The sequence below is a fragment of the Enemella evansiae genome, assembly GCF_004362375.1.
In the GTDB taxonomy this organism is placed as follows: domain Bacteria; phylum Actinomycetota; class Actinomycetes; order Propionibacteriales; family Propionibacteriaceae; genus Enemella; species Enemella evansiae.
In genome coordinates, this window is the sequence record NZ_SNXA01000008.1 from 1 (window position 1) to 57,671 (window position 57,671).

Annotated in this window: 52 protein-coding genes and 1 pseudogene (1 of these 53 running past the window's edge); 32 read left to right on the forward strand and 21 right to left on the reverse strand. The window is 68.9% G+C overall.

The features are described 5' to 3' along the window. Positions 1-276: 276 nt before the first annotated feature. Both C8D81_RS00615 and C8D81_RS00620 read right to left on the reverse strand, forming a co-directional pair. Positions 277-1,809, reverse strand: a complete 1,533-nt coding sequence (locus C8D81_RS00615) for an MFS transporter (protein WP_133625356.1) — start codon at positions 1,807-1,809, stop codon at positions 277-279. 15 nt (positions 1,810-1,824) lie between these two features. Continuing rightward, positions 1,825-2,376, reverse strand: coding sequence for an NADPH-dependent FMN reductase (locus C8D81_RS00620; protein ID WP_208109052.1), 552 nt, complete (start codon positions 2,374-2,376; stop codon positions 1,825-1,827). Between the two features lie 126 nt (positions 2,377-2,502). On the opposite strand from C8D81_RS00620, the gene C8D81_RS00625 reads away from it, so the two are divergent. Next, positions 2,503-2,925, forward strand: coding sequence for a MerR family transcriptional regulator (locus C8D81_RS00625; RefSeq protein WP_133625358.1), 423 nt, complete (start codon positions 2,503-2,505; stop codon positions 2,923-2,925). Positions 2,926-3,015: 90 nt separating this feature from the next. Here the strand turns inward: C8D81_RS00625 and C8D81_RS00630 are convergent, their stop codons facing one another. From C8D81_RS00630 to C8D81_RS21415, 3 genes and pseudogenes are all read right to left on the reverse strand, one after another. Further along, positions 3,016-4,392 (reverse strand): FAD-binding oxidoreductase, encoded by a 1,377-nt coding sequence (locus tag C8D81_RS00630; protein ID WP_133625824.1) that lies wholly within the window; start codon positions 4,390-4,392, stop codon positions 3,016-3,018. A gap of 336 nt (positions 4,393-4,728) precedes the next feature. Continuing rightward, entirely contained in the window at positions 4,729-5,232 is a 504-nt protein-coding gene (locus C8D81_RS21410; protein ID WP_229237943.1) for a hypothetical protein, read from the reverse strand. 79 nt (positions 5,233-5,311) lie between these two features. Then, a pseudogene (locus C8D81_RS21415) lies at positions 5,312-5,608 on the reverse strand (DNA cytosine methyltransferase); the annotation flags it as partial. On the opposite strand from C8D81_RS21415, the gene C8D81_RS21420 reads away from it, so the two are divergent. The 8 genes from C8D81_RS21420 to C8D81_RS00670 all read left to right on the forward strand — a co-directional run bounded on the left by C8D81_RS21420 (position 5,501) and on the right by C8D81_RS00670 (position 15,368). Next, on the forward strand, positions 5,501-5,722 hold the full coding sequence (locus C8D81_RS21420; protein ID WP_229237944.1) for a hypothetical protein: 222 nt from the start codon (positions 5,501-5,503) through the stop codon (positions 5,720-5,722). The pseudogene C8D81_RS21415 and the gene C8D81_RS21420 sit on opposite strands and share 108 nt — an antisense overlap. Positions 5,723-5,943: 221 nt before the next feature. Beyond that, on the forward strand, positions 5,944-9,501 hold the full coding sequence (gene mobF, locus C8D81_RS00640; protein WP_229237894.1) for a MobF family relaxase: 3,558 nt from the start codon (positions 5,944-5,946) through the stop codon (positions 9,499-9,501). Between the two features lie 124 nt (positions 9,502-9,625). Further along, complete coding sequence (locus C8D81_RS00645; protein WP_133625360.1) at positions 9,626-11,497, forward strand: KAP family P-loop NTPase fold protein; 1,872 nt, start codon at positions 9,626-9,628, stop codon at positions 11,495-11,497. Continuing rightward, positions 11,478-12,287, forward strand: a complete 810-nt coding sequence (gene qatB / locus C8D81_RS00650; protein ID WP_166646621.1) for a Qat anti-phage system associated protein QatB — start codon at positions 11,478-11,480, stop codon at positions 12,285-12,287. Before C8D81_RS00645 ends, qatB begins: the two co-directional genes overlap by 20 nt. Next, positions 12,284-13,561, forward strand: a complete 1,278-nt coding sequence (gene qatC / locus C8D81_RS00655) for a Qat anti-phage system QueC-like protein QatC (protein ID WP_133625362.1) — start codon at positions 12,284-12,286, stop codon at positions 13,559-13,561. The genes qatB and qatC overlap by 4 nt, the downstream gene beginning before the upstream one ends. Next, complete coding sequence (qatD, locus tag C8D81_RS00660; RefSeq protein WP_133625363.1) at positions 13,558-14,289, forward strand: Qat anti-phage system TatD family nuclease QatD; 732 nt, start codon at positions 13,558-13,560, stop codon at positions 14,287-14,289. The genes qatC and qatD overlap by 4 nt, the downstream gene beginning before the upstream one ends. Before the next feature lie 314 nt (positions 14,290-14,603). Continuing rightward, complete coding sequence (locus tag C8D81_RS00665; protein WP_133625364.1) at positions 14,604-14,987, forward strand: sulfate permease; 384 nt, start codon at positions 14,604-14,606, stop codon at positions 14,985-14,987. An 18-nt stretch (positions 14,988-15,005) separates the two neighbouring features. After that, positions 15,006-15,368 (forward strand): recombinase family protein, encoded by a 363-nt coding sequence (locus tag C8D81_RS00670; RefSeq protein WP_133625365.1) that lies wholly within the window; start codon positions 15,006-15,008, stop codon positions 15,366-15,368. Here the strand turns inward: C8D81_RS00670 and C8D81_RS00675 are convergent. The 6 genes from C8D81_RS00675 to C8D81_RS00695 all read right to left on the reverse strand — a co-directional run bounded on the left by C8D81_RS00675 (position 15,358) and on the right by C8D81_RS00695 (position 21,152). Next, on the reverse strand, positions 15,358-15,654 hold the full coding sequence (locus C8D81_RS00675) for a hypothetical protein (protein WP_229237895.1): 297 nt from the start codon (positions 15,652-15,654) through the stop codon (positions 15,358-15,360). The two genes, C8D81_RS00670 and C8D81_RS00675, sit on opposite strands and share 11 nt — an antisense overlap. A 240-nt stretch (positions 15,655-15,894) precedes the next feature. Beyond that, positions 15,895-16,713 (reverse strand): hypothetical protein, encoded by an 819-nt coding sequence (locus tag C8D81_RS00680; protein WP_133625367.1) that lies wholly within the window; start codon positions 16,711-16,713, stop codon positions 15,895-15,897. Beyond that, positions 16,710-18,395, reverse strand: a complete 1,686-nt coding sequence (locus tag C8D81_RS00685) for a M15 family metallopeptidase (protein ID WP_133625368.1) — start codon at positions 18,393-18,395, stop codon at positions 16,710-16,712. The genes C8D81_RS00680 and C8D81_RS00685 overlap by 4 nt, the downstream gene beginning before the upstream one ends. A gap of 157 nt (positions 18,396-18,552) precedes the next feature. Next, positions 18,553-19,023 (reverse strand): FAD-linked oxidase C-terminal domain-containing protein, encoded by a 471-nt coding sequence (locus tag C8D81_RS21140; protein WP_208109053.1) that lies wholly within the window; start codon positions 19,021-19,023, stop codon positions 18,553-18,555. A 167-nt stretch (positions 19,024-19,190) separates the two neighbouring features. Then, entirely contained in the window at positions 19,191-20,066 is an 876-nt protein-coding gene (locus tag C8D81_RS21145; protein ID WP_208109054.1) for an FAD-binding oxidoreductase, read from the reverse strand. Between the two features lie 141 nt (positions 20,067-20,207). Further along, positions 20,208-21,152, reverse strand: a complete 945-nt coding sequence (locus tag C8D81_RS00695; protein WP_094360225.1) for a LysR family transcriptional regulator — start codon at positions 21,150-21,152, stop codon at positions 20,208-20,210. Between the two features lie 120 nt (positions 21,153-21,272). Here C8D81_RS00695 and C8D81_RS00700 point away from each other — a divergent pair, with 120 nt between their 5' ends. Both C8D81_RS00700 and C8D81_RS00705 read left to right on the forward strand, forming a co-directional pair. Beyond that, positions 21,273-22,283, forward strand: a complete 1,011-nt coding sequence (locus tag C8D81_RS00700) for an MBL fold metallo-hydrolase (protein WP_133625369.1) — start codon at positions 21,273-21,275, stop codon at positions 22,281-22,283. Between the two features lie 77 nt (positions 22,284-22,360). Beyond that, entirely contained in the window at positions 22,361-23,683 is a 1,323-nt protein-coding gene (locus tag C8D81_RS00705; RefSeq protein WP_208109055.1) for an MFS transporter, read from the forward strand. Positions 23,684-23,882: 199 nt separating this feature from the next. Here the strand turns inward: C8D81_RS00705 and C8D81_RS00710 are convergent, their stop codons facing one another. The 4 genes from C8D81_RS00710 to C8D81_RS00725 all read right to left on the reverse strand — a co-directional run bounded on the left by C8D81_RS00710 (position 23,883) and on the right by C8D81_RS00725 (position 28,554). After that, positions 23,883-25,319 carry an aminomethyltransferase family protein gene (locus tag C8D81_RS00710; RefSeq protein WP_208109056.1) on the reverse strand — a complete coding sequence of 479 codons (1,437 nt, stop codon included), beginning with the start codon at positions 25,317-25,319 and terminating at the stop codon, positions 23,883-23,885. Positions 25,320-25,419: 100 nt separating this feature from the next. After that, entirely contained in the window at positions 25,420-26,316 is an 897-nt protein-coding gene (purU, locus tag C8D81_RS00715) for a formyltetrahydrofolate deformylase (RefSeq protein ID WP_208109057.1), read from the reverse strand. Continuing rightward, positions 26,316-27,224: a methylenetetrahydrofolate reductase gene (locus tag C8D81_RS00720; RefSeq protein ID WP_208109058.1), complete on the reverse strand. Its 909-nt coding sequence runs from the start codon at positions 27,222-27,224 to the stop codon at positions 26,316-26,318. Before C8D81_RS00720 ends, purU begins: the two co-directional genes overlap by 1 nt. Further along, positions 27,211-28,554: an MFS transporter gene (locus tag C8D81_RS00725; protein ID WP_133625370.1), complete on the reverse strand. Its 1,344-nt coding sequence runs from the start codon at positions 28,552-28,554 to the stop codon at positions 27,211-27,213. Before C8D81_RS00725 ends, C8D81_RS00720 begins: the two co-directional genes overlap by 14 nt. A gap of 176 nt (positions 28,555-28,730) precedes the next feature. Between C8D81_RS00725 and C8D81_RS00730 the strand changes: the two genes are divergently transcribed. The 6 genes from C8D81_RS00730 to C8D81_RS00755 all read left to right on the forward strand — a co-directional run bounded on the left by C8D81_RS00730 (position 28,731) and on the right by C8D81_RS00755 (position 34,973). Further along, complete coding sequence (locus tag C8D81_RS00730) at positions 28,731-29,513, forward strand: IclR family transcriptional regulator (RefSeq protein WP_133625371.1); 783 nt, start codon at positions 28,731-28,733, stop codon at positions 29,511-29,513. Between the two features lie 125 nt (positions 29,514-29,638). Continuing rightward, a complete protein-coding gene (locus tag C8D81_RS00735) occupies positions 29,639-30,139 on the forward strand; it encodes a MarR family winged helix-turn-helix transcriptional regulator (RefSeq protein WP_094360235.1) in 501 nt (166 codons plus the stop codon). Positions 30,140-30,398: 259 nt separating this feature from the next. Further along, positions 30,399-30,974: a hypothetical protein gene (locus tag C8D81_RS00740; protein WP_094432011.1), complete on the forward strand. Its 576-nt coding sequence runs from the start codon at positions 30,399-30,401 to the stop codon at positions 30,972-30,974. Then, on the forward strand, positions 30,971-32,287 hold the full coding sequence (locus tag C8D81_RS21745) for a LamG-like jellyroll fold domain-containing protein (RefSeq protein WP_094432009.1): 1,317 nt from the start codon (positions 30,971-30,973) through the stop codon (positions 32,285-32,287). The genes C8D81_RS00740 and C8D81_RS21745 overlap by 4 nt, the downstream gene beginning before the upstream one ends. Positions 32,288-32,394: 107 nt before the next feature. Continuing rightward, positions 32,395-33,237, forward strand: a complete 843-nt coding sequence (locus tag C8D81_RS00750; protein ID WP_133625372.1) for an alpha/beta fold hydrolase — start codon at positions 32,395-32,397, stop codon at positions 33,235-33,237. 92 nt (positions 33,238-33,329) lie between these two features. After that, entirely contained in the window at positions 33,330-34,973 is a 1,644-nt protein-coding gene (locus C8D81_RS00755) for a polysaccharide deacetylase family protein (protein WP_133625373.1), read from the forward strand. On the opposite strand, the gene C8D81_RS00760 is transcribed toward C8D81_RS00755, so the two are convergent. After that, complete coding sequence (locus C8D81_RS00760; protein ID WP_208109059.1) at positions 34,955-35,476, reverse strand: DUF1707 SHOCT-like domain-containing protein; 522 nt, start codon at positions 35,474-35,476, stop codon at positions 34,955-34,957. The genes C8D81_RS00755 and C8D81_RS00760 overlap by 19 nt on opposite strands. Positions 35,477-35,636: 160 nt before the next feature. Here C8D81_RS00760 and C8D81_RS00765 point away from each other — a divergent pair, with 160 nt between their 5' ends. The 6 genes from C8D81_RS00765 to C8D81_RS00790 all read left to right on the forward strand — a co-directional run bounded on the left by C8D81_RS00765 (position 35,637) and on the right by C8D81_RS00790 (position 42,158). Then, positions 35,637-36,629 carry a neutral zinc metallopeptidase gene (locus C8D81_RS00765; protein WP_133625374.1) on the forward strand — a complete coding sequence of 331 codons (993 nt, stop codon included), beginning with the start codon at positions 35,637-35,639 and terminating at the stop codon, positions 36,627-36,629. A gap of 130 nt (positions 36,630-36,759) precedes the next feature. After that, positions 36,760-37,758, forward strand: a complete 999-nt coding sequence (locus C8D81_RS00770) for a L,D-transpeptidase family protein (RefSeq protein WP_133625375.1) — start codon at positions 36,760-36,762, stop codon at positions 37,756-37,758. Between the two features lie 204 nt (positions 37,759-37,962). Continuing rightward, positions 37,963-38,943, forward strand: coding sequence for a DMT family protein (locus C8D81_RS00775; RefSeq protein WP_094360251.1), 981 nt, complete (start codon positions 37,963-37,965; stop codon positions 38,941-38,943). Next, positions 38,940-40,115 (forward strand): glycosyltransferase, encoded by a 1,176-nt coding sequence (locus tag C8D81_RS00780; protein WP_094424608.1) that lies wholly within the window; start codon positions 38,940-38,942, stop codon positions 40,113-40,115. The genes C8D81_RS00775 and C8D81_RS00780 overlap by 4 nt, the downstream gene beginning before the upstream one ends. Positions 40,116-40,250: 135 nt before the next feature. After that, the gene (locus tag C8D81_RS00785) at positions 40,251-41,192 is read left to right on the forward strand and encodes a DUF4192 domain-containing protein (RefSeq protein ID WP_166646622.1); all 942 of its coding nucleotides are present in this window, start codon (positions 40,251-40,253) and stop codon (positions 41,190-41,192) included. Positions 41,193-41,303: 111 nt separating this feature from the next. After that, the gene (locus C8D81_RS00790; protein WP_208109060.1) at positions 41,304-42,158 is read left to right on the forward strand and encodes an aldo/keto reductase; all 855 of its coding nucleotides are present in this window, start codon (positions 41,304-41,306) and stop codon (positions 42,156-42,158) included. 115 nt (positions 42,159-42,273) lie between these two features. Here C8D81_RS00790 and C8D81_RS00795 read toward each other — a convergent pair whose 3' ends face one another. After that, positions 42,274-43,011, reverse strand: coding sequence for a VIT1/CCC1 transporter family protein (locus C8D81_RS00795; protein ID WP_094401930.1), 738 nt, complete (start codon positions 43,009-43,011; stop codon positions 42,274-42,276). Between the two features lie 146 nt (positions 43,012-43,157). Between C8D81_RS00795 and leuS the strand changes: the two genes are divergently transcribed. The 8 genes from leuS to C8D81_RS00835 all read left to right on the forward strand — a co-directional run bounded on the left by leuS (position 43,158) and on the right by C8D81_RS00835 (position 54,024). After that, positions 43,158-45,638: a leucine--tRNA ligase gene (gene leuS / locus C8D81_RS00800; RefSeq protein ID WP_133625376.1), complete on the forward strand. Its 2,481-nt coding sequence runs from the start codon at positions 43,158-43,160 to the stop codon at positions 45,636-45,638. Positions 45,639-45,740: 102 nt separating this feature from the next. After that, positions 45,741-46,634 (forward strand): ComEA family DNA-binding protein, encoded by an 894-nt coding sequence (locus tag C8D81_RS00805; protein ID WP_208109061.1) that lies wholly within the window; start codon positions 45,741-45,743, stop codon positions 46,632-46,634. A 1-nt stretch (position 46,635) separates the two neighbouring features. After that, complete coding sequence (locus C8D81_RS00810; RefSeq protein ID WP_133625377.1) at positions 46,636-48,969, forward strand: ComEC/Rec2 family competence protein; 2,334 nt, start codon at positions 46,636-46,638, stop codon at positions 48,967-48,969. After that, entirely contained in the window at positions 48,966-50,471 is a 1,506-nt protein-coding gene (locus C8D81_RS21150; RefSeq protein ID WP_208109188.1) for a hypothetical protein, read from the forward strand. Before C8D81_RS00810 ends, C8D81_RS21150 begins: the two co-directional genes overlap by 4 nt. Further along, entirely contained in the window at positions 50,468-51,268 is an 801-nt protein-coding gene (locus C8D81_RS00820) for a class F sortase (protein WP_133625378.1), read from the forward strand. Before C8D81_RS21150 ends, C8D81_RS00820 begins: the two co-directional genes overlap by 4 nt. A gap of 83 nt (positions 51,269-51,351) precedes the next feature. Then, entirely contained in the window at positions 51,352-52,248 is an 897-nt protein-coding gene (locus C8D81_RS00825) for a LysR family transcriptional regulator (RefSeq protein ID WP_094407337.1), read from the forward strand. Positions 52,249-52,327: 79 nt separating this feature from the next. Continuing rightward, positions 52,328-53,386: an LLM class flavin-dependent oxidoreductase gene (locus tag C8D81_RS00830; RefSeq protein ID WP_208109062.1), complete on the forward strand. Its 1,059-nt coding sequence runs from the start codon at positions 52,328-52,330 to the stop codon at positions 53,384-53,386. Beyond that, positions 53,383-54,024 (forward strand): NADPH-dependent F420 reductase, encoded by a 642-nt coding sequence (locus C8D81_RS00835; RefSeq protein ID WP_094430044.1) that lies wholly within the window; start codon positions 53,383-53,385, stop codon positions 54,022-54,024. Before C8D81_RS00830 ends, C8D81_RS00835 begins: the two co-directional genes overlap by 4 nt. 16 nt (positions 54,025-54,040) lie before the next feature. On the opposite strand, the gene C8D81_RS00840 is transcribed toward C8D81_RS00835, so the two are convergent. Continuing rightward, positions 54,041-55,210 (reverse strand): MFS transporter, encoded by a 1,170-nt coding sequence (locus tag C8D81_RS00840; protein WP_208109063.1) that lies wholly within the window; start codon positions 55,208-55,210, stop codon positions 54,041-54,043. 126 nt (positions 55,211-55,336) lie between these two features. Here C8D81_RS00840 and holA point away from each other — a divergent pair, with 126 nt between their 5' ends. Next, positions 55,337-56,305, forward strand: a complete 969-nt coding sequence (gene holA, locus C8D81_RS00845; protein WP_229118940.1) for a DNA polymerase III subunit delta — start codon at positions 55,337-55,339, stop codon at positions 56,303-56,305. Positions 56,306-56,405: 100 nt separating this feature from the next. On the opposite strand, the gene rpsT is transcribed toward holA, so the two are convergent. The 3 genes from rpsT to C8D81_RS00860 all read right to left on the reverse strand — a co-directional run. Next, the gene (rpsT, locus tag C8D81_RS00850; protein ID WP_094360303.1) at positions 56,406-56,666 is read right to left on the reverse strand and encodes a 30S ribosomal protein S20; all 261 of its coding nucleotides are present in this window, start codon (positions 56,664-56,666) and stop codon (positions 56,406-56,408) included. Positions 56,667-56,780: 114 nt separating this feature from the next. Beyond that, positions 56,781-57,389 carry a rhomboid family intramembrane serine protease gene (locus C8D81_RS00855; RefSeq protein WP_094430042.1) on the reverse strand — a complete coding sequence of 203 codons (609 nt, stop codon included), beginning with the start codon at positions 57,387-57,389 and terminating at the stop codon, positions 56,781-56,783. Between the two features lie 97 nt (positions 57,390-57,486). Further along, positions 57,487-57,671, reverse strand: the 3' portion of a protein-coding gene (locus C8D81_RS00860) for a hemerythrin domain-containing protein (RefSeq protein ID WP_094430041.1). It continues 364 nt past the right edge of the window; 185 of the gene's 549 nt are visible here — the last part of the coding sequence; the start codon falls outside the window, past its right edge — the gene reads right to left on this strand; its stop codon occupies positions 57,487-57,489.

Consider the following 57,671-nt stretch of genomic DNA (forward strand, 5'->3'; position numbering starts at 1 on the left):
CTCGGTGGGCTCATGCCCACCAGTGTGTCGGTCATCATGACTCCTCTCGCCCATCCGGGCGGTAGAGCCACTTACACCGTTCCTGCGACAGTCCCGCAGTCGTAGGCGACGGGGCCGATCGGCGAATGGACCGTGCGGGTTCGCGCCAGGATCGGCGCGAAAGCTTTTGTTGCATCGCCCAAGCGGGGCGAGCCTGTCTTAGGGCTCAGTGACGGCCGATTCTCGATGGGCGGTCGGGCTGTCACGGATACGGTCGGCGATCATGTCGGCGTCGTCTCAGTGCTCGTCGCTGGATGGTTTGAGGCCTCGGAGTCCGAGGAGCAGGAGGACGATGATGCCGATGGCGAGGGCTGCGGCAATGACGAGGGCGGACTGCAGGCCCAGGGTCATCGAGTCGCTGATGGAGACGAGGAAATCGGTCCGGGTTGCGGGGTCGGCGATCTGGTTGGCGATGCTGGCGGCGGCGCCAGGGCTCTCGGACGCGGCCATGGCGTCGGCGTTGCTGAGCCCCGACGGTGTGGTGAGGGTGGTGCGGTAGGCGATGGCGCCGAGGGTGCCGAGCAGGGCGATGCCGCTGGCGGCGCCCAGGCCGCTGCCGACGTCTTGGAGGGCGCTCATGCTGCCGGTGCGCTGGACGGGTGCGCTGGTGACGAGGAGTTCGCTGAGCAGGGTGGTGGCGGCCCCGGCGAGTGCGACCAGCGACAGCCCGGCAATCAGGACGACGAGGGTGGTGGTGCTCTGCTCGGCCAGCAAACCCAGGGCGGCCACGACGAACCCGGTGGCGGTCAGGGAGAGTGAGAGCACGGTCCCGCCGCGGACTCCGAGGTGGCGTTTCAGGGGTGGGGCGAGCATGGTGGCCGGGATGGACGCGATGGCGGGGATGAACAGGAGCATCCCGGCCTGTAGGGCGGTGAGTTCGAGGCCGACTTGGAGGAACGGGCCGACGAGGACGTCGGGTCCGACCGACGCGATCATCACGAAGAACAGCGCGATCAGGGTGACGCGCACGTGGGATGCGTTGAAGAGCGTCAAGTCGAGCAGTGGCTGGTCGATGCGGCGCTGGCGGCGGATGAACAGGTAGCCGGCCGCCAGGCCGATGACTGCGATCACGACGTGCTGGGCTTCGGGGCTGCCTTCGGCGGCTTGTTGGATGCCGTAGATGACTCCCATGATCGCGACCACGGACAGCACGATGCTGGGCGGGTCGAGCCGGACGGGCTCATCGTCGCGGAACTCCGGGAGCGCCCAGGGTGCGATGGCCAGGAAGATGATGGCGGCGGGGACGTTGACCAGGAACACCGCGCCCCACCAGAAGTACTCGATCAGCAGTCCGCCCATGGGTGGCCCGAAGGCCACGCCGGCGGAGAAGGCGGCCATGACGATGGCGAAGGCACGGGTGAACTGGCGGGAGTCGGTGAACATCGTGCGCAGCAGCGCCATCGCCGAGGGCGTCACGGCCGCGGTCGCGGCCCCCAATAGTGCTCGGGCGGCGATGAGCGTCTCGGCGGTGGGAGCGAAGGCCGCGAACAGCGAGGCCGCGCCGTAGCCGGCCATCCCGATGATGACCAGGCGCTTGCGTCCCACACGGTCGCCGAGGCGTCCCATGGTGATGACCAGGCCGGCACCCAGGAACGCGCCAACGTGGACGATCCATAGACCCTGAGCGGCGGTGGGACGCAGATCAGCGCCGATGCTGGGCTGGGCCAGGAACAGCATCGTGTTGTCGGTGGAGAGCATGAACAGTGCAAGGGCCATCGCGCCGAGACCGAACCAGTCCCGCCAGGATGCCCGCCGCGGTGAAGCCTTCATCGTTGCTCGACTCCGTCAGTTCGGGAATGGACGGTTGGCGCGAGCGTCGGTCAGGAGCCCAGCCCACCAGTCCAGCTCGGCCAGCGCGCCCCGCAATCCTTGGGTCACGTCCTCGGCGGGCCTGTAGCACTCGGCATCGTCCAGCACCTCCCACGGGGCACTGAGGCCGACAGCGCGCCGGGTGGTGACGATGCTCAGCTCGGCCAGAACCCCGCGCAGATGCTCGATCGCGGCGTACCCGCCGCGCACTCCATAAGCCACGATCATGGCGGGCTTGCGCACCCACTCGTCGTAGTGCCAGTCGATCAGCCGCTTCAACGAGGCCGGGTAGGAGTGGTTGTACTCCGGGGTGACGAACACGAACGCCTCGGCCGCCTCGATCCTGTCGGCGACCTCGGTCTTCGGCCCGCCGCCGGGGTAGAGCAGGCTGTCATCGGGCAGCGTTGTCTCGGCCAGATCGATCAGATCGACCTCGACCCCGTCGACGTCGCTGAGGGTCGCAGTGACCCAGTCGGCGATGGTCGGACACATCCGGTCCGTGCGCACGCTCGAGGAGATCACCGCCACCCGCCTTCGGCTGGGCGCGGTGGTCGGGGAGTGGTCGCTGGGGTGTGGTGTCTGTGTGGCCATGTCCACCACGCTGAGGGTTGAACATATGTTGAAGTCAAGCCGGGACGGGCGTACCGTGTAGATATGACACTGACCACGCCCCAACCCATCAGCTTGCCGTCCGTCAGCGCCGGTGAGGTGTTCACCGTCAGCGACGTTGCCGATGAAAGTGGCGTGGCGCCATCAGCGGTGCGGTTCTATGAGAAGCACGGCGTGATCAACGCGGTACGCACCTCGGGCAACCAGCGCCGCTTCGACGAATCCGCCGCCTGCCGCATCCAGGTCGCCCGACTTGCCCAGCGCGTCGGGCTGACCGTGCGCGAGATCGCCGATCTGTTCAGCGACCTCCCCGTCGACCCGCGTCGCGACGATTGGAGTCGGGTCGCCGACCGACTTGTGGCCGAGGCGGAACAGCGCGTCAGCGACCTCAAGACCCAGCTCGACGTTCTTGGATCAGAAGCCGCGCTCTGCGAGATCGGCTCGAACCTCGATACAACTCACGGTTGAGAGACTGCGACCCGTTGGTCCCCGGAACCTCGGGACTCGCGCGTCGTGGACACTCAAAGAGGAGCGGCCACCGCCAACAGCGACGAGGCTTCACGGCGCCGGAGGCACGTTGTAATTGCGCCGGAAGACATTGTGAGGGTCGTAGACCGCTTTGAGACGCTGGAGCCGAGCGTAGCCATCCGCGCCGTACTTCGCGATCACACGGGGCGGCTCGTGTGAAGAAACATGGTTGGACGCGCTAGGGCTTTCACCGACCAGACCTGAGTCCCTGAATGCGGTCGCGATCTCGCTGATCCGGGCGATTTCCAAGTCATCGTCAGAGGCGTTCTCCCAGATGCTGGCCGCGACGAGCGAAACACCTGGTCTGCGGGGCAGAGCGCTAGCCGGGGCGCTGACAGAGCCGGGCATTGTGCGCCATAGGTCGAAGAAGCCTCCCATTGGGCGAAGGCGCGTTGCCTGTGCGAGCACCATCTCGATCTGGGCCGTGCGATCGACGTCGAAGGGCAGATGGTAGATGTCCCATGAATGCCGTCTGCCGAACTCGCCCGGAATCTGATGTAGCAGTTCGAGGTAGCTCATCGCCGAGACGTCATCATCGAGCGGCGGAGCGCATTGACGGAGCTGAGTGATCTCATCGATCGCTGACTCCTCCGGTCCGAGGAAACCGGGCATCACGCGCACGTGCATCGCTCCACCAGGATCGACTCCGTAGGTGATCTGTGGGAAGAATCGGGGCGATCCGCGCTCCAAGAGGTCCCAGACGCACTCGGTGACTCGCAACGCATCGACTCCGTCAAACGTGAGCCAACCGCCGACGACCACCGGTGGGACCGGGTGGAGGTCAACCTGCATCGCGGTCACGACCCCAAAGTTCGGCCCAGCACCCCTCATCGCCCAGAACAAGTCGGCATGCTCCGTCGCCGACACCCTGAGAAGACTCCCGTTCGCGGTCACCAACTCGAAGGCCCGCACGTTGTCGCTCGCGTACCCATGCTGCGGGGTGAGAAAACCCTCCCCGGCTCCGGTAGCGAGCCCGGCAAGACCGATCAGAGGTGAGACTCCAGTCACCGGCGCCAATCCGTGCGCGAGTGTCTTGGTCACGACATCCAAAGCGCGAACTCCGCCTCCGACCCAAGCCGAGCGCGCATCTGGGTCGACGCGGACCCAGCGCAGCCTGGTCAGATCGACGACGAGACCGTCGTCATTGCTCGCCCACCCGGCCAGGCCATGCCCACCGCTACGGACCGACACCGCCAAGTTCTCGGCCTGGGCGTATCGCAACGCAGCCTGGACGTCCGCGGCCCCAGTGCATTGCGCAATCAGAGCGGGACGACCAACGAGACGCTCGTTGAAGATCTGACGGGCGGTCTCATAGCCGTCAACACTTGGCGTGAGAACTACGCCGCCGAACCCCGGAATTCTCTGACTGTCATAGCTCACAGCGCTGAGCTCCCGACCGGTGCTCATCGATCACTCGAAGGCATCCTCTCCTCGCCGCTCCGCGACGATCACGACTACACCGACGACGCTAGAAGTTGAACCACCGTTGAAGTCAAGCGCCCACCCCCGACCGGACAATCGCCGTGAGATCGGGAACTGCCTTCGACAGAGAGATGACGGGAAGCTAGGAGAGGACGCAAGAACGAAGGGCGGCTGATGCCTGGCCCGGAAGCACCCCGTTGCCCAGGACGGCGATCTGTTGGTTGTCCGTCAGTCCGTGACCATCATCGGTGACCCATCCAGCCGGAAGCCCCATGAGCCACTCCACGAACTCAGGCGCGGGCCTCGGCCCTTTGGCTTCGTTCAGGAGTGCTGGTGCGGGAGCCTCGCGTCCAGTGATGTGCTCCCATCGAGCGATCGCATGGGCGTAGTGTCCCCAGCGGTGAAGATGTCCTCGATCAGGGACCACAGCGTCGCCGAGTCGTCGCTCTGCCTCGGTGAGCCATGTGGTCCATGCAGGGCGAGGTCGATGATCTGATGGCTCAGCGCGATCGTCCCGCGCCGCGCCTTCACCTGTTCCAGGCTCTCCCCGCCGCGGGAGGAGTCCGAGGCGAGTGGGGTTCGGAACAGTGCGGTGGGCGAGGACGAAGATGCGGAAGCGGCGATGTGGAGCGCCAATGAGGGAAGCCGGTAGGCCGATCCATCGTGCAGATAACCCGAGGTCGGCCAAGCCTCCGCAAACGGCGCCCATTGCCCGGAGAGGTCGGGCTGAGTCGTCTCCCAGACGCCACGGGTCGGGTTCCACGCCGCGAAAGGTTGCGGTCGCATCCCCGCCGGGGGTTGCGTGGTCGGGGTTGCATCGGTCATCGAGGGCTCCTTCTGGAAGGTTGCGGACCGCCGGTGCGGAGAGCAGGCCACGCACGTTCTCGATCACGACGAACTCCGGTTGCAGTGCCTCGATCGCGGACGCCATGTGCGACCAGAGTCCCGAGCGGGTGCCAGGTGCGAGGCCGGCCTGCTTGCCCACGGTCGAGACGTCCTGACAAGGAAAGCCTCCGCAGAGGATGTCCACCGGGGGCACGGTGCTCCAGTTGATGGCGGTGATGTCGCCCAGGTTCGGAGCGTCAGGCCAGTGGTGAGCGAAGACACGGGCGACGGGCTCGTTGATCTCAGAGAACCAGATGGTCTCGGCGTCGAAGACGTGCTCGACGGCGAGGTCGAGGCCGCCGTATCCGGAGAACAGCGACCCGACCCGCAGACGACGGCCATGAAACGGGGCGGCGTGGTCGTGCATGAGGGCTCCGGCAGTTCGGTGACCCCGGACCCGAACTCCTCACGGAGTCCTTCGCCGGGCTGATCACCTGCCAGGTGCACGAACTCGCTCAACTGCCGCTGATGCCTCGCTGACGAGACGCCGAAGCGCACACGCTTCCAACCGTCAGGCCAAGGCCGATCTGCCTCGCGGTCCGCCCACCGTCAGTGCTACCACGCGTCTTGCAGATCAAGGCAGTCAACCAAAGTTGACGCTTCCGCTCGGTCGGTGCCCGCTCACCTGACCGTCGAAAGGCGGTGGCGCCGGTGACGGTTTCGATGCGCGTGATGAGCGCGGGTGACGGCTACAAGTACCTACTGCGCACCGTCGCGGCCGCAGACGGTGACCGGACCCTGTCAACGCCGCTGACGAGGTACTACGTGGAGGCGGGAACACCACCGGGCCAATGGCTCGGGTCCGGTGTCGCCGCGCTCGGCAAGGGTCGGCTCGCGGTCGGTGATCGGGTGTCGGAGGCCCAGCTCCAGCTCTTGATGGGCATGGGCCGTGACCCGATCACCGGCGACCCGCTCGGTCGCGCGTTCCCCGCCTACAAGTCGGTGCCGGAGCGGATCGAGGCCCGGATCGCCGACCTCGACCCCGACCTGAGCCCTGGCGCGAAAGGCGACGCGGTCGCGCAGATCGAGGCCGAGGAGACCGAGCGCGGCAGACGGCGGGCGGTGGCGGGGTTCGACTTCACCTTCTCGATCCCGAAGTCGGCCTCAGCGTTGTGGGCGGTCGCCGACGCCGGAACCCAGGCGCTGATCGGTGAAGCGCATCATGCGGCGGTTGCGGAGGTGGTTGCGTTCATGGAGCGGGAGGTTGCAGCCACCCGGTCCGGCGCAACCGCCGGTGACGGCGCGGTTGCGCAGGTCGATGTGACCGGGCTGGTCGCGACGACGTTCGATCACTTCGACTCCCGCGCCGGTGACCCCCACTTGCACACCCACGTCGTCATCTCCAACAAGGTGCAGACCGCCTTCGACGGCAAGTGGCGCAGTCTGGATGGGCGGCCGATGCACGCCGCCGTAGTTGCCCTGTCGGAGCTGCACGAGGCGGTGTTCGCAGACCACATGACCCGCACCTTCGGCGTCGAGTGGGAAGCGCGCGACATGGGCCGGGACCGGAACCCGGCATGGGCGATCAGCAGCGTTCCGGAGGAGCTGGTTCAGGAGTTCTCGACTCGTGCCCGGCATATCGACGCTGAGAAGGACCGGCTGATCGCCGAGTACGTGGCCCGGCACGGCCGCCAGCCCTCAACAGCCACGATCATCAAGCTCCGCGCCCAAGCCACCCTGGCCACGCGCCCGGAGAAGGAGGTCCGGTCGCTGGCCGACCTGACTGCCGAGTGGCGCACCCGCGCGACCGGCGTGCTCGGCCAGGACGCCACCGGCTGGGCACGCGCGGTGACGGACAACGACAAAGCGCTGCTGCTGCGTGCCGACGACGTGCCCTTGGACGCGATCTCGGACCTCGGGCAGACCGTGGTCGGCGTCGTGGGTGAGAAGCGGTCCACGTGGCGGCGGTGGAACCTGATGGCCGAGGCGTCTCGGCAGACGATGGGCTGGCGCTTCGCCACCATGCAAGACCGGGAAGCCGTGGTGAGGATGATCGCCGACGCTGCGGAGTCTGTGTCGCTGCGGTTGACGCCGCCCGACCTCGCCACTTCTCCGGCCCCGTTCCGGCGGGTGGATGGCACGAGCGTGTTCCGCCCGAAGCACTCCACGGTGTACTCCTCCGAAGAACTCTTGGCGGCCGAGGACCGGCTGCTCGACCGCTCCCGCACCCTGACCGCGCCCACCGTCCCGCTCCCCACGGTGGAGAAGATCACCGCCCGTCCTGATGCCGAGGGGCGGTTGCTCGGGGAGGATCAGGCCGACGCGCTGATGAAGATCGCCGTCTCCGGCCGCGTCCTCGATGTCCTGGTCGGCCCGGCCGGCGCCGGGAAGACGACGGCTATGAACGCGTTGCGACGTGCCTGGGAGAAGCAGCACGGCAAAGGCTCGGTGGTCGGGCTTGCGCCGTCCGCGGTGGCCGCGCAGGTTCTCTCCGAGGACTTGGGGATCGCGACGGAGAACACGGCGAAGTGGTGGCAGAACCACCTCGTCCACGGCGAGGACTTCAAGGCGGGCCAGCTCGTCATCATCGACGAAGCCTCCCTCGCCGGCACCCTCTCGTTGGATCGCATCACGCACATGGCCGAACGGGCCGGGGCGAAGGTACTACTGGTGGGCGACTTCGCCCAGCTCCAGTCCGTGGACGCCGGCGGCGCCTTCGGTCTCCTGGTCGGTGATCGCGACGATGCGCCCGAGCTGGCCGACGTGCACCGGTTCACCCACGAGTGGGAGAAGACCGCCTCCCTCGCCCTCCGTCACGGACGCACGCAGGTGATCGACACCTACCTCGACCACGACCGCATCCGCGACGGTGACGCCGAGGCGATGACCGACGCCGCCTACACCGCTTGGCGCGCCGACCGAGAGCACGGGTTGGTGTCGGTGCTGGTCGCCGAGACCCGCGACGACGTGACCACGCTCAACCAGCGCGCCCGTGCCGATCTGATCCTCGACGGCACATTGAAGCCAGGCCGGGAGGTCGAGCTGAACGACGGCACCACTGCCGGGGTCGGGGACACGATCATCACCTGCCGCAACGACCGCCGCCTACGGTCCGGGAAGACGTGGGTGCGCAACGGTGACACCTGGACCATCACCGGCGTTCATGACGACGGCTCAGTCACTATCCGCAAGTCCGGCCGCCGGTTCGGCGGCTCCATCGTCCTCCCCACCGCCTACGTGGCCGATCACGCCGATCTTGGATACGCGGTCACCGCCCACAGGGCGCAAGGCGTCACCGTCGACACCGCGCACGTCCTGGTCGAGCCCACGACCACTCGGGAGAACTTCTACGTCGCGATGACCCGCGGCAAGCACGCCAACCGCGCCTACGTGATCCTCGACCGGGCCGACGACCACGCTAGCCCGCATCCGGGCGACAACCCCGAAGCCACCGGCCGGTCCGTCCTGTCCGGGGTGCTCCAGCACGTCGGGGCCGAGCTGTCCGCGCACGGGACCATCACCGCCGAACAAGAACATTGGGGTTCGATCGCTCAGCTCGCCGCGGAGTACGAGACCGTCGCCGCCGCCGCCCAACGCGACCGTTGGGCCACCCTGATCCGATCCTCCGGCCTGACCGTCGAACAGGCGGACGCCGCCGTCGAGTCGGAGGCGTTCGGAGCGCTCACGGCCGAACTCCGCCGAGCAGAGGCGAACCACCACGACCTCGATCGACTGTTCCCGCGGCTGGTCGCCGCGCGCGGGTTCGATGACGCTGACGACATCGCCTCGGTCCTGCACTACCGGGTCGCGCGCGCCACCGCCCGCCCGGCAGGGTCGGGCCGCACCCGGAAGGCGCCACGGTTGATTGCCGGCCTGGTCCCGTCCGCGGACGGCCCGATGGCAGCCGATATGCGGCAGGCCCTTGATGAACGGCGCGAGCTGATCGAGACCCGCGCAGACGCCGTGCTCGACACCGCCCGCGACGCCGGCGAACCCTGGACGCGGCCACTCGGTGGCCCGCCGCGCGACCCGCGCAAAGCGCACACCTGGCGAAGGTACGTCCGCACGATCGCCGCCTACCGCGACCGTTACGGCATCACCGATGACACAGCCATCGGGCCACCTGCCGACGCTGAGGCACAGAGAATCGATCGGGCACGAGCGGCGGCGGCACTCGCACGTATACGCGACCAGGGCCGGGCGCCGCGCGACGGTCAGGCTGCTCCACAGCGATCGATCACAGTGGAACGTGACGGCCGGGTCCTCTGACTTGCTACAACTCTGCGAGTCTTCGACGCTCAGCTCGGCGCGCCTCCGTCCAAGTCGCCGCTGCGGAGGATATCCTGCGGCCAGGAGAGGACTCACTTGCCGGACTGAGGAGGGCCGACGCACCATGTGGCCCGACAACGAGACCGATCGAGACTTCCTCAACTTCGAGGGCGTGGCGGACACGATTGCCGAGATGATCGTCGCCGCGGATGGTCGGCCCGTTTCCATCGGGGTCTCAGGCGACTGGGGCGTGGGCAAGTCGTCGATGATCAAGCTCACAAAGGCCTCGTTGAGCAAGCATCAACCCGAGAACTCCCCGGAAAAGTACCTCTTCGTCGAGTTCAACGCTTGGCTCTATCAGGGTTATGACGATGCCCGAGCCGCACTCCTGGATGTCATTGCGAGCAAACTTACTGCTGAGGCCGCCGCAAGGGAGTCGGGAGTTGATAAGGCCCGAGAGTTCCTCGGCCGAGTCAAGTGGTTTCGTCTGGCGAAACTGTTCGCGTTGCCGGCGGCGGCGGTCGCCTTGGGGCTTCCTCCGATCGGCCTCCCTGCGGAAGTCGCCTCCGTTATCAAGGACGGAGCAGCGGGCGAGATTGATGAGCAGGGGCTGGAGAGAGCCGGTGCCGCTGCGTCGACAGTTGCTGCGGCAGGACGCGCTTTGTTGGACCCGAAGAAGGAGTACTCGCCTCCGAAGGAAATTCAGGCGCTTCGAGACTCTTTCGAGGACGCGCTGGAAGAAATCGGGGTCACCCTAGTCGTTCTCATCGACGACCTCGATCGGTGTCTACCCGACACGACAATATCCACGCTCGAAGCGATCCGGTTGTTCCTGTTCCTCAAGAACACAGCTTTCGTCATCGCGGCTGATGACAACATGATCAAGCACGCGGTAAAGAAGCATTTCGGCGAACTCGACGACGACACGCTGGTCACCAACTACTTCGACAAGCTTATTCAAGTTCCGATCCGAGTCCCCGCCCTCGGTACCCAGGAGGTACGGGCCTACATGATGATGCTCTTCATCGAGAACAGCGGACTCGACGCCCGGCAAAAAGATGACTTGCGTGCAGCAATTGCTTCCCAACTCCGGGATTCTTGGAAAGGAAAGCGGGTCGATAAGAACTACATTTCCAACTGCGGCGTAGAACTACCGGCTGCCCTTGTCGCGCGGCTCGATACGGCTGAACGCCTCGCGCCGCTCATGACGACCTCTAACCGCATCGCCGGTAACCCTCGACTCATCAAGCGCTTCCTCAATGCACTTTCGATCCGGATGACGATATCGGCAGCGCAAAGCGTTGGCGTGGACGAAGCCGTGCTAGCGAAGCTGCTCCTGTTCGAGCGCCTCGCGCCCAAGGCCGCCTACGCGGCGCTGACGTCCGCTGTCAACGCCGATCCAGACGGAAAGCCACGGCTCCTCGCAGAATGGGAAGAAGCTGCGCTATCTGGACAGGAGTATGAGCTCACGGGCGCGTGGGACGACGCCTTCATCCGCGAATGGCTCGCACTCCCTCCAGCCCTCGCCGACGAAGACCTTCGAGGCGCCCTGTATGTGGGACGTGAACAAGCCCCACTGATCACTTCGGCAGATCGGCTCTCATCTGAGGCTGCCGCCTTGCTTACAGCGCTGTTGGAGAGTCCCGAGGAAGCCGAGGCGTTAGAGAGCGACTTGCGAGGTCTCCAGCGAACGGAAATTGGCATCATTATGGAACGCCTACTTGCCCGCGCACGGCAGGAACAGGCATGGGGCGTTCCGGCGATCCTGCAAGCCTGCATTTCTGTCGCCAACGCGGACGAGTCACAGGGCACCACAATCGCCGGGTTCCTCATCGAGCGTCCCGGTGGACAGATCGAGCCCAGTATCGTTCCGAAAATCGCGTCACTCCCGTGGGCATCCGACGTGCTCGCGCATTGGAAAAGCTCGCCGGACGTCGCAGGCCCTGTAAAGAAGATTATCGACAGTCAGGGCCAGAATGGGAACCTCGCAAAGTAGCAGTGGGCCGGGGGCAGGAGTCCCGCTGGTACCACCTTGGGCCGATGACATCGACCCGCCTGAACCACCGGACGGAGACTCGCCTCCAGAGGGCGAGGACGCGCCGAAGCCCGACCCCTTAGCGCCTCGCGCCCGTTTCCGCGACGCTCGCCGCGGACTCGGCAGGTTCGTTCGGTCGGGTGATAGCCGCTATCTGCGTCGGACGCTTGGCCACTACGTGAGAACCGGTTACGGCGGCAGCGTAACAATGAGCCGTCGCGTCGGCGGCACCGCAGCAACCGCCGGGCGCCTGAACGGCGTACTCCAGTCAGGACGCGCCCCCGATGGCAGCGCGCTCCGGGACGCGGCACTTGCGAGCGGTAACGATGTCAACGTGGTCTTGGACGCCATTGTCGAAGCTGCGAGCCCCGCCGACGGAACGCAAGACAGGGAGTCTTCCCGGCACGCGGTTCGTGACGCTCTCACCGACCTCTTGGCCCGTTTCCCTGATGCTGATCTGCTCGCGCTCACCGACGCGCAACGAGAGTTCGTCATCGAGCGATACGCGGCGCTCGACGTCTACGGCCGATTCTGTCTGGACCTCAAGAAGACGATCATGGACAAGGCGCCCGACCCGGCGACAGCCCTACGGCGTCTGAGGCAGGTACGGGAGTTCATCAGCCAGCAAGTCGCTGCGGCGTTCAGAACTGTTCGCGAACGGGGTGCCCCGGCGACGACAGCAAACATGGCGCGACTCACCGCACAAGCGCTCCGCGAGACGCTCAATGTGTTCGAGGAGTACACGACATGAGATATGTCAGCGGACCAACCTCCGCGCTCACGAAGGTCGATGACACGTCTACCCCCGTTGTCCTTTTCGGCCGAGCGACATCGGACGACGTGGCGAGCGCGGGTGGGTCAGCTGCGCTGACCGTGCGGCGACAGAAGCTAGTACCTGACTCCGCAGCGTGGGACCTGCTGGCGATCGCGCTCTCAGTCGTTGTCGCCGACGGGGCGACGAAGCGAGACACCAGCCCGGATGGATGGACTCGCGAACTCGAACTCAACGTTGCCCTTCACGACTCAGCACGCTGGGAACCGTCCGCCTCCTCGTTCTCGTCGGCACTCGCGTTCCTCACTACCGACCGGTGGCAAGTCGAATTCCGGGGAGGGGGTGCGATCCCGAAGCCACCCAGGACCCCGCGCTATCCAGATGAAGACGCAGTCGTGCTGCTATCGGGAGGGCTGGATTCATTAATCGGCGCCATCGATCTTGCCTCGAACGGCCGGCAACTGTTCGCTGTGAGTCAGACAGTGCGCGGAGACGCCGACAAGCAGGATCGGTTCGCGCGGATCATCGGCGGTGGCATTGAACACCTACAGGTCAACCATAATGCGAGCACTAGACGCGGACTCAAAGAGACGTCGCAGCGCTCGCGTTCGCTGATATTCCTCGCGTTTGCTGTCTTGGCCGCTACGTCAACAGAACGCTATCGCAGTGGTGAGTCTGTTCCGCTCTATGTGTGCGAGAACGGTTTCATTGCGATCAATCCTCCACTAACCATCGCGCGGATTGGGAGCCTCAGCACGCGCACCGCTCATCCGCATTTCCTCGGTCAGATGCAGGAAATCCTTGATGGTGTGGGACTGAGGGTTAGAATAATCAACCCCTACGCGGAGAAGACAAAAGGGGAGATGCTGCGCGAGTGTCTAGACCAAGCGCTCCTATCTGCTGAAGCGTCGGTATCGACTAGCTGCGGGCGATTTCAGCGATTCAACTACAGACACTGCGGACGGTGTGTACCGTGCCAGATTCGTCGCGCCGCGTTCATCGCTTGGGGTCGCGACGATCCCACGGACTACGTATATGCGGACCTCGGTCGTCCCGACGAAGACCACGCCGCGTTTGACGATGTGCGTTCTGTGGCACTAGCCCGGCTCGTTGTCGCCGAGGAAGGGTTCGATCGGTGGCTCGGTCCTACGCTGAGTTCGCCGCGGATCACGAGCAGAACAGCGCTACGCGAGATGCTTCAGCGAGGACTCGACGAACTGGGTGCGCTGCACGGGGAGCACGGCCTGGCGTGATCGACTTCCACTCTCATCTCGATCTCTACCCCAACCCCGTCGAGACGGCTGATGAAGTCCAGCGCAGAGGAATTGGCCTGCTGTCAGTGACGACCACACCTTCAGCGTGGACGGGCACTTCCCGGCTGGGCCAAGGGCGGCCCGCCATCAGAACCGCTCTCGGACTCCATCCGCAGTTGGCCAGCGAACGAAAGCACGAGCTGAGGACCTTTGACACTTTGTTCGACGAGACACGTTTCATTGGTGAGGTGGGTCTCGACGGGTCTCCCGAATTCAAGACGAGTTGGGCAGATCAGTCAGAGATCTTCCGGCATATCCTCCATGCGTGTAACGACGCGGGAGACAAGATCATCTCGATTCATAGCCGCCGAGCAGCCACGCCAGTGCTCGACTTGCTAGAGGAGTTCGACGGGGTCCGCTCGCCCATCTTGCACTGGTTCTCCGGCAGCCGCGCCGAGCTTGAGAGGGCGATCAGCCGAGGCTGCTGGTTCAGCGTAGGACCGGCGATGCTCGCTGGCGCCAAGGGCCGAAGCCTTGTGGCTGCGATGCCACGTAGCCGTGTCCTGTTGGAAACCGACGGTCCGTTCGCTCAACTCCGTCGTGCCCCTCTAGAACCGTGGGACATCGCCGTTGCCTGCTTATCGCTTTCAAACATCTGGAACGTCGACTGCCCCAAGGTCGAGTCGATCATTCGCCGCAACGAGACAGCTTTGCTAGCAGGCCAGTAGGCGTACGTGATGCACACGTCCGGGATCGAACACATCGCAGTTCCACATATGTACGCCCGCTGGACAGAGATGCGCGGCACCGTCCAGCTCCAGGGCACGTGTCGCCGGCGAGGCCGCGTGACCTAGGTTCCTCGACCCACTCGACGTACAGCAAGCGCAGCGCGCGTGGTCAGTTCCGTTGGTCAGGACACCGGAGTACAGTGAGCGATGAGGCAGGTTCTCCTCGATCGCGGGTCCTTCGGGACGGCCCAGTTTGGGCGCTCACACACGTACTGCCTCCTCGACGGAGAGACACGTGTGACGAGAGGCCCGCCATGATCCGCCTGATCTGGACGCTCAGCGCCCACACCCGCTACTACCTGCGCCGCTACATGCCCAGCAACCGGCTGCTCGACGCGATCCGACGCCGCCACAATCTGAGGTGGGGCATCCCCGCGATGCTCCTCGCCGTGCCCTACCTGCTCATCGCGAGCGTATGCACCAACGCCATCGCTGACGGTGGCCCAGGTTGGTTGCATCTGGTCGTGCTGTGGTCGGTGTGGAACGCGATGAAGTTCATCATCATGGGACCGGTCAGCCTCGTCCTCCTGATCCGTGCCCGGACCCAGGAAACGGTCGCCCGACGCCGCGCACGTCGGCAGGCCACCCACGGCCACTCGGCGGACAAAGTGCCTATGACGGCCGATGCAGTCCGATGACCGCCGCCATCTACACCTATGCCGCCCGCTCCCCAGGCGCACGAACGGCAGCGGGCCGCGTGTCGCGCCCTCGCGCGCGACTTCGGCCTTGATGTCACTCGCAACTACAGCGACGAAGCCGGTGTCCCGTTGGAACTGGCATGGCTGCTCGCCGACGCACTGGCAGGCGAGCTCACCGTCCTGGTCGTCGCACGCCTGGACCGGCTCGGTCGCACGATCTCCGCCGCCCCGCTCGTCCTGGCGGAACTCGAAGCCTCCGGCGTGGCCGTCTATGCCGTCGATCGCGGCGGCGTACGTCCCATTTCCGACCGGGGCGCGCTGGCGGACATCCTCGCCGCCGCGATCCGCCCGTGGACCTGCCGCAGTTACGTCACGCGCTGACCCGTGGGCGCCGCCCACCTGGCCGAATCGGAACACCCTCCGCAGCGAGTGCACGTCTGACGGCCTGCTGGCTGACCCCGAATCGCAGCCCCACCTCCATCAGCGTCAGCCCATCGACGTACAGCTCAACCGCCTCGGCGAGGTCGCACGCAGCGAGTCCGCGGCGCCGGATCGGAACCGACCGGCGGACAAGATGCGCCGCCGCCGTGCGGCGGTGCACCCGGAACCGCTCGCCCAACTCCACCAGCGTCGCGCCCGCCTCGTACAGGGCCACCAGCTCGTCCACCTGCGCCGCGCTCAGAAAGGTTTGAGTCATCCCAACCGCACGCACCATCCGACCCCGCGAGTCCACCACAGCCGGCTCCAACGGTCTGCGATCCCGCTTGTAAACCCCGCGAGACCTGCGGGAAGCCACGGTTTTCAAGGCCGGGCAGGGGTTCTCGAACTCTCTACGGAGGTCCACAGATCAACCACACTGGGCCTCCGTCGGATGACGGGGGCCCTTCTTCATGCCCTCGCACGTGGATCAGAACCGCTGCAACTCGGTACCCAGTTGGCGCAGGTCCGGCGTACCACCGAGGGCGATCAGCAGCACCCGATCGCCCTTCACCCGGCCGGCCTCGGACCAGGTCGTCCGGGCGTAGGAGATGTTGCGGCGGGCGGTGAACGAACCCTCGCCCCTGCTCAGATCGGTGACGGTCACCGGGCCGTTGTCCGGGGGGCAGGCGGCCATCCGGTCGATGAATGCGGCGTACCAGCCCTGCGCAGCCTGGGCGTTCGCGAACTGCAGCACCAGGCCGTTTCCGGGCGCCTGGTTCGGACCGGCATAGCTGCCCGCCAGGGCGTACGCCGCCTTGGGCGTCTCCCGCTCGGTCCCGCACATCGGCAGTGCCTGGAAACTCGCCACGGCCGGATCGGTGGCGTGCACCCAGGTGCCGTTCGGGTTGTACTCACCCTCGGTCGGCTTGCCCGGAACCCCTGTGTAGCCGGCGATCGCGCGCGGCAGCGCCGCCTCGTCCAGCGGTCCGGCCGCGGTCGGTGCGGGTACGCCGGAAGGCGCCGGTGTCGGCTGCGGCGCACCGCCACCGGGGCGCGCCCCGGATGGCGGCCCGGCGCCGGGGGCGTACGAGATCGACGGCTCGGGCGCCGGATCGCCGGGCCCGGGTCCGGTGGGTACGCCGCCAGCGGGCGTCCCGGGCGCGGCGCCCGTCGCCGTCGGGCCTGCTGGTGCCGCGGGGGAGGGCTGCGAGGGCGTACCCCCGCCACCACCGCATCCCGATAAACCCACCAGTGCAAGGAAAGCCAGCGATCCGACCAGGCCACGGCGTACCATCGCCACCCTCACCGCATCTCGAAGTGCTGGTAGTCCCGGTCGGCCCACCAACCGCCCCAGAAGTATCCGTTGTCGGTCAGGTTCCGGGTCATCAGCCCACCGTCGAACAACATCCCCGGGTCCCGCCGATTCCGGTCGATCCACGGGGTGCCGTTGCTCGGCCACCAGCGCGACCCGTCGTAGTAGGGGTTCTGCACCGTGTTGATGTCGATCGTCCGACCGTAGGAGTGCGGGCTCATCGAATACGGATTGCCGACCACCGAGCGGCAGAAGAAGCCGGAGGTGTTGTTGGCATACATCTGATCCGGGTCGTTGCCCCAGACGTCCGGGTTGCGCATCTGGAAGATCTGGAAGGAATCCCAGGCGGCACCGGAGAAGGCGCGCACCGTCGGTTCCACGGCGTCCCAGCGCAGCACCATCATCCCGCGGCCGATCCGCCCGCCATAGTTGAGATAGTTCATCTCGACCACCCGCAGCTGGTCGGGGCCGACCGGGCAGCCGGCGCGGAAGGTGCTCTGCACATCACCCGGCCCGGCCTGTCGGACGAACGCGTTGACCCGCACCTGGGTGCGATAGCTGCCGTTGTCGAGGAACAGCAACCGGCCGTTCTGGAAGTCCTGCCCCCAGCCGTCGACGAACCGCCATTCACCGGAGGTCGGGGCGCCCAGGTCACCGCCCTCCCAGCCGCGACGTTCATAGTCGGCGAGCAGGGCGCCGACGACCGGTTGCGCACCGGTGGCCGGGCTCCAGATCAGCAACCCCTTCTCGAAACGCTGCACCCGGGTGCCCCGCTGGCCGTCGAACTCGTCGGAGGTCGGCGCACCGAGGACACCGCCCTCGGCGCCGAGGGAGTGCCAGCGTTCGCGGATCGACCCGTAGACCTTGTGTGCACCGGTCTGCGGGGTCCAGATGATGGTGGCGTCGCCGCCGGCGTTCCGGCGGAAGAAGCTCAATCGGGAGCGGCCGCCGTCATTGCCGGCGAACTCGTCGGTGGTCGGTACGCCGAAACCGCCCTCGGCGCCCTCGGCGTGCCACTTCTGCCGGATCGACCCGCGGACGACGTGCGCGCCGGTGCCCGGGTTCCAGATGATCGTGGTGTCGTTGCGGAACCAGTTCAGATAGGAGCGCCCGTCGTTGCCCTTGAACTCACCCGCGACCGGAATGTCGGCGAACCCGTTCTCCCAGCCGATCTCGCCGTACTTGCGCAGGATGTCGCCGACCAGGTGGGTGGCCCCGACATCGGAGCGCCAGTAGATGTTGCCGCCCTGGAAGCGCTGCACGGTCACGTTCCGGCCGGCGACGAACTCGTTGCTGGTCGGCTTGCCGAGCTGCCCCTGCTCACCGCCCAGTTCGTTGTAGCGCTTGAGGATCTCGCCCTTGACGACGAACTCGTCGGCGGCGCGGGACTGCGCAGGCTCCGGGCTGGCCGTTGGGCCGGGGGCGGGAGTGGGGGTCGGGCTGGCGCTGGGTGTCGGGCTCGGGGTGAGTGAGCGCGTCGGCGCGACCGAGGGTGGCGTCGTGGTCGGGGTGGCCGACGGCGTACGCCCGGGTGAGGCGCTCGGCGTGGGGGTGGCCGTCGGTGTCGGGGTGGGGCTCGGTGTCGGGGCGGCGATGGCCGGCCCGGTGAGCCCGACGGTCATCGTCAGGCCGATCACCGAGCCGGTGAGGGCGAGGGCAGGGGTGCGGGTGGACAACTCAGGGCTCCTGTTCTGGACCGGACGGGGCGATGAGAGGTTTATCAGCGGCTGACCTGACGTCAGACTCTCATACCGACCCCTGACCCCGGTGCAGCCCCCCGCTGTTGGCGTGTGATCTCTGCGTACCGACCGACCGATGAGACCTCATCCGTGGTCAGTGCATCCCGTATCGACCGGGGGAGAGGATCCGGTTCGGGTCGAAGACCCCTTTGAGCTGGTGCAGCACCTCGCGGAACACCTCGTCGCGGTGACTCATCTCCTCGACCTGCATGTCGGCGGGCGCTCGGCCCACCGGATAGCCGATCCGCCGGTATTCGTCCCGCAGCGCCGCACTCGCGGCCGTGACGTCGGCGCACTCCTGGGGATCGCTCGGATCGAACAGGATGCTGTGCAGACCCCGGGAGGCCCGGCCGGCGAAGATGTAGTCGATGCAGGTATCCAGCCCGTGCTCGTCAAGGATCCGGCGAGAGAGCCGCTGATGCTCGAGTGCGACCTCGCCGATCATCGGGGTGGCGGGTGTCAGGGACACGATGCCACCGCCGCGCCAGTCGACCATCGCGGTCTCCGTCTCGGTCGGCCGCCCGCTGTAGGTATCGATGTGGATCTTCAACTCCGGGCGTTCCAACGCCTCGTCATGGTCGATGAAGCGTCCTTTCCCCGAATCGGTGAAGAGCCTGCGGACCCGATCAAGGGCGGGCGCAATCGATTCCTCCGAGGAACCGTAGAGCGCACCGCTGACGATCCAGGCGCCGACATCGTGTTCGCGGTGCAGATCACGGCGCAGCTGCGTCGTCAGCGGCCGCGGCAGATCCGGGTAGGGAATATGGGAAGCCAGTGAGTAGAGGTCGCCGGTGGCTTGATCGCCGTCGGTACCAGGCCCGAGAACTTCAACGTACGCGCGATTTCCACGATCTCGGCGATGTCGTCGTCATCGGGGAAGATGAAGAAGAACGAGCGGATCACCGGTGGCCTGGGCATCAGCCAGATCCCCATCCTGGTGACGATCCCCAGATTGGACTGCAGGAAGAGACCGTCCAGCACCGGCCCGAAGCCGTATTTCGCGATGTGCCAGGTGCGGCTGTCGGGGGATGCACCGTCCCCGGTACGCAATACGCGGCCATCGCCGAGCACGACCTCGAGGCCGCAGCTGTTCCCGAAATGATCGGCGGCCGGGGTGTAGCCACCGCCCTTGTCCAGGGTGTTGCCGAGCGGACCGCCGGTCGGTGGACCCGACGTGGTGTCGCACATCAGGTGGTCCCCCCGGTCGACCAGAAATGCTGCCAGCGCGGCATAACTGACCCCCGGCTCGACGACCACGTAGTTCAAGCGATCGTCGAATTCCAGGATGCGGTCGAGGTGGCGGCCGAGATCGAGGGTGACCGTCCCCGGTGCCACGGCCACCGAGTTGCCGAGGCCGACGTTCTGACCCGTGCTGATCGCATGCAGCGGCACGACGTGCCGACTCGCCAGGCGGACCATCGTCTGCACCTCAGCGGTGCTGCGGGGATATGCCACCGCGGCGGGCAGGCAGGGGCCGCTGGGGAGTTCTGAGTCGCCGTACCGGGTGCGGACCTCGGGTGAATCGCTCACCGCGTCCGGGCCGAGCTCTCGGCGTACGTCGGTCAGAAAGCGATGAAGTCGTTCATCGGTGGGGTTCGCAGCGGTCACGGCGCCTCCTGATGGTCGAGCCGTTGGAACAACAGTGGTGATCAGCACCCTGCTCCTGTCGTCACCCGGTCACCAATGCAAGATGCTTGTCCCGTTATGCCCGGTCCGGCATAACGCACCCCGATGCGCCCGGCACGGAGTTCATCCCGGCAGCAGATCACTGGCCGGCGACGGCCTCCCGTTTCCTGCGGCCAACCCGATGGCCCGCACGACCCGCATCGCGGCAGTGACCCGGGCGCTGGTCGGACCGCCCGGGCGCCGCACCGCGACCACCGCGTTCGCGGGGAGGTCGTCGGCCAGCGGGATGTAGGCCAGCGGCAGTCCCTCGATGCTGGTCCGTCGCTGGATGACGCCCATGATCAGGGTGTAGCCGAGTCGGCGACCGACGAGCGAACGGATCGTCTCGTGACTGGCCGTGCGGGTCAGCACCTTCGGGGTCAGCCCACGATCGGTGAACGAGGCCAGGGTCAGCTTCGCGTTCGGTTCGACATTGAGCAGGACCAGCGGTTCCTCGGCCAGTTCGGCCAACCGCAGCCTTCGCCGCATCCCGAGCCGATGCCGCGGTGAGATCTGCACCTGGGTGTGGGTCGGCATGATCGGCATCACCTCCAGATCGCGATCGGCCTGGTTCTCCAGCATCAGGGCAAGATCCAGCTCCCCGGCGCGCACCTGGTCCTGCAGCCGATCAGCCGAATCCTCGACCAGGTCGACCTCCAGTCCGGGATGGGTGTGTTGCAGCCGTTCCAGCAGTTCGGGGACCAGTGCCGGTGACTGGGTGGGGAAGCAGCCGACCCGCACGACACCGGTGAGGGTGCCGCGGATCTGCTGGGCGGCGACGCCCAGTTCGGCGACGGCATCCTGGATGGCCCGCGCCCGCCGCACCACCTCGCGCCCGGCCGGGGTCAGCGCGGCCCCCTTGGATCGCCGTCGGACCGTGAGCTGCACGCCGATGATGTGATCCAGCTCGTCCAGCCCGACCGAGACACCGGTCGGGGACATGTGCAGCGCCTTCGCCGCTGCCTGCACCGACCCGTGATCGGCGACCGCCAGCAGGAAGCGGAGCTGGCGCAGGGTTGGCTCCTTCATCAGTTCATCTTAGGTAGTTCACCCATTTTCGGTGATTTTCAGTGGGTAACGATCATGCTCGAATGTTCCCACTCGACGCCGGAGCAGCCGGTGTCGGCCGTCTGGAAAGAGGTGCGGGCGATGGCAGCATCGGATCCGGTCGAGGTGATCACCCTCGGAACCGCCGGCGGGCCACGGTGGTGGGGGCAGCGGCCGCGGAGCGGCATCGCGACCGCCGTCACGGTCGGTGACGCGGCCTACCTCATCGACTGTGGCTACGGTGCCGCGGGGCAGCTGCACCGCGCCGGCATTCGGCTCGACGCGCTGCGCGCGGTGCTGATCACCCACCTGCATTCCGATCACGTCGTCGACCTGCCCGGGCTGATGCTCTTCGGTCATGCCGCGATGCGACCGCGTGCCGAGGGACCGGTACCGGTCTACGGTCCCGGTGACCGCGGTGCGCTGCCGGCGCTGAGCCCCGCGGCGAGCAGCGAGCCCGCGCTGCCGTATCCCAACAACCCGACCCCCGGGACCGCGGCGCTGATCGCGGGCCTGATCGAGTCCTACGGCACCGACGTCACCGACCGGATGCGCGACAGCCTGCGGGTCGATCCGCAGGAACTGTTCACCGGTGTGGACATCGAGCCGCCCGCGGCGGCCGGCTTCCACCCCAACGACAACCCGCACCCGGAGATGGACCCGTTCCTCGTCCACGAGGACGATCGGGTACGCATCACCGCCACCCTGGTCCGCCATCAGCCGATCGCACCCGCCCTGGCGTACCGGATCGATGCCGATGCCGGGTCGGTGGTGGTCTCCGGGGACACCGCACCGAGTGACAACCTGGTACGCCTGGCCCGCGGCGCGGACCTGCTGCTGCACGAGGCGATCGATCTCGACACGATCGAGGCCACCTACCGCCGCCAGGCCCCGCACCGGTTGGCCGCGGTGATGCGGCACCACCGGACCGCCCACACCACGCCGGTCGAGGCCGGTGAGATCGCGGCCCGGGCCAAGGTCGCCCGGTTGGCGCTGCACCACATCGCCCCGGCGGACGCCGACCCCAGTGTCTGGCTCGCCGCCAAGGAAACGTTTCCCGGCACCGTCCTGGTCCCGGACGATCTCCAACTCATTTCCATCGAGCGCGACTGAGCGCACACCTACCGAAAGGACGCCGTATGTCTTCAGAGTCGCAGGCACCGGCACAAGCCAGTCTCAACACACCACAGATGCGCAGGATCCTGTCCTCGGCCTTCCTCGGCAGCGTCATCGAGTTCTATGACTTCTCACTGTTCTCGATCGCGGCCGCGCTCGTCTTCAAGTCGGTCTACTTCGCCGGTCTGTCGCCGACCCTTGCCACCTTCAGCGCCTTCGCCACCCTGGCCACCGGCTATCTTGCCCGGCCGCTCGGTGGGGTCATCTTCGGCCACTTCGGGGATCGCCTTGGACGCAAGAAGATGCTCGTGCTGTCCATGCTGATGATGGGTGCCGGAACCGTCGGCATCGGCCTGCTGCCCGGGGTCGCCCAGATCGGTGCTGCGGCGCCCGTTCTCCTTCTGCTGCTGCGAATCCTGCAGGGGATCGCCGTCGGCGGCGAGTGGGGCGGCGCGGCCACCCTCGCGCTGGAACACGCACCGGGCGGACGTCGTGGCCTGGCCGCGACCTTCGCGAGCTCCGGCGCCCCGGCCGGTGCGCTGCTGGCGACCCTGGTCACCTCATTGTTCACGATGCTGCCGCGGGAACAGTTCCTCGCCTGGGGTTGGCGGGTCCCCTTCCTGCTGAGCTTCGTGCTGGTCATCGTCGGATTGTGGGTACGCGCCTCGGTCTCGGAGAGCCCGATCTTCGTCGCCGCCTCGAAGAAGGCCGAGGAACGGCGCCTGCCGATCGCCCAGGTGCTCACCCAGCACCCGAAGATGGTGATCGTCGGCATCCTCGTCGCCACCGCCCAGTTCACCGTGTCGGGTCTGATGGCCGTCTGGGCCGTCTCCCGCAGCGTCGACGCGGGTGCCAACCAGACCCACGTGCTCAACCTGAAGGCCACCTCCGCGGTGATGCTGCTGGTCGTCTGTTTCGTCGCGGCGATCCTCTCCGATCGCTTCGGCCGCAAGCTGATCATGGGCATCGGCATGGTCGGCATGGCGGTGGCCGCGTACCCGGTGCTGCTGCTGGTCGAATCGGGTACCGCCACCGGCTTCGGGGTGGCCATCATGCTGTCCCAGTTCATGCAGGGATTGATGTTCGGGCCGCTGGCCGGTTACCTGTCGGAACTGTTCCCGACCAAGGTGCGGTTCACCGGTGCCTCGCTGACCTACCAGGGTGGCTCGACGCTCGGCGCCGGGTTCTCCCCGGCGATCGCCACCGCGGTGATCGCTGCCGGCGGGGTGGCCGCGCTCAGCGGACTCTGGGTCGGCGTACTCGCGATCTGCCTGCTGGCCATGATCGTCGCCTCACCGCGGGGCCGGGACAAGGTCGACCTGGAGGCCATCGACGATTCCGCCGAGGGCGAGCCCGCGGTGCCGTCGGCCGAGCCGAAGCAGCCGACCGTCAACTGAACGACCACCGACGGCAGAGCCCGCCAGGATCTGGGAAACCAGGTCCTGGCGGGCTCTCGTCGTTGTCGGGATCTGCATGTACGCAGGGTTTGCGGGGGAGGTTCATCTCGACACGCTGCCCCGGCTCCGCTTCGCGGCGCCGGGGCAGCTACTCGATGAACGTGGGGTTCCTCCCTCGCTCAGCCAGCGGAGGGCGGGGTCAGCGCGAACCGCCGACGGCGGAGCGCTGCAGCTGCTGGGTGAGCTTCGAGTAGGGGGCGGGTGCCACGGTGGCGCGCACCTGGGTCTGCTCGTGCTGCTCGACCTGCGGCTTGCGCGAACCACCGTTCGGTTCGCCCCAGGTGATCACCAGCTCGGTCCCGGGCTCGGCGTACGCCTGATCCAGCATGGCGATCGAGAGCGCCTCGCTCTCGGGGTTCAGGTAGCCGGCATGGCAGGAGACGCCGGCGGGCTTCCCGTCGGGAGTGGTCACGCTGTCGAACTGGTTCCACGCGTAGTAGGTGATCGGGAAGTCCAGCGACTTGAAGCGGGGTCCGTCGCCGAGCTGGGAGTCGAAGACCTTGTCGACGTCCTCGTGGTTCCACACCAGCGTCATCCGCTTGCGCCGGTCGGCCGGATCCAGCGCCTCCAGCGCCTCACGACCGATGAAGTCGTGGTCGAACTTCACCAGCCGCTCGTAGCCGAGGTCGTAGGGCGTCGCGTAGTAGTCGGTGATGTCGGAGGAGACGAAGCTGCCGCCGAGGTTGGTGCTGGCCTCCCAGGTGTTCGCGGGCAGCCACTCCCGGTAGCCGCGCAGCGACTCGTCGTCGAAGATCGCCGGCACCGGGTACGCCATCCAGCCGCTCTGCATCGGGGTGCTGAAGTACGCCTGGGTCCCCGCCGGTACCAGCCCGTGCTTGCGGCCGGCTTCGATCAGCGCCGCACGCACGGTGTCGTGGTGCTCGTAGGGGCCGGAGAGCTCTACGCCCTTGTTCCCGGCCATGCCGTGCCGCAGCACGAGCACCTCGACACCGGCGATCTTCACCTTCGCGGTCCGGAAGAAGCCGATCTCGGGCGCCTCGCCCTCGACGGCGTCGGCGAAGATGTCCCCGGCATTGGGGCCGTCGAGCTGGAAGCGGAAGTTGACCCGGCGACCGGTGGGGTTGGCGGTGCTGTGGTTGTCGCGGGTCACCGTGACGTCGTAGTCACCGGTCTCGGCGTTGTAGTGCACCCAGTTGAGCAGCGGCATCCCCGACACCAGTTCGAACTTCTCCTCACCGAGCCGGTAGGCGACACAGTCGCCGATGACCCGGCCGCTGGGTGCACAGGCCACGTACTGCTTGGCCCGATCGGTGGTGAAGTTCGCCAGCGAGTTGACGCCCAGTCGCTCCAGCAACCGGAACGCGTCCGGGCCCTCGAGGAAGAGTTCGGGCATGTGGTGCGACTGGTGGAACAGCACCGCCGTCTCGTTCCAGGCGCGCTGCTCATCGCGCCAGTTGGTGTACGCCGGTGGGATGAACGCACCGGTCCTGGTCACCCCGGCCCGGCTGAAGTGCGGGGACTGGGTGTCGTTGTAGAAGTAGTCGACCAGCGTGGGGAGGTCGCCGACCTCGTCCATCAGCTGCTGCAGGGATCCGTCGCCGGTAGGTGTGGTCACTGTGGTGGTTCCTCTCTGTGTCCGGCGGGAGCTTGCGCCATCGCCGGTGTCGGTCAGTTGGGTTTCGCTTGGGTTGAAACGGTGCGCGGGCGCGATCAGGTCAGAGCACCACGGTGCGGTTGCCGTTGCGGATCACGCGGTCCTGGCAGTGCCAGAGCACCGCACGGGACAGGACCTGTCGTTCGACATCGGCACCCCGACGGGTCAGTTCGTCGACGGTTTCCCGGTGGGAGACCCGGACGACGTCCTGTTCGATGATCGGCCCCTCGTCCAGGTCCTCGGTCACGTAGTGCGCGGTGGCGCCGATCAGTTTGACCCCGCGCTCCTTCGCCTTCCGATAGGGCCCGGCGCCGATGAAGGCCGGCAGGAACGAGTGATGGATGTTGATCACCGGGACCCCCACCTCCTCGAGGAAGGTCGGTGACAGCACGCGCATGTATCGAGCCAGCACGACGAAGTCGACGTTGCCGACCAGCAGCTTGAGCATCTCCCGTTCCGGGCCCTCGCGGTCCTCCCCGGCGCTGGGCACGTGGAAGAAGGGAATGCCGAGGAACCGGACGTCCTCGGCGACATCCTGGTGGTTGGAGATCACCATCGGCACCAGGATCGGCAGTTCGCCGCGACGCTGCCGCCACAGCAGATCCAGCAGGCAGTGGTCGGACTTCGAGGCCAGGATGCCCACCCGCAGCGGGACCGACAGGTCGCGTACCCGCCATTGCAGGCCGAGCCCGGTGCCGACGGTCTTCTCCATCGTGTCGCGGAGTTCCGGCATCCTCGCGGTCAACCCGGGAAGCTCGAAAACCACCCGCTGGAAGAAGTTTCCGCCCTCCGGGTCGTCGGTGTGCTGGGCCAGCGACACGATGTTGGCGCCGAGCCCGGTCAGCTCGCTGGTCACCGCCGCGACGATGCCCGGCCGGTCCGGGCCGTGCACGATCAACGAGGCATGATCGGGTGGCAGACCCATCGCCGCAGCGCGGGCTTCCTTCATCCTGGTCATCAGAACTCCTCCGAGTGGTCGTCGATCCATCTGGCGGTGGCCGGCACCCCGCCGAAGGTGTAGAAGTGCAACAGCACCTGGCCGTGGATGTCCGGCTCGAGTCCGTCGTCGAGTGCATGCAGGAACTTCTCCGGACCGGCGGTGCCGATCAGGCTGGTCAGCGACAGACCGTATTTCTGCGCGATCCCGGCCGAGGAGGCGACGCCGAAGCGGCGGGCGTAGCCGAGCAGCCGTTTGATGCCGGCCGGGCCCGGTACGCCGACGCGGACCGGTGCGCCGATGCCACGGCCTCGCAGGCCGCGGATCCAGTTCAGCACCGGTTCGGCGTCGAATCCGAACTGGGTGATGATCGAGGCGGCCATCCCTCGTTCGGCGATCGCATCGAGCTTGAGTCCCATCGCCTCCGCCAGGTCGGCGTCGGCGATCTTCGGGTGCCCCTCCGGGTAGCCGGCGATGCCCACACTGCGCACCCCGTGCTGTTCGAGGACACCGGTTTCGATCAGCGACAGCGCATCCGGGAAGGGGCCCTCCGGGCTCGGCGGGTCACCACCGATCAGGAAGACCTCGTCGGCGGCACCGGCCTGCTGGTATGCGGCCAGCGTCTCGGTCAGCTCCGCGGCGGACCTGATGCGGCGCGCCGACAGATGTGGGACCGGGTGGAGTCCCAACGACAGCACGGATTCCGCGGCCCGTAGCCTGCTTGCGGCGTCCTCGTTGGCCAGATAGGTGATGTTGACCGCCGTGCCGCGGGGGAGCAGCGGCGCGGCCTCGATGAGGGCGGGGACATCCTTTCCGGTGATCTCCACCGAGAAGCCCTCGAGCAGGCCGGGGGTGTGTGCGGTTGCTGGGTCGATCATCGTCTGCTTGTCCGAAATCCTTGTCTGCTTGGAGTTCTCAGTTGCCGGCATCGGTCTGCTCCCGTCCCGCGGCAGCGGCTCGGGCGATCGCCGGGATGGTGACCAGGGTGAGCAGCAGCAGGACCACCACATAGGCGGTGACCGGCCAGACGCGGCCGGTGATCAGCATCAGCCAGGAGGCCATGAAGGGGGCCAGGCCCCCGCCGAGCAGGGCGCCGAGCTGATAGCTGAGCGAGGTGCCCGAATAGCTGACCCGGGTCGGGAACAGGTCGGCGAGGATGCTGCCCTGGCCGGTGTGTGCGATCGGCAGGATCACCCCGAGCAGCACCGAGGCCACGATCAGCGCCGGGACCGAACGCAGACCGAGCAGCGGCAGGTAGAGCGGCATCGCGACCAGCAGGGTGATGGTGCCGATCAGGAAGAGCCGGCGCAGCCCGCTGCGGTCGGCCATCCGCCCCCAGAAGGGGATGCTGATCGCCCAGAGCACCCCGACGATGAGCACACCGGTGAGCACCTGGGAACGGGTGAAGCCGAGCCGGGTGGTGCCGTAGCCGAGGGAGAAGGTGAGCACGATGTAGGTGGTCGCCGAATGGCCGACCAGGACGCAGATGCCGAGCAGCACCTGCTTGGGATAGTTCTTGAGGACCCGCAGCAGCGGCACCTCCTCCTGCTCGGGTGCCTGCTGCTGCGCCTTGACGAAGGCGGGTGTCTCCGGGACCCGCGACCGGATGAACAGGCCGACGCCGAGCAGCACCACGCTGGCGACGAACGGCAGGCGCCAACCCCAGGACAGGAACGCCTGGTCCGACATCAGGTTCGACACGATCAGCACCACGACGTTGCCCAGGATCAGGCCCAACGGGGTGCCGATCTGCGGGAACGAGCCATAGAACCGGCGCTTCTCCGGGGGCGCTGCTTCGACCGCCAGCAGGACCGCGCCACCCCACTCGCCACCGATCGCGATGCCCTGCAGCAATCGACAGATGACCAGCAGGATCGGCGCCCACAGGCCGATCTGGGCGTGTGTCGGCAGCAGGCCGATCGCCACCGTGGTGCCGCCCATCAGCATCAGCGACACGATCAGGGTCGACTTGCGTCCCAATCGGTCGCCGAAGTGCCCGAACAGCATGCCGCCGATCGGTCGGGCCGCGAATCCGATGGCCAGGGTGAGATAGGACATCAACTGCTGCCACGACTCGGGCAGCGGGGCGAAGAAGGCCGCGCTGAAGACCAGCGCCGCGGCCGTCCCGTAGAGGAAGAAGTCGTACCACTCGATGGTCGATCCGACCAGGCTGCTGACCGCCGCCCGACGCGCGTAGCGGGCATCGATGCCCGCCGCCGCGGTGGACTCCTGCTGATCGCCCGTGCTCACTGTGTTCATGTCCACCTTTCGCGGCTCACCTGCGCTGGGAGCCGTTGCCGCCCTGCAACAGGGCAAGTAGAGCCGGTCGGGTCCGGCCGCGGTAGGGGTGGTATTTCACTCAGTGGCACGTTTCGAATATTCTTCCCCGAACCGGTGCGGCAGGGTCGCAGCAGCGGGGGATGGGGAGTCGAGCGATGGCCGGAAATGCGCGCGAGCCGGCGCGGACGGTGACCAACAAGGTCGTCGCCGTGCTCACCGCGTTCGGGCGTACCGATGGACCGCTCAGCCTGGCCGAGGTGCGCCGAGCGACCGGGCTGCCGGCCGCGACCGCGCTGCGGTTGCTGCGCGAACTCACCGCCGGTGGCCTGCTGGTCCGGGAGGACAGTGGCAGCTACCGGGCCAGCACCCTGCTCTGGGAGATCGGCTCCCGCACCGCCCGGCGCGGGGACATCCGCGATGCGGCGCTGCCCTACCTGGAGGACCTGTTCATCGCCACCGGTCAGAATGTCCAGCTCGCGGTGCTGAGCGGGACCCATGCGCTGGTGGTGGAGAAGATCCACGGGCGGGATTCCGTGGCGATGGCATCCCTGGTCGCCTCCCGGCTCGCCCTGCACGCGACCGGTGTGGGGAAGGTGCTGCTCGCCTATGCCGGACCGGAGCTCTTCGAACGGGTCGTCGCCGAGGGGTTGGAGCGGTTCACCCCGAACACCATCACCGATCCAGGCCGCCTCGCCCGGGCGCTGGAACGTGCGCGCGAGGCCGGGGTGGTCTATCAGTTGGAGGAGCGGGAACTGGGCCTGATCTCGGTGGCGGCGCCGGTCTGGGGCCCGAATCAGCGCGTGGTCGCCGCGCTCAGTGTGAGCACCCGCGCCTCCTCGACGGTGCTGCGCCGACTCACGCCGGCGGTCGTCACCGCGGCACGCGGGGTGTCCCGGGCGCTCGCGGGGCCCGCCGCCGCGGCTCGGCGCGGCCGCTAGTCGCACGAGTCGTCTCGATGCAGGACTAGCTCGCCAGCCATCAATCTTGATAGGCGAGCTATTTAATGTTAGAGTAATGGATCACCTGTACTCGGGGGTCCCGAACCGCGAAAGGAAGCGCACCGTTGTCCAGCAATCCCAGTTCCACCGACGGGCTCAGTCCGGCCGTCATCTCGGCCGCGGCCATGCACTCGGCCGAACTGCTCACGCTGATCGACCGGCTCGGCCGGCTCAGCATGGCCAATGAGCGGATGCGTGCCGAGCTCGCCAAGGAACTCAAGATGACGCTGCACGAGCTGAACGCGCTCATCTATGTCGAGTACGAGCGGCGGATCACCCCCAAGGCGCTGGCGCAGAAGCTGTCGATGAGCACCGGGTCGGTGACCGCGCTGATCGACCGGTTGACCGAGAGTGGCCTGGTGCTGCGCAGCCCGCACCCGCGCGACCGGCGCAGCGTGCTGCTCAGCCTGACCCCGCAGGGGGATGAGGTGATGACCCAGATCATCGACCGGTACGCCGCCACCACCCTGGGTGCACTGAAAGATGCCGACCCGCAGCGGCTCCTCGCTGCCAGTGCCTTCGTCGACGACCTCACCAACGCGATGGTGGCCAGTCAGGACGCCTGAGCGTCCTGCCCGCCTGCAGATCAGACCGCCCCGGCCGATACGGCCGGGGCGGTCTTTTCGTTGCCCGGGTGCCTGCGGGCCAGGTCGATCTGGCGACATGTTCACTCGACATGCGCGTAACTCGTGATCCGTGTCACTCTTCAATAGAGTAGTTTGACAAACGAGTGATTCGGAATCTAGTGTTTCTGTTGTCGGCCGGAGAGCCGGCCCGAACCTCGACTCAGCTCCACTCATCCGACCCGAAGGAACCGCTACCGCCATGAGCCAGCAGACCCCCTCCCGCAAGATCGCCCGCATCGCCCCCTGGGCCGCCATCCCCGCCGCCCTGATCGTCAGCGGCCTGATCGTCTCCCAGGCCTCCTACTCCGCCTTCAGCGCCAAGACCGAGAACACCGGCAACAGCTGGGAGACCGGCAGCGTGAAGCTGACCGACGACGACCGCGGCGCCGCGCTGTTCACCGTCAAGAACCTGCGGCCCGGCCAGCAGGGCGAGAAGTGCATCACCGTCACCTCCGACGGCACCTCGCCCTCGCGGGTCAAGCTGTACGCCGCCAACGCCAAGGCCACCAACCAGCTCGACCAGTACATCTCGATCAAGGTCGTCCAGGCCACCAGCTGCGGGGCCGGCGGCACCACCATCGTGGACGGGCCGATGGCCAAGTTCGCCGCCGGCCCGACCAACTACGCCAACGGCGTCGGCGACTGGAACACCACCGGCAACAAGGGTGAGATCCGGACCTACATGATCACCTACCGTTTCCCCGACGACGCCCCGAACAGCACCCAGGCCAGCACCGCCGCGCTGGACTTCGTCTGGGAGGCGCAGAACCTGTGAACACCACGACCTGGCCGGGCCTGATCCTCCTGGTGGCCGCCCGCACGGTGCTCTTCGCCGTGCTCGGGATGGCTGTCTGGGCGGTCACCCCGCTCGCACTCGGCTGGACCTCGACCACCGTCGTCACGGGATCGATGGCCCCGGCCATCAACGCCGGCGACGTCGTGGTCAGCATGCCGATGGCGGGCGCGGACGTCGAGCCCGGCCGGGTCGTGCTGGCCAATGACCCCGACCACGCGGACCGGCTCCGGCTGCACCGGATGCTGGAGCGCAACCCCGAGGGTGCGCTGATCCTGCAGGGGGACGCCAACCCCGAGCCCGACTCCAGCCCGATCGGCAACGAAGAGGTACGCGGTATCGGCGTGATCCGGGTCCCGTGGCTGGGTCTGCCGCTGGTCTGGCTCCGGGCCGGCGCGATGGGCCCGCTGGTCGCCACCACGGCCGCCCTCGCCGTCCTCTGTGCGATCGGCTCCGGGCAGCTCCAGCAGGTCCGCCGCCCCGCCGCGATCGCCCTGGCCGGCACCCTGGCCGCCCTCGGCGTACTCGCCGTCGCCACCCTGCCGCCGACCGCCTCGGCCGCCTTCAGCGCGAAGACGCAGTCCACGGCGGCCTTCGCCACCGCCGCGGTCGTCGACTACGGCAACCTGATCCGCGCCGCGAAGCCGATCGTCTTCTGGGAGGGTGACACCGCCGATCCCGCCCTGGACACCAGCGGCACCTCCGCCAGCACCGACAACGCGGGCCTGACGACGCAGACCGGTGCCGGTCGCACCGGACGTGGGGGAGCGGTCTATCTGGCCCGCCCGACCGGTGGGATGGATCTCGCGAAGCGTTTCCCGGGGCCCGGGCCGCAGTCCTTCACCCTCGAACTCTGGTTCAAGACCGGCGTCCAGGGCCAGGGCGGGCGGCTGATCGGTTACGGCGAGAGCCGGGCTCCGCGGAGCTCGTGGCTCTATGACCGCGCGATCTACCTGACCACCGATGGACGCATCATCTACGGCAACGACGGTTACGGCCCGAACCGGCTGGAGACGAAGTCGCGTTACGACGACGGTCAGTGGCACCACATCGTCGCCACCCGGGACGCCTCCGGGATGCGGCTGATCGTGGACGGCACCGCACTGAGCCGTGAGGCCGCCTCCGTGCAGTCCTATGACGGGCACTGGCGGGTCGGCTACGACAATCTGAGCGGCTGGCCGTCGGCGCCCTCGCTGAAGTCCTTCCCCGGTTGGGCGGACGACATCGCGATCTATGACCGGGCGCTCACCGTCACCGAGGCGCAGGAGCACTACAAGGCCGGCCGGCCGAGCTGACCGGTTCTCCGGCGAGCACTTCCCCGCAACAGGGCCCGTTCCACCGTGCGATCCGCACACCGGAACGGGCCCTGTCGTCGCTCCGGGCGTCGTGCCACGATCGGCGCATGCAGAGTGGCGAGCCCGCGCAGGGCGAGAATCCCGAGATCGGCAAGAGCGTCCAGACCGGTGCGATCCGGACCAACTATCTCGAGCAGGGCAGCGGTGCGCCGCTGTTGCTGCTGCACGGTTCCGGCCCCGGGGTGAGTTCCTACGCCAACTGGCGGCTGGTGCTCGACCCGCTGGCCGAGCATTCCCGGGTGCTCGCCCCTGACCTGGCCGGTTTCGGCTACACCGAGATCCCCGAGGGCCAGGAGTTCTCCCGCGAGGCCTGGCTGGCCCAGATCGTCGACTTCCTGGACGCGCTGGGACTCGAGCGGGTCAGCGTGGTCGGCAATTCCTTCGGCGGCTCGATGGCGCTGGCGCTGGCCATCGCCCATCCCGACCGGGTCGAGAAGCTGGTGCTGATGGGCAGCGTCGGGGTGCCCTTCGAGCTCACCGACGGGCTGGACGCCGTCTGGGGGTACGAGCCGTCGCCGGAGGCGATGGGCCGGCTGATGCGCGAGGTGTTCGCCTACGACGCGTCGTTCATCACCGACGACATGGTGCAGTCCCGCTACACCGCGAGCCTGCGTACCCAGGACGCGTTCGCGCGGATGTTCCCCGCGCCCCGGCAGCGCTGGGTGGATGCGATGGCCCACCCCGAGGCCGACATCCGCGGCATCACCGCACCCACGCTGATCGTGCACGGCCGCGACGACAAGGTGATCCCGCTGGCGAACTCGCTCACCCTGCTGGATTGGATCGACGACTCCCAGGCGCACCTGTTCGGCCGCTGCGGACACTGGACCCAGATCGAGTACGCCGACGAGTTCAGCCAGCAGGTGGTGGATTTCCTCACGCGCCGATAAGTTCCCGATCCGCGCGAATGTGAGCGGGGTCGCATCCCCACGGCTCGCTGTGGATGCGGTGAATGGCCATCGCGCGGCTTAGACTCGCCGCCATGGTGGTTAAGGTTCGCTCATATCTCGGGGTGACAGCGGTCGCGGGACTGCTGTCGGTAGCGCTCAGTTCCTGCGGTACGCCGCCGGCACCCAGGGCCGCAGAGGATCCCAACAACAAGCCGGTGAGCAGCCAGGCTCCGACCGCCGCCGCGCCCGAGGCCCGGTTCGCCGAGGTCGACGACGCCAAGGTGTCCTCGCTGCGGCGGGTGACCCTGCGCGATGACAACCGCAAGGTGACCGCCGAGGTACCCCTGGTGCCGAACGCCCGCAACCTCAGCCAGGCCATCGAGGTGGTCCGGGAGAAGCAGCTGCGGCTGGCGCACTGGGCGAAGGCCGACCAGGTCGCGATCAACAGCAAGGTGATCGCCGCCTCGCCGGACGCGATCGGTGTCGCGGTGCAGAGCGTCTCCACCGAGAACGGCGCCGAGGTCCGGCGCCCGGTCACCATCTGGTACGACCCGAGCGACGCCCAGTCCTACTCCGCCCCGATTCTGATCGAGGAGTCGCGGTGGGCCGACTTCGCCAAGGCGGTCGCCGACCGCGGCGCCGAGCAGAAGCTGGACAAGACCAAGCTCGCTAGCGCGCTCGCCGACGCCCCGGCGCCGGAGGGCAACGGCCCGGCGATCGGGTTCAGCAGCGAGGGCGACGTCGTGCTGCAGTTCGGCAACGGCGTACTGGACGGCGACAAGCAGGGTCTGGTGCTGCCCAAGGACAAGGTCGCCGGAATGCTGTCCGCGTACGGGATGAAGGCCCAGTCCGCCGCCAGCAAGCCGGGCGAGTACACCGCCACCGCGACCCCGAAGCCGCAGGCGCCGGGCAAGGAAGCCAGCGCGAGCCCCTCGGGCACCGCGACCCCGTCCGCCCCCGGTACCACCCCGAGCGCCGGGGCGACCCCGAAGAGTGCCAGTGCGACCCCGACCAGCAGCGGCACGCCGAAGGGCAGTGCCACCCCGGCGGCCGGCCAGCGGCCCTCGACCGCGATCGGACCGGACTGCCGGGTGCTCAAGTGCGTCGCGCTGACCTATGACGACGGCCCGGCGGCGGGTACGCCGAAGGTCGTCCAGGCACTCGACGACGCCAAGGCCGCAGCCACCTTCTTCCAGATGGGGCAGAGCATCAAGGCCTTCCCCGACAACGTCCGGCTGGTCGCCAGCAGCGGCTACGAGGTCGGCAACCACTCATCGAGCCACCCGGACCTGGCCAAGCTCAGCGGGGCGAAGCTGGCCGAGGAGACCACCGGCAACAGCGAGCGGTTGCAGGCCATCACCGGCCGTCCGCCGCTGCTCTTCCGCCCGCCCTACGGCTCGCACAAGGACGCCACCGACAAGGTGATCGGTGACGGCGGGATGGCGATCATCAACTGGAACGTGGACACCATGGACTGGTCGACCAAGAACACCCAGAAGACCGAGAACAGCGCGGTCTACCAAGGTCTGGCCAAGCCGTCGTCGATCGTGCTGATGCACGACATCCACGACAGCACGGTGGCCGCGGCGCCCACCATCGTCAAGGACCTGCAGGACAAGGGCGCCACCCTGGTCACCGTCTCGGAGCTGACGCTGAACTCCGGCGGCGTGTACGCCGGCCACGGCTACTGCAACGGCACCAACGTGGCCCAGAACGGTTACGGCTGCAAGGGCTGACGACCACCCGGCGGCGGGGTCGGTCGGCGCTCGATCCGGTCGCCGACCGCCATCCGGGCCAGCGTGCCCCCGGCGAGCGCGGCCAGACTGCCGCCGACCAGGGAGAACAGGAAGATCCCGGGGCTGAACATCAGCGCACCGAGCAGCATCAGCATCACCACCGGGATCGCCAGCATCCCGCCCAGCATGGTGAGCGCGAACAACAGGTCGCGGACCGGATGGGGTTCCTGGTCACGCTGGGGGACCGGCGGTCGGACCGGTGTCGGCGGCAGCTGGGGGAGATCGACGAACAGGCCCCGCAGGTCGGGCTCGGTCCGCGCGGCGACGGCAGCGGAGAGCCGCTCCTCGAGTTCGTCATGGTTGAGCCGGCCGGCGGTGAAGTGCTGATTCAACTGCTCGCAGGCCTCGGCCCGCTCGGCGTCCCCGATCCGTACCGCGGGTTGCTGGGGCCGTCGGCCGGGGAAGCTCGCGAACGGGAATGGTGGATGCATCGGGGCCGTCATGGATCCATTGTTCGCCGGTGCTGGGCCAGCGCGGTACGCCTGGGCGAGGATGCGGGACCTGCGGCGGAGGGGACCGGCGAACTGTCGACCACGGTTGCAGTCGGCGATCCCACCACGGGCCGGTTCCGGACTGCCCCCGCCAGTGCCTAGCCTGTCACCCGTGTCCGGACCGCCCGTGATCGAGCCCCGGCCGGCGGCCGAGCGCCGCCGGGCGCGACGGGGTGCCCTGATCGCGGGGCTGGCCGCGGTCGTCGTGGTGCTGATCGTCGGCGTCCTGATCGCGCGGCAGAGTTCGACCGGTCCCGCCGTGGGTGGCCCGCCGGCCGCGACCGGTACGCCGCAGCGCGCCCCCGCCCCGACCGGCGCCGACACGCCGACCGCCCCGCCGCAACCGGCACCCGGTGCCACCGATCGGTCCGGCCGCCCGCAGGCCTCCTACGCCCGGATGACCGCGGAGGACTCCCGGCTCTACAACGTCGCCTTCGCCCGGTCCAGCGCGCGCTGTCCCGACCTCATCGAGCGGCGGCCGCCGCTGCCCGATGCCGCCCTGGCGGCGTACCTGCAACAGATCGCGAACTGCCTCACCGAACTGAACGCGCCGGCACTGGAACAGCAGGGGATCGCGCTCGACCCGCCGCGGGTGAGCGGCTTCGCGATCAGCGTGAACACCGCCTGCGGCGCCCTCACCCGGTACGCGTTCTACTGCCCGGAGGACCGCACCATCTACGTCGACACCCGCTCCGATGACACCCGGCGCTTCTACGGCGGGATGCGGCTCGGCTACTTCGCGGTGATCAGCCACGAGTTCGGCCATCACCTGCAACTGGCCGGCGGGATCACCCAGGGGTACGCGGCCCGACTGGAGGCCGCGGACAAAGACCAGCGACTGGAGCTATCCCGGCGCTCGGAACTGCAGGCGGCCTGCTTCTCCGGCGTCGCCTACGGGGCCCTGTGGGATGACCTCGGTGCGGGGCCGTCGGATCGGGCGGAGATGCTCGACTACTTCGACCGGCAGAGCGATGAGACCACCCGCGAGGGCACCCACGGCAGCGCCCGCACCATGAAGAACTGGTTCGACCGCGGCCTCGGCACCGACCGCAGCGGATACGACCGGTGCAACACCTGGGTCGCGCCGCCCAGCGACGTGGCCTGACCAGCCCCTCCGGTCACCGGATCGTGACCGGATCGTGAAGCAAACACGGGGTGCGCTGGCACGGATTGACCGGCAGGTGAGGATAATCTCAACCGGTCGATACCCGTGAACCGATACCCCGAGGTGAAAGATGGCGCTGCGAACGGCCCGGCGTACGCCCGTCCTGTCCGCACTGGTGAGGCCCGCGCTGGCCCTGACCGTCCTGGTCTCCGTGCCCCTTGCCGGCTGTGCCAAGCCGACCTCGACAGAGGTCGCGGCACCCGCGCCCGCGCCCGCCACGGCGCCCGCGGACCCGGTCACCCCGGTACCCGAACCCACCCCGGTCGACACCCCGACCGCGACCCCGTCGGCGCTGTCCAGCCCGTCGGCGGCCCCGACGCGTTCGGCGACCCCGCGCCCCACCCGGACCGCCACCCCCGCGGCGAAGCCGACGCCGGTCGCCGGCCCGGCGATCCTGGCCCGCGGCGCCTCCGGCGACTCGGTCCGCGAGCTGCAGGCGCGGCTGAAGCAGATCGGCTGGTTCGACGAGAACGTGACCGGCTTCTACGGCCCGACCACCGCCGCCGCGGTGGAGGGATTCCAGTCCAAGCGCGGTCTGCCGACCACCGGCGCGGTCGACCGGGCCACCCTCACCGCGCTGCAGGAGATGACCCGCACCCCGACCGCCGCGGAGAAGGCCGACGCGCCCAAGCCGTCGCCGACCCCCACCCCGGCGCCGAACGCAAGCAAGCCCGCCGAGCCCGCCGGCGTACCGGCCGGTATCGACCCGCGCTGCATGACCGGCCGGGTGCTGTGCATCTCCAAGTCGCAGAACAAGCTGCGCTGGATGATCGACGGCAAGGTGCAGAACACCGTCGACGTGCGCTTCGGCACCGACGAGATGCCGACCCGCGAGGGCAGCTTCAGCGTCCAGTGGAAGTCCCGCAACCACGTCTCGACGATCTACAACACCCCGATGCCGTACGCGATGTTCTTCTCCGGCGGCCAGGCCGTGCACTACTCGGCCGACTTCGCCGCCCGCGGTTACAACGGCGGCTCGCACGGCTGCGTGAACGTGCGCGACAAGGCGACGATCTCCCGGCTGTTCGACATCGTCAAGGAGGGTGACAAGGTCATCGTCTACCGGTGACCGGTGGGGGGTGCACCCGACGTGTCGCGTCGCCGGAATCGGAGTACCGGAATCGGTTACGCTTGCGCGAACCGCTGCCCCTCCATCGGTGGTGGGATGGACCAGGGTCCGCGTTGGGGGTAGATCCCCGGGCGATCCCCGAGTTGCGGGCGGCACGGAAGGTGGAAGGCTGAGCACCATGACGCACACCCCGGAGCGGCCCGCATGACGCAGAACATTCCGCTCGCCCTGGTGCTCGGCGTGGTGGCCTCCCTCTGTTTCGCGACCGGGGCCACCTTCCAGCACGACGGCATCGGCAAACAGTTCGGTGCCGATGCCGAGTCGCGGACGTTGACGCTGCGGCGGGTGCTGTCGATGGTCCGGGACCGGCACTGGATCCTCGGCACCGGGATGATCCTGATCGGCGCGCTGCTGCACCTGGTCGGGGTGAAACTGGCGCCGGTCACGGTGATCCAGCCGGTCGGCATCCTGGCCGTCCCGTTCGCCGTGCTGCTGGCCGCCCGGAAGAACCACACCCGGCCCACCCGGATGATGATCGTCGCGATCCTGATGGCCGTCGCCGGCATCGTCGGTTTCACCTGGTTCTCCGCGTCCTCGGCGGCCGAGGACACCGTCATCGACGGCCGGCTGATCCTCTACGCCTCGCTGGTCGTCTTCGCCCTGGCGATCATCGCCGGCATCGTCGGCGCCAAGGGCCCGGTGGCGGCGCGCTGCCTCGCCTGGGCGACCAGCGGTGCGCTGATCTATGGCCTGGCCACCGCGCTGATGAAGACCACGCTGGTCACCTGGGAGCGCAGCGCGGAGCTGGGGCTCGCCCACTTCTGGGCCAACCTGGCCGGCTGTCTGGCCTGTTACGCGATCGGCGCCTGGGCGATCCAGCAGGCGTACGCCTCCGGGCCGGCCGAGATCGTGGTCGGTTCGATGACCGTGATCGACCCGCTCACCGCGGTCGCCTTCGGGCTGATCGTGCTCGGTGAGGGCGCGAACATCGGCCTCGGTGCCGGTATCGGCATGGTCCTCGCCGGCGGGCTCGCCTCCCTCGGTGTGGTGCTGCTGTCCAAGTACCACCCCGACGCGGCGCGGGCGTACGAGGAGGCCGAGGCGAACCGGCTCCGCAACCAGACCCCCGGCAGCACCGCTGTCGACCCTCCCGAGAAGTCCCCGCAGGAAGGAAATCCCCGGTGAAGATCCTCATCGGCCACGACACCTATCCCCCCGACGTCAACGGTGCCGCCCGCTTCACCGAACGACTGGCCACCGGCCTGGTCGGCCGCGGCCACGAGGTGCATGTCATCGCCCCCTCACCGACCGGGCGCGAATACATCGAGGATCGCGACGAGGTGGTGGTGCACCGGCTGCCGTCCCACCGCTACCCGTTGGTCGACCAGTTCATGATCTGCATGCCCTGGCAGGCCGGGCCGCGGATCCGGAGGATCATCGACCAGGTGCAGCCCGATGTGGCGCACATCCAGGGCCACTTCCTGATCGGGCGATTGCTGTCCGGGCAGGCGAATCAGCTGAATCTGCCACTGGTCGCGACCAACCACTTCATGCCGGAGAACCTGGTCGAACTGGTCAAGATCCCGAACCGGACCCGCGACGCGGTGTCCCGGATGGCCTGGAAGGACTGCGCCAAGGTGCTCGGCCGGGCCCAGGTGGTGACCGCGCCGACCCCGCGTGCGGTCGAACTGCTGGCCAGCTCCGCCGGGCTGCCCGGTGGTCTGGCGATCTCCTGCGGGATCGACCCCGAGCCCTACCTCGAGGCCAGCCGCAACGCTCGGCACGGTTCGCATCCGACGGTGCTGTTCGTCGGCCGGCTGGATCAGGAGAAGCGGGTCAACGAGCTGATCCAGGCCTTCGCCCGTCTGCCGCAGCGGCTCGACGCCCGGTTGGAGATCGTCGGCGACGGGTCCTTCCGCGACCAGTGGCAGGCGCTCGCGCAGTCCGAGGGCGTCGCCGATCGCACCACCTTCCTCGGTTTCGTCAGCGAGGAGGATCTGCTGGCGGCGTACGGGCGGTGCGATGTGTTCTGCATGCCGGGTGTCGCCGAACTGCAGTCGCTGGTCACGCTGGAGTCGATGGCCGCCGGCAAACCGGTCGTCGCGGCGAACGCGATGGCGCTGCCGCACCTGGTGCATCACGACAAGAACGGCTTCCTCTACGCCCCCGGAGACGTGGACGAGCTGTCCGGGTATCTGGCCCGGTTGCTCGGCGATCCCGCGCTGCGGAAGCGGATGGGTGCGGAGAGTCGGGAGATCGTGCACGAGCACGCGCTGGGTGCGACCCTCGGCCAGTTCGAGGAGATCTACTCCGAGATCGCCGGCGGGCACGTGGTGCCGCTGCGCCGGGTCGCCTGAGCCCGGATGCACCCGATGCCGTGCATCGGGTGCTTCGGTCGATGACCGCGGCGGACTTGTCCACAGGGCTGGATCTGTCCACAGTCGGGGTTCCTCGGCCGCACGATTTCGGCGATGCCGCCCATCGTGTGGCGCATGAAGACACCCGATTCGTTGATCGCGCAGTCGCCCGAAGAGGTGCTCGCCGCCGTGCCCTATCTGCTCGGTTTTCATCCGCAGCAGTCCTTCGTCGTGGTCGCGCTGCGCGGCCGGCGGGTGGTGTTCACCGCCCGTGCCGATCTGGACCACGCCCTCTGGGAGGCTGATCGGCTCGCCCGGGTGGTGGACACCAACAACGCGGATGCGCTTATCCTGCTCGGTTTCTGTGAACCGACCGCCGAGTCGCGGGACCTGCTCGCGGACCTGGCCGAGCTGTTCGGCGACTTCCGCATCCACGACCTGCTGCTCAGCGACGGGGAGCGTTGGTGGTCGCTGCTCTGCGACGACGCGGACTGCTGCCCGGACGAGGGCACGCCCTATGACATCAGCACCACCCGCTTCGCCGCTGCGGCGGTCGCGGCGGGTCTGCCCGCGCTGCCGAGCCGTGCCGAACTGGTCCAGCGGGTCACCGGACCGATCGGGGAGGTCGACCGGCAGGAGGTGCGCGCCGCCTTCGAGGAGGTGTTGCCCGACCTGGCCGGCTGGTCCGCGGAGGAGCGGTGCGGGCGGATCCGGCGGCTGATCGCCCGCTACAACACCAGCCGCGGGTTGAGCGACACCGAATGTGCCGAACTGGCCGTGCTGAGCCACGATCCGGTCGCCCGTGACGAGGTGCTCGGCCGGTTGCGCCGCGTCGACGCGCCCCGGCAGGTGGCGCTGTGGAACCGGGTGGTGGACCGCAGCCTGCCACCGTTCGAGGTCGCACCGCTGTGTCTGCTCGGGCTGGCCGCCTGGCTCTCGGGAAACGGCGCCCTGCAGGTGATCTGCATGGAGCGGGCCGAGCGGATCAACGCGGGTTTCTCGATGCTCTCGCTGCTCAACCACATCCACGACCGGGCGATCCCGCCGAGCCACTGGGGCGAGGGCGCCGCCGCGTAGTTACGAACTTGTCAGGGACTATGCGCAGTCCCCGGCACGCCGACTGTGCGGTCGGCCGCAAGAGTTGGGCAATTGACTTCAAGCGCGCCTGAACTTCTAGGGTCGTTGATCATGACGACCGCGATGCCTTGGGCCGACTCATCACCGCCACCGCAGGGCCTCGGCCTGATGCGCGTCCGCGAGGAGCACTGGGGAGATCCCGAGCGCGATCCGGGTGAGCTGGTTCGGGCGGCGGTGGATGCCGGCGTGCGGGTGCTGGACACCGCCGAGATGTACGGCAACGAAGCAGTGGTGGGCCGGGCCATCGGCACCCTGCGCGATGACGTCATCCTGTGCAGCAAATTCGGCGTCTACTGGGGCGACTCCGGCCGGTTCGACGACTGGAGCGTACGCGCCGATCCGGCGACGGTTCGGAATGCGATCGACGGCAGTCTGAAGCGCCTCGGCACCGATCGGCTCGACCTCTACTACCTGCACCATCGCAGCGATGAGACGCCCATCGAGGAAACCGTGGGGGCGATGGCGGAACTGCAGCGGGCCGGCAAGATCCGCTCGCTCGGCCTGTCGAATGTGACGGTCGAGGACATCCGGCGGGCGCATCGCGTACACCCGATCCAGGCGGTGCAGGAACGGTGGTCGATCACCCACCGCGAGGTCGAGGACATGCTGCCGGTGTTCGCGGAACTGCAGATCACCCTGGTCGCGCACTCGCCGCTGGGTCATGGCGAACTGCTCGGCTCCGACGGCGCCCACGCGGCGACGATCGCAACATTGGCGGAGAAGTACGCCGTGTCAGCGGCGTCGCTGGTGGTTGCCTGGGTGCACAACCGTGCTCGTCAGCTGGGCCAGTCGGTCACGGTGCTGCCGGGAACGACGCGGGCGGCGCACATCCGGCCGAACGTGGCCGCTGCCTCGCTGCGCATCGACGACGAGGATCTGGACGAGTTGACCCGGGTCGGCGGCTGAGCGCGCGGGCGCGGGTCATCTCGACACGGCGGCCATTGCTCCGCTTCGCTCCGCATGGCCGCCTACTCGATGAGCGGAGGTGAGCTGTGCCTGGCCGCGTACTCGATGAGCGGGGTCAGCCGAGTTCGACGCCGACGAGGTGGCCGATGGCCCAGGTCAGACTCATCGTGAGCGCGCCGACGACCAGATTGCGAAGCACCGGGCGTACCGGGGAAGCGCCGCCGATCCGGGAGGTGATCACCCCGGTCACCGCCAGTGCGACCAGCACCGCGGCCCAGGTGACACCCATCCGCCAGCCGATCGGCGCGAGCAGCATCGCCAGCAACGGCAGCAACGCGCCCAACGAGAAGGACAGCATCGACGCCCAGGCGGCCTGCCACGGATTGCTGCGCTGATCGACGCTGATGCCGAGTTCGGCCTCGGCGTGCGCGGCGAGCGCGTCGTGGCGGGTCAGCTCGACCGCGACCTGATGCGCCAGGTCGGGGGAGAGGCCCTTGGCCCGATAGAGATCGGTCAACTCGCCGAGTTCCTCACTCGGCATGTGCTCGAGCTCCCAGCGCTCCTTCTCCAGCACCGCCAGCTCGGTGTCCTTCTGGGTGGAGACCGACATGTACTCCCCGCCGGCCATCGACAGCGCCCCGGCGACCAGACCCGCGAGCCCGGCGATCAGCACCGCGCTCTTCGACGCCTGCGCGCCGGCCACGCCCACCACCAGACCGGCGGTGGAGATGATCCCGTCGTTCGCTCCGAGCGCGCCGGCCCGCAGCCAGTTCAGCCGACTCGCCAGCGCGCCGGCCAGATGATCGCCCCGGACGTGTTCCTGGCTCGGGGTCGAGGTCAGCTGATGGTCCATACCAACACTGTTACCCGCCCGGAGATCCCTCGCAAGCAAGGTTTGCCAGCCCTCACCGGCCGAAACGCCCCGGCCGGCACCCGCGTCCTCGGCTAGACTGCGCGGGGCCAAATCAGTGTCCACGGCCCAGCGTTGAGGGAGTGCTAGTGACCGAGCAGGTAGCGCAGCGGCAGGCGTACGATCCGGCCGCCGCCCAGCAGAAGTGGCAGAAGTTCTGGGAGCAGAACCAGACCTTCGCGCCGCTCGACGACGGCTCCAAGGAGCGTCGCTACGTGCTCGACATGTTCCCCTACCCCTCCGGTGACCTGCACATGGGCCACGCCGAGGCGTTCGTGATGGGCGATGTCGTCGCCCGCAATCTGCGCCAGCGCGGCTACGACGTGCTGCATCCGATCGGCTGGGACTCCTTCGGCCTGCCCGCGGAGAACGCCGCCATCAAGCACGGCAAGAGTCCCGCCGAGTGGACCTACGCCAACATCGAGACCCAGGCGAACTCGTTCAAGCGCTACGGCCTGAGCCTGGACTGGAACCGGCGGCTGCACACCTCCGACCCGGAGTACTACCACTGGACCCAGTGGCTGTTCCTGCGCTTCCGCGAGCGCGGACTGGCCTACCGCAAGGACTCGGCGGTCAACTGGTGCCCCAACGACCAGACCGTGCTGGCCAACGAGCAGGTCGTCAACGGCCGCTGCGAACGCTGCGGTGCGGTCGTCACCAAGCGCAAGCTGAACCAGTGGTACTTCAAGATCACCGAGTACGCCGACCGGCTGCTGGACGACATGCAGGGCCTGGAGGGCAGGTGGCCCGACCGGGTGCTGGCGATGCAGCGCAACTGGATCGGCCGCTCCCAGGGGGCGTACGTCGATTTCACCATCACCGGCCGCGACGAACCGGTGACGGTCTTCACCACCCGGCCGGACACCCTCTATGGCGCCACCTTCTTCGTGGTGGCCCCCGATGCGGATCTGGCCGAGGAGATCGTCACCGCCGAGCAGCGGCCGGAATTCGAAGCATATTTGGAAAAGACCAAGCAGACCAACGAGATCGAGCGGCAGTCCACCGAGCGGGAGAAGACCGGTGTCTTCCTCGGTGTGCACGCCACCAACCCGGTCAACGGCGAGCAGCTGCCGGTCTACGCCGCCGACTACGTGCTGGCCGACTACGGCACCGGCGCGGTGATGGCGGTGCCCGCGCACGACCAGCGCGACCTGGACTTCGCCAAGGCCTTCGACCTGCCGGTACGCCGGGTCGTCGACACCGGTGAGGCGGACCCGGCCGAGACCTTCGTGGCGACCGCCGGCGACGGCCGCTACGTGAACTCCGAGGCGCTGGAGGGCCTGGCGAACAAGGCCGACGGCGTCGCGAAGATCGTCGACCTGCTGGCCGCGCGCGGCACCGGCCGGGAGGCGATCACCTACCGGCTGCGGGACTGGCTGCTGTCCCGGCAGCGGTTCTGGGGCTGCCCGATCCCGATCATCCACTGCCCGGTCGACGGCGAGGTCCCGGTGCCCGACGACCAGCTGCCGGTGCGGCTGCCGGATCTGCGCGGCGCGGACCTGCGGCCGAAGGGCACCTCGCCGCTGGCCGGCCCGGAGGCCACCGAGTGGCGCGAGGTGGAATGCCCCAAGTGTGGCGGCCCGGCGACCCGGGACACCGACACGATGGACACCTTCGTCGACTCGTCCTGGTACTTCTTCCGCTACTGCTCGCCGCAGGACACCGAGGGGCCCTTCGAGGTGGCCGATGTGCGTCGCTGGATGCCGGTCTTCCAGTACGTCGGCGGCGTCGAGCATGCGATCCTGCACCTGCTCTACATGCGCTTCTTCACCAAGGTGCTGCACGACATGGGGATGGTCGACTTCGTCGAGCCGATGGAGCGGCTGCTGAACCAGGGCCAGGTGATCAACGAGGGCAAGGCGATGAGCAAGTCGCTGGGCAACGGGGTCGACCTGGGCGCCCAGATCGATGAGTACGGTGTCGACGCGATCCGTACCACCGTGGTGTTCGCCGGCCCGCCGGAGGACGACATCGACTGGGCCGATGTGTCGCCGAGCGCCACCGTGCGGTTCCTGCAGCGGGCCTATCGGGTCGCCCAGGACGTGACCAGCGAGGTCGGCACCGACCCGGCCGGCGGCGACGTCGCGCTGCGGCGTACCACCCATCAGACGCTGGCCGACATCGGCAACCTGCTGGACGCGCAGCGGTTCAACGTCGTGGTCGCCCGGTTGATGGAGCTGGTGAACGCCACCCGTAAGGCGATCGACGGTGAGGTCGGCGGAGCCGACCCGGCCGTCCGGGAGGCCGCCGAGGCGATCACCGTCGGGCTCAGCCTGTTCGCGCCCTATGTCACCGAGGAGATGTGGGAGATCCTCGGCCACCAGCCGTCGGTCGCCGACGCCGGTTGGCCCGCGGTCGACGAATCCCTGCTGGTACAGGAATCGGTGACCTGCGTGGTGCAGGTCCAGGGCAAGGTACGCGCCAAGCTGGAGGTCGCTCCGGACAGCACCGACGAGCAGCTGGAGCAGGCCGCGCTGGCCGATCCCGGCGTGCAGCGCGCGCTGAACGGCCGCGAGGTCCGCAAGGTGATCGTCCGCGCCCCGAAGCTGGTCTCGATCGTCCCCGCCTGAGGCTTCGCAGCGGGTTGTCCACAGCCTGACCCGCGCGTGGAGTTGTCCACAGATCCTCCTTCGGGGTGAACATTTCCTGCCCCGGCACGGCATGTGCAGGGTATGGGAGGCAGACAGACCGATTCGGTGATGTCGGACTATGTCCGCGAGCGGCTCGATCGGGTCGTCGCGGAGCTGCGGCCGTCGGGTCGCGGAGCGACACCGGAGGCCGATCGGGGCACGCGGTTGCGCCGCCCACCCGATCCGGAACCGCCCGAACCGGAGCCGTTCGCAGCACCACCGAGACCGGCACCGGTCCGGCGTACGCCGAAGCTCGAGTTCACCCGGCGGCACCTGCTCGTGGTCGCCGTGGTGCTGCTCCTGGGTGCGCTGGCCGGCGGTTATGCGCTGACCCGCTCCCGTGCGGTGCCGGTCGGCGAGCCGCTCCCGGTGCAGCAGGCCGGCGGCTCGGCCCCGGCGCCCGTGCCGGCCCCACCGGCCAACCCCACCCCGGAGGCAACCCCGAGCCCGGCGGTGGTGCGGGTGCACGTCACCGGTGAGGTCCGCCGTCCCGGGGTGCACACCCTGCCGCTCGGTTCGCGGGTCGTGGACGCCATCGAGGCCGCCGGCGGGCTCACCCCGGCGGCCCGGCCGGGTGAGCTCAATCTGGCCCAGCAGCTCACCGACGGTCAGCAGGTGCTCATCGGCGGTGGCAGCCGACCCGGCGGCGAGGTGCGCGGGGGTGCGGCACCCGCCGCACCCGGTGGCTCCCCGGCATCCGGCGGCGGCGCCGGTGGTGCGGGGGCCGGTGCTGCGGGCGCCGGCGGCAAGGTCAATCTGAACACCGCCACCGAGGCCCAGCTGGACGCACTGCCCGGGGTCGGCCCGGTGACCGCGCAGAAGATCCTCGCCTGGCGGACCCAGAACGGCCGGTTCAGCCGGATCGAGGAGCTGCAGGAGGTGCCCGGCATCGGGCCGAAATCGTTCGCCGACATCGCGCCGCTGGTGACGGTGTGAGATGCGCGCACCCACCGTCACCGACTTCCGGCTGGTTCCGCTGGCGCTCGCCGGCTGGGCCGCCACCCTGGTCGGTACCGGGCTCGGTGGCTGGCCGCTGGTGCTGGCCGCCGTCTCGGCGGGACTGGCCGGTGCCGGATGGGCGGGGTGGCGGCGGCGGCCGCTCGCGGCGGCGACCGCGCTGGTGCTGATCGTGCTGCTGGCGCTGAGCTGGACCCGGCAGTACCAGCTGGACACCTCACCGCTGCGCCGGTTGGCGGATCAGCGGGCGGTGGCGGTCGTCGAACTGGTGGTACGCAGCGACCCGCAGGTCAGCCAGAGCCGGTTCGGTGGCCAGACGGTGGTGCTCACCGGGGAGGTGCGGCAGGTCTCCGGGCGCGGGCAACGGTTGGGGCTGCGCCAGCAGGTGCGGTTGGTGACCTCCGGGGCGTACGCCGAATCCCTGCGTACGCTGCGGGTCGGTACCAGGATCCGCATGGTCGCTCAGCTCGGGCCGCCCGATCCGGGCCAGCCGGTGGCCGCGGTCGCCGCGCTGCGCGGCCCGCCGGAACGGCTCACCGAACCGGGTGCGGCGGATCGGGCGGTGGAGGCCATCCGGGCAGGGCTGCGGCGCGCGGTCGCCGACCTGCCGGCGGAACGCCGCGCCCTGGTCCCGGCGCTGGTGCTCGGTGACACCAGCGCGATGACCGACCAACTGCGTGAGGACTTCCGCAGCACCGGGTTGGTGCACCTGACCGCGGTCAGCGGTGCGAACCTGACGCTGCTGCTGGCCTTCCTGCTGACGGTGGCCCGCTGGCTCGGGGTACGCGGGCGTTGGCTGCACCTGATCGGGCTGGTCGGCGTCGCCATCTTCGTCGCGCTCTGCCGCAACGAACCCAGCGTGCTCCGGGCGGCCGCGATGGGCTTGGTCGCGCTGGCAGCCCTCGGTTCCAATTCCCATGCCGGTAAGGGAATCCGCCACCTCAGTCTGGCCGTCGTCGGGTTGCTGCTGATCGATCCCTGGCTCGGCCGCTCGGTCGGCTTCGGGCTCTCGGTGCTCGCCTCGGGCGGGATCATCCTGCTCGCCGCCCGCTGGCGGGAACGGATGGCCTGGCTGCCGGCCCCACTCGCCGAGGCGGTCACCGTGCCACTGGCCGCCCAGCTCGCCACCCAACCGCTGGTGACCGCGATCTCCGGTCAGGTCAGCATGGTCGGGTTGCTGGCCAACGCGCTCGCGGGCCCATTCGTCGGGCCCGCGACCGTGCTCGGTTTCGCGACCGCCGGATTGTCGGTGCCGCTGCCGACCGTCGCCGCCTTCACCGGTTGGCTGGCCGGCTGGTGTGCGCAGGCGATCCTCTGGATCTCCGATGCCGGGGCCGCGTTGCCCGGGGCCGCCTGGCAGTGGCCCAGCGGCCCACTCGGGGTGTTGGTGGTGCTGGCCGCCTGCGTGGCCGGGGTGCCGCTGATCGGCTGGCTGCTGTCGCGGCGGGTGCTGGTGCTGGTCGCGGCCCTGCTGCTGATCGTGGTGCTGGCCCGCCCGCAGTTCACCCCCGGGTGGCCGCCGCGGGACTGGCTCCTGGTGGCCTGCGACGTCGGTCAGGGGGACGCGCTGGTGCTGAATGCGGGGGCCGGGCAGGTGATCCTCGTCGACACCGGACCGGAACCGGAACCGCTGACCGCCTGCCTGGATCGGCTCGGCGTCACCGCGGTGCCGCTGCTGGTGCTCACCCACTACCACGCCGATCACACCGGTGGGCTCGCGGCGGTGTTCGGCCGCCGCCGGGTCGGGACGATGCTGGTCTCGCCGCTGGCCTCGCCGGCGGCCACCGCCGCAGTCATCACCCGGCAGGCTGACGCGGCCGGCGTACCCCTGCTCACCGCGACACCGGGACAACGCCTGCAGGTCGGCTGGATCGATTGGCGAACCCTCGGACCGATCCGGGTCGGCCGGCCGGCGGCCTCCGGTGACGGTGAGTCCTCGGCCGAGAACGACGCCAGCATCGTCGCCACCGCAGAGATCGCGGGCATCCGCGTACTGCTCACCGGGGACGCCGAACCGGCCGCCCAATCGGCGCTGCTGCGCAGTGGCGCCGACCTGCGCGCCGATGTGCTCAAGGTCGCCCATCACGGTTCCGCCCGCCAGGACGAGGGCTTCGTCTGCGACTCCCGGGCCCGGGTCGCGCTGATCAGCGTCGGCGCCGACAACGGCTACGGCCACCCCGCACCGCGCACGCTGCAGTTGCTCGGCCGCTGCGGCCAGCAACCGCTGCGCACCGACCGAGGTGGCGCAATCGCTCTGACACAAGAGAAATCTCGACTGACCGCCCACCTTCAACAATCCGAGGAGCCCCGATGAGACCAATGATGAAACGCGCCGCGATCTGGATCTGCGTGCTGGCCAGCGTGTGCACCGGCCTGCTGCTGGTCGATCGCGCACAGGCCCGCCCGATCGATGGCTTCGGCCCCCGCGGGATCCGCGTACAGGCCGACGGTGGCCTGGCCGAGCTGGGGCAGTACCACCTCGGCGAACTGGTCGTGTGGTGCATCGACCTGAACTCCGGTGGCCCGCGCAGCGCCTCCGGGTGGCGCAGCGCCCCGGCCGAGAACGTCCGCAAACAGACCGGATTCGGTGATCGCGGCGGCCGCAGCGATGTCACCGGCCCCCAGCTCACCACCACCGAACTGGCCGAGATCGCCTGGCTGGCCGACTGGGCCCGCACCGGGGTCCGCGACGACGTCACCGCCGCGGCGGTGGATCAGCTGATCCGGCAGCGCACCGTCGGCGACGACCAGCAACGCGCCCGGATGGACGCGCGGTATCGGGCCGCGGTCGCCGCCCATCCGGCGCTCGCCGACCGGGTCGCAGAGTTGGAACGCGGGCTGCGCGGAGCCGGCGCCGACACGCTGGAGCTGGACCTCACCGCACCTTCGGTGACCGCGGCTGGAGCGGTCGCGGTGCGGCTGCGCGGACCGCGGGGTGACGGGCCGGCCGGGGTGCAGGTGACAGTGCAGGTCGGCGACGAGCGTCAGGTGGTGAACACCGATGCGACCGGGCGGGCCCGGTTGGAGCTGCCCGCCCGCGAACCGGGGGAGCTGTCGGTGCAGGCCTCGGCGACGCTGCCGGCACTGCGACCGATTCTCCACACCGCAAAGGACTATGACGATCCGAAGAGCCCGGATCGACTGGTGCAGCGGATGATCAGCGCGGGGGAGCCGCGCCAACTGACCGCACGAGCCGCGGCCACGATCCAACCGTTGCGGCCGACGATCACCACCCGCACCTCGGAGCAGGTCGCCGAGCCCGGTGCGGTGCTGACCGATCAGGTCGAGGTACGCGGGGCACCGGGCATCCGCACCGAGGTGCGCGCGGTGCTGTGGGGTCCGTACGCCCACCGGCCCACCGAGGAGGACTGCCGGGCGGGTGACCCGAAGGCCGGGGAGGTGCGGTTCCGGATCGACGGTGATGGCCGCTACCAGACCCCGGGGATCACGCTGAAGCAGCCGGGATTCTATGTCTGGCAGGAGATCCTGCCGGCGACGAGGCGGTCCGCCGAGGTCGTCACGCGGTGCGGGATCGCTGAGGAGACGACCCAGGTGAAACCGAAACCGACGCCGACTCCCACGCCGAGCCCGACTCCCACGCCGACGCCGAGCTCAACCCCCACGCCCACGCCGAGCCCCACGCCCACGCCGAGCCCGACTCCCACACCGGCCCCTTCGCCGACACCCGCACCGGTGCCGACGGTCGTGCCGTCCACGGTCGCCCCGGCCCCGGCCCCGGCACCGGCGCCCGCCCCGGCCCCGGCACCGAGCGTGGTGAAGCTGCGGATCCCCTCGGGGATACCCGGGGGTGAATGATGCGCCGGCATCTGCTGACCGGTGTGGTGGTTGCGCTCTTGGCGATCTCCCTGATCGGCGTGGTCGTCTGGGCCCGCTCCGGCACCGAGACCGCCACCGGTCCGTCCGACCAACCGGTGATGCCGGAAACCTTCGCCCCGGGCCCACCCGAGGATCCCTCACCGGCACCGACCACGCCGACGGCACCACCGACGCTGGAGCCGACCCCGGTGGTACCCGACCCGGTGACGGCCGCGCCGACCCCGGCCCGGAACTGGTCCGCCGCGGCCGAAGCCACACCGACCAGGACCCCCGGTCGGTCCACCGCGCGGCCCACACCCGCCCGCGGCGGCAGCGGCTCGGGGGAGGCCCGGCTGCGGATCCCGAGCCTGGCCGTGGACGCCCGGATCGCACCCGCCGCGATCCGCGACGGGGTCTTCCAGGTGCCCGCCGACCCGGCGGTGGTCGGGGTGAACCGGGGCCCGGCGACCGGACTGCCGGCCCTGCTCGCACCCTCACCGGGCACGATCCTGATGTCGGGGCACGTCACCTCCGGGGCCACCCGCGGGGCCCTGTGGCCGCTGCACAAGCTGGCCCCGGGGTCTGAGCTCGAGACCAGCGACGGTGCCGGTGCGACGACCCGTTGGCGGGCCACCCGGTTGCGCACCGTGCCGGCCGACCAACTGCCGGCCGATCTGCTGGACCGCCCGGGTCCGACCCGGCTGGTCCTGGTCACCTGCGCCGGGGAGGTCGAGACCGTCGACGGGCGCCGCCGCTACCGCGACAATCTGCTGGTGGAGGCGGTGCCCGTGGGCTGAACGGACACACGAGAGACGATCGGTCATCGCGTCTCGAGACGACGACACCCTGGCCCCATCGCCAGCGGCGATAGCCTGCGCCCATGCAGATCCACCAGCTGGCGTACTTCGTCGCGGTCGCCGAGACCGGCAGCTTCACCCGCGGCGCCCAGCGGGCCAACGTCGTCCAGTCGGCGGTGTCGGCGGCGATCTCGCAACTGGAGCGTGAGCTCGGGGTCGCCCTGTTCGAGCGGCAGTACCACCGGGTGTCCCTGACCGCCGAGGGTGAGGCCCTGCTGCCGCGAGCCAGGGAGGCGCTGTTCGCCGTCGAGGCCGCGCGCGAAGCGGTTGCCAGTGCCCGCGGCGAACTCGTCGGCACGGTCCGCCTGGGCATGGTCATCTACACCGGCTCCTGGGATCTGGCCGCGGTGCTGCACGACTTCGTCGCCGCCCATCCGCGGGTGGATGTGCGGATGCGGCAGACCATCGCCGGCTCCACCTCGTCCCTGGAGGAGGTGCGTACCGGGGCGCTGGATCTCGCCCTGGTGTTCACCGCGGCCGCCGAACTGCCGGACTTCACGCTGACCGAACTGAACCGCGAACCGCTGGTGCTGATGTGCAGCCCGGACCATCCGCTGGCCGGTCAGTCGGCGGTCGGGATCGCCGACCTGGCCCGCGAGCCGTTCATCGACTACCCCGAGGGCTGGGGCATCCGCAGCCTGATTGACGCCGCGTTCGCCGCGATCGAGGTCCGGCGTACCATCCGCACCGAGGTCACCGACTTCCAGTTGGCCCGGGCCCTGGTGCACAGCGATCTCGGCGTCTCGATCGTCCCGGAACAGGCGATCGACGACACGGTGGCCGGGGTGCCGCTGCGGGAGGACCTGGTCTGGAAGGTGCAGCTCGCGCGACCGACCCATCGCCGCGAGACCGCCGCGGCGGTCGCCCTGGCCAACGCCATCACCCGCAGCGCGCACGATCGCGCCCGGCCCGAGCGCTGACGACATCATCGCCGATGGCGATGACTATCTTCATCAGAAATCGTTGGTCGCGATCCAGTTTCCGACGCAGGATCGAAGCATGAACGTCACCACCGCACGGCCGATGGAACTCGGCATCTACTCCTTCGGTGAACTCACCGACAACCCCCGGGCCGGTCAGGCGCGCGATGCCCACGAACGCATCGGACAGCTCCTCGACCACGCCCGGATCGCCGACCAGGGCGGCCTCGACATCTTCGCCCTCGGTGAGCACCACCGCCACGACTTCGCGGTCTCCGCCCCCGAGGTCGTGCTCGGCGCGATCGCCACCGCGACCTCCCGGATCCGGCTCGCCAGCGGTGTCACCGTGCTCTCCAGCCAGGACCCGGTCCGCGTGTTCCAGCAGTTCGCCACCCTCGACCAGGTCTCCGACGGCCGGGCCGAGATCTGGGCGGGCCGCGGTGCGTTCACCGAGTCGTTCCCACTGTTCGGCTACCAGCTGAACGACTACGACGAGCTGTTCGAGGAGAAGCTCGAGCTGCTGCTGCGGCTGCGCGAGGAACCGACGATCACATGGAGCGGGAACCGCCGGCCCGCGATCAGCGCCGGTGAGATCTCGCCGCGACCGGTGCAGGACCCGCTGCCGGTGTGGATCGCGATCGGCGGCACCCCGGCCTCCGCGGTGCGCGCCGGCCTGCTCGGGCTGCCGATGATGATGGGCTTCTTCGCCGGACCCGAGCAGTTCGTACCGCGGGTCGAGCTCTATCACCGCGCCGCCGCGCGTGCCGGGCACGATCCGTCCTCGCTGCGGCTCGGGGTCAGCGGCCACATGTACGTCGGTAAGACCTCCCAGGGTGCCCGGGACGACTTCTTCCCGCACTACGCCCGCTACTTCGAGGAGGCCGGGCGGCGGCTCGGATCCGGTGGTTTCCCGCGCAGTGTCTATGACAGCTGGATCGAGGCGAGCCTGCCGGTGGGCAGCCCGCAACAGGTGATCGAGGCGATCCTGACCCGGGTCGAGCTGTTGGGGATCGACCGTTTCATCGGACAGTTCGATGTCGGCAATCTGCCCCGCGAGATGACCCGCGAATCCCTGGAGCTCTACCTCACCGAGGTCGTACCGGTGATCCGCCGGGAGACCGCGGGGGTGGCGGCGTGACCACCGTCGGCATCCTCGGCGCGGGCAAGCTCGGCAGCGTACTGGCCCGGCTGGCGGTCGCGGCGGGTTACCGTACGCTCGTCGCCGGCTCCGGTGATCCCGGACCGGTGCAGTTCATCCTCGATGTGATGAGCCCCGGTGCGACCGCCGCCAGCGCGGCGCAGGCCGCCCGGAGTGCGGACCTGGTGATCCTGGCCCTGCCGCTCGGCAAGCGCGCGACGATCCCGGCTCGGGAACTCGACGGCAAGGTGGTCATCGACGCGATGAACTACTGGCCGCCCACCGACGGCATCCTGGCCGAGTTCGAGGGCGTACGCCCCAGCAGCGCGGTGATCCAGCAGGAGCTGCCGCGCGCGCGGGTCGTCAAGACCTTCAGTCATCTCGGCTACCACCAGCTGGAGGAGGACGCCCGGCCGGTCGGCGCCCCCGACCGGTCGGCGCTGGCCATCGCCGGTGACGATCCGCATGCGGTCATCCAGGTCGCCGGATTCGTCGACCGGATCGGCTTCGACCCGGTGCTGGTGGGCCCGCTCACCGAGGGGGTCCGATTCGGCCCCGGTTCACCCGCCTTCGGCGTCTCCACCGACAGCCGCGCGCTCGAGGAGCTGCTCGGCACCCGGGTGGGCGCCGACGGCTGACCCGCCCGGGCGGCGGTCAGGACTCGGTGTGGCGCAGGTAGCTGATCCGGCCCAGCACCGCGACCAGGGTGAGCGGCACCATCACCACCGCGGCGACGGCGAAGATCGCCTGGTAGTGACCGGTGTCGGCCCACGGGGCGGCGAGACAGGTGGCCAGCGAACTGCCGACGAACAGCGACCCGGCGAAGAGCGCGACCACCGTGCCGCGGACCTGCGGCACCACCGAGGTGGCCCAGGTCTGCAGCGAGGAGTGCATGAACGCCCACCCGCCGCCGAGCGCCAGCGAGGTGATCAGCACCGTGACCACGTTGACCCGCCAGCTGACCAGCGCGAAGCCGATCGCCAGCTGCACCCCGCCGAGCAGCAGCAGACCCCACATCGGCCAACGCCGCGCCAGCGGGCGGACCAACCGGGAGAAGGCCATCACCCCGACCCCGTAGGCGGCCGTCGCCAGACCGGCCAACGACACGTTGACCCCGTGCTCGGACAGGGCCGGCGGCAGCAGGGTGAGCATGCCGAGCAGCGCGCCGCCCTCGACCATCACCAGTGCGTAGAGCAGCAGCGCCCACCGGTTCGCGATCGCGGTCTGCAACTGCACGGCGATGTTGCCGGCGACCGGTGCGCGCTGCGGTTCGGGCAACCGGCCGACCAGCAGGCCGGGGATCAGCGAACAGACCCCGGACAGCACGAACACCGACCGCCAGCCGAAGGAGTGGGCCAGCAGTCCCGACAGGGCCGTGGCCAGCGCGGTACCGACCGCCATCGTCGCCATCAGGTCCGACAACGCCCGCTGCCGGGCGGACAGCTCGACGGTGTCCCCGACATAGGTGAGCGAGGTCGGGACCACGGCACCGAAACAGGCCCCGGCGATGATCCGCAGCACCAGCAGCACGGCCAGATTCGGTGCGAACCCCGACGCGATGCTCGCCGCACCGCCGACGATCAGGGTGAACTGGATCAACCGGACCCGGCCGAGCCGGTCCGACAGCACGCCCCACAGCGGTTGGCTCAGCCCATAGGCGAGGAAGTACGCCCCGGCGAGCGCGACCACCGCCGCCAACGGCTCGCCCAGATCGGTGGCCATCACCACCAGCATCGGGCCGATCGCGAACCGGTCGAAACTGCTCATGAACCCGGCCGCCGCCAGGGACACCGGAGGTCCGGTACGCGGGGCGGCTGAGGTCACGATTCCGACCCTAGACCGACTTCGTCAGCAGTTATCGCCGGTCCTCGTTCGTGGGACCGGCATATCGGCCCCAGGCGATCACCGGTGCGCAACCGGATGTCGGCCGGGGCTGGCATGCTGGTCCCCATGCCCAAGCAGTCCCCGTTCGGCAGCGTGCTGCTGATCAGCGGTCCCGAGTCCCTGCTGGCCGATCGGGCCGTCGCGGAGCGGGTCACCGCCGCGCGCGCCGACCGGTCCGACGCCGAGGTCCACGACGTCGACTCGTCCCGGGTGGATGCCGGGTTGCTGGCCGAGCTGACCGGCGGGTCGCTGTTCGCCACCTCGACGGTCGTGGTGCTCCGCGATCTGGCCAACCTCGCCGCCGACCTGCACCCGGTGGTGCTCGGGCTCGCCACCGATCCGCTGCCCGATGTGGCGCTGGTGCTGGTGCACGGCGGCGGCGCCAAGGGCCGTGGGCTGATCGACAAGCTGAAGAAGGCCAAGATCCCCGTCGTCGACGCCGCCGCGCTCAAGCCGCGCGAGCTCGTGCCCTTCGTCACCAATGAGGTACGCCGCAGCGGCGGCCGGATCGAGACCGAGGCCGCCCAGCTGCTCGTCGACTCCGTCGGCCACGACCTGCGCTCCCTCGCCGCGGCGGCCGGGCAGCTGGTCGCCGACGGTGACGGCGGGGAGATCGGCGCCCAGCTGGTCCGCCGCTACTTCGGCGGCCGGGCCGAGGTGACCAGCTTCGCGGTCGCCGATGAGGCACTCGCCGGTCGCGCGACCCGGGCGATGGAACAGCTGCGCTGGGCGCTGTCCACCGGGGTGGCGCCGGTGCTGGTCACCAGCGCCCTGGCCTCCGGGCTGCGCGGGCTCGGCAAGCTGCAGGGCAACCGCACCGGGATGGGCGACAACGACCTGGCCCGCGACATCGGCGTACCGCCGTGGAAGCTGCGCACCATGCGTCAGCAGCTCCGCAGCTGGGACCAGGCCGGGCTGGCCACCGCGATTCTCGCGGTGTCCCGCGCGGATGCCGACATCAAGGGCGCCGCCGACGAACCGGCGTACGCCCTGGAGCGCTGCGTGCTCGCCGTCACCCGCGCTCGGCGCGGCTGAGTCACCACTCGCTGGGCAGCTCGCAAGCTGCCGACCGAGTCACCAGGGGACGCAGAAACGCCCCGGGTCCGACGGTCCCGGGGCGCTGCGGTGCGCGGAATCAGGCCTTGGCGGCCTTGGTCGCGATGGCCGACTTCTTGTTGGCGGCCTGGTTCTTGTGGATCACGCCCTTGGAGACGGCCTTGTCCAGCAGCCGGGTGGCGCGCTTCGCGGCCTCCTTGGCCTTGGCGGCGTCGCCGTCCTCAAGGGCCTTGCTGAAGCGGCGGGCGGCGGTGCGCAGCTCGGACTTGACAGCCTTGTTGCGCTGACGAGCCTTCTCGTTCGTCTTGATCCGCTTCATCTGGGACTTGATGTTCGCCACGGGGCAGGCCTCTACTCGGGTTCGTGTCGGTTGGTCGGTCGTGCGTGTCGAGCACGCAGCACAGCGGGCAACTCTACCTGCGGCCCGCCGGAGCGGCAAATCCGCCGGAGCGGATCAGACGGTCACCTTGCGGGCGGCTCGCCGGTGCATCAGCCAGGCGGCCAGTACGCCACCGATGGCGCCGCCGAGGTGGGCCTGCCAGGAGACGCCGGCCTGGGTCGGGAAGACACCCCACAACACACCGCCGTAGACCATGAAGACCACCACGCCGATGACGATGTTCTTCACGTCACGGGCGAAGATGCCGCGGGTCAGCAGATAGGTGAGCCAGCCGAAGATGACACCGGAGGCACCCAGGATCACCGTGTGCGCGGGGGAGAGCACCCAGGCCGACAGGCCGGAGCTGATCGCCGAGATGATGGTGGACCCGACCATCCGCGCGGCGCCGCCACGGCCGACGAGGATCAGGAAGCCGAGCACCAGCAGCGGGATCGTGTTCGCGATCAGGTGCCCGAAGCCGAAGTGCAGGAACGGGGCGAAGAGGATCCCGACCCAGCCGGTCGGCTCCTGGGCGTGGATGCCGAGGGTGTCCAGCAGGCCGAGGAGAACGGTGTCGATGGCCTCCAGTGCCCACAGCAGCACGACCGCCCCGATCATGAAGATCGCGGCGCCCTTGGGGGTCTCCACCTGGCGCCGGGGCGCGGCGGGATTCTGGTAGGTCATGCGTCCTATTCTCCCTGCCCGGTGGTCCACTCCCAAGGGCCGCAACCTGTGAACGGCTGTGAAAGGGCCCGACGCCCGCGGCGCCGGGCCCGTGAGGTCAGTTGTCCTTCGCCTCCGCCTCCCGCATGGTCTTCTCCGGTGCCTCGACGTAGTCCTCGGGATCCTTGTCGCTGGCCTCGATCCCGTCGGCCGCCCGCAGGGCCTCGTAACGCAGGAACTGCACTGCGATGTCGTGGCGCTGCTGCAGGCTGGCATTGCGGCGGAAGTCGGTCAGATCCTGAC

Coding starts and splice junctions, on each gene's coding strand:
- C8D81_RS00615 (WP_133625356.1), bottom strand. CDS start 1,809: ATGAAGGCTTCACCGCGGCGGGCATCCTGGCGGGACTGGTTCGGTCTC.
- C8D81_RS00625 (WP_133625358.1), top strand. CDS start 2,503: ATGACACTGACCACGCCCCAACCCATCAGCTTGCCGTCCGTCAGCGCC.
- C8D81_RS00630 (WP_133625824.1), bottom strand. CDS start 4,392: ATGAGCACCGGTCGGGAGCTCAGCGCTGTGAGCTATGACAGTCAGAGA.
- C8D81_RS21410 (WP_229237943.1), bottom strand. CDS start 5,232: ATGACCGATGCAACCCCGACCACGCAACCCCCGGCGGGGATGCGACCG.
- C8D81_RS00645 (WP_133625360.1), top strand. CDS start 9,626: ATGTGGCCCGACAACGAGACCGATCGAGACTTCCTCAACTTCGAGGGC.
- qatB (WP_166646621.1), top strand. CDS start 11,478: ATGGGAACCTCGCAAAGTAGCAGTGGGCCGGGGGCAGGAGTCCCGCTG.
- qatC (WP_133625362.1), top strand. CDS start 12,284: ATGAGATATGTCAGCGGACCAACCTCCGCGCTCACGAAGGTCGATGAC.
- C8D81_RS00665 (WP_133625364.1), top strand. CDS start 14,604: ATGATCCGCCTGATCTGGACGCTCAGCGCCCACACCCGCTACTACCTG.
- C8D81_RS00670 (WP_133625365.1), top strand. CDS start 15,006: ATGCCGCCCGCTCCCCAGGCGCACGAACGGCAGCGGGCCGCGTGTCGC.
- C8D81_RS00695 (WP_094360225.1), bottom strand. CDS start 21,152: ATGAAGGAGCCAACCCTGCGCCAGCTCCGCTTCCTGCTGGCGGTCGCC.
- C8D81_RS00700 (WP_133625369.1), top strand. CDS start 21,273: ATGGCAGCATCGGATCCGGTCGAGGTGATCACCCTCGGAACCGCCGGC.
- C8D81_RS00705 (WP_208109055.1), top strand. CDS start 22,361: ATGCGCAGGATCCTGTCCTCGGCCTTCCTCGGCAGCGTCATCGAGTTC.
- purU (WP_208109057.1), bottom strand. CDS start 26,316: ATGACCAGGATGAAGGAAGCCCGCGCTGCGGCGATGGGTCTGCCACCC.
- C8D81_RS00720 (WP_208109058.1), bottom strand. CDS start 27,224: ATGCCGGCAACTGAGAACTCCAAGCAGACAAGGATTTCGGACAAGCAG.
- C8D81_RS00725 (WP_133625370.1), bottom strand. CDS start 28,554: ATGAACACAGTGAGCACGGGCGATCAGCAGGAGTCCACCGCGGCGGCG.
- C8D81_RS00730 (WP_133625371.1), top strand. CDS start 28,731: ATGGCCGGAAATGCGCGCGAGCCGGCGCGGACGGTGACCAACAAGGTC.
- C8D81_RS00740 (WP_094432011.1), top strand. CDS start 30,399: ATGAGCCAGCAGACCCCCTCCCGCAAGATCGCCCGCATCGCCCCCTGG.
- C8D81_RS00750 (WP_133625372.1), top strand. CDS start 32,395: ATGCAGAGTGGCGAGCCCGCGCAGGGCGAGAATCCCGAGATCGGCAAG.
- C8D81_RS00755 (WP_133625373.1), top strand. CDS start 33,330: ATGGTGGTTAAGGTTCGCTCATATCTCGGGGTGACAGCGGTCGCGGGA.
- C8D81_RS00760 (WP_208109059.1), bottom strand. CDS start 35,476: ATGACGGCCCCGATGCATCCACCATTCCCGTTCGCGAGCTTCCCCGGC.
- C8D81_RS00770 (WP_133625375.1), top strand. CDS start 36,760: ATGGCGCTGCGAACGGCCCGGCGTACGCCCGTCCTGTCCGCACTGGTG.
- C8D81_RS00775 (WP_094360251.1), top strand. CDS start 37,963: ATGACGCAGAACATTCCGCTCGCCCTGGTGCTCGGCGTGGTGGCCTCC.
- C8D81_RS00785 (WP_166646622.1), top strand. CDS start 40,251: ATGAAGACACCCGATTCGTTGATCGCGCAGTCGCCCGAAGAGGTGCTC.
- C8D81_RS00790 (WP_208109060.1), top strand. CDS start 41,304: ATGACGACCGCGATGCCTTGGGCCGACTCATCACCGCCACCGCAGGGC.
- C8D81_RS00795 (WP_094401930.1), bottom strand. CDS start 43,011: ATGGACCATCAGCTGACCTCGACCCCGAGCCAGGAACACGTCCGGGGC.
- C8D81_RS00805 (WP_208109061.1), top strand. CDS start 45,741: ATGGGAGGCAGACAGACCGATTCGGTGATGTCGGACTATGTCCGCGAG.
- C8D81_RS00810 (WP_133625377.1), top strand. CDS start 46,636: ATGCGCGCACCCACCGTCACCGACTTCCGGCTGGTTCCGCTGGCGCTC.
- C8D81_RS21150 (WP_208109188.1), top strand. CDS start 48,966: ATGAGACCAATGATGAAACGCGCCGCGATCTGGATCTGCGTGCTGGCC.
- C8D81_RS00820 (WP_133625378.1), top strand. CDS start 50,468: ATGATGCGCCGGCATCTGCTGACCGGTGTGGTGGTTGCGCTCTTGGCG.
- C8D81_RS00825 (WP_094407337.1), top strand. CDS start 51,352: ATGCAGATCCACCAGCTGGCGTACTTCGTCGCGGTCGCCGAGACCGGC.
- C8D81_RS00830 (WP_208109062.1), top strand. CDS start 52,328: ATGAACGTCACCACCGCACGGCCGATGGAACTCGGCATCTACTCCTTC.
- holA (WP_229118940.1), top strand. CDS start 55,337: ATGCCCAAGCAGTCCCCGTTCGGCAGCGTGCTGCTGATCAGCGGTCCC.
- C8D81_RS00855 (WP_094430042.1), bottom strand. CDS start 57,389: ATGACCTACCAGAATCCCGCCGCGCCCCGGCGCCAGGTGGAGACCCCC.